At 58.3% G+C, this 48,455-nt stretch carries 36 protein-coding genes, 1 tRNA gene, 1 rRNA gene and 1 pseudogene; 26 read left to right on the forward strand and 13 right to left on the reverse strand.

The features are described 5' to 3' along the window. The 3 genes and pseudogenes from QZ511_RS04800 to QZ511_RS04810 form a co-directional block, all read left to right on the forward strand. Positions 1-226: pseudogene (locus QZ511_RS04800) on the forward strand (3-oxoacyl-ACP reductase); the annotation flags it as partial. 22 nt (positions 227-248) lie between these two features. After that, complete coding sequence (locus QZ511_RS04805) at positions 249-1,430, forward strand: acetyl-CoA C-acyltransferase (RefSeq protein WP_295799759.1); 1,182 nt, start codon at positions 249-251, stop codon at positions 1,428-1,430. A 23-nt stretch (positions 1,431-1,453) separates the two neighbouring features. After that, positions 1,454-2,437: an NADPH:quinone oxidoreductase family protein gene (locus QZ511_RS04810; protein ID WP_295799761.1), complete on the forward strand. Its 984-nt coding sequence runs from the start codon at positions 1,454-1,456 to the stop codon at positions 2,435-2,437. Positions 2,438-2,508: 71 nt separating this feature from the next. Here QZ511_RS04810 and QZ511_RS04815 read toward each other — a convergent pair whose 3' ends face one another. From QZ511_RS04815 to dinB, 4 genes are all read right to left on the reverse strand, one after another. Further along, the gene (locus tag QZ511_RS04815; RefSeq protein ID WP_295799764.1) at positions 2,509-2,973 is read right to left on the reverse strand and encodes a hypothetical protein; all 465 of its coding nucleotides are present in this window, start codon (positions 2,971-2,973) and stop codon (positions 2,509-2,511) included. Next, a complete protein-coding gene (locus QZ511_RS04820; RefSeq protein WP_295799766.1) occupies positions 2,970-3,683 on the reverse strand; it encodes a sigma-70 family RNA polymerase sigma factor in 714 nt (237 codons plus the stop codon). The genes QZ511_RS04815 and QZ511_RS04820 overlap by 4 nt, the downstream gene beginning before the upstream one ends. A gap of 180 nt (positions 3,684-3,863) precedes the next feature. Continuing rightward, complete coding sequence (locus QZ511_RS04825; protein ID WP_295799771.1) at positions 3,864-4,199, reverse strand: DUF6116 family protein; 336 nt, start codon at positions 4,197-4,199, stop codon at positions 3,864-3,866. Positions 4,200-4,377: 178 nt separating this feature from the next. Then, positions 4,378-5,460: a DNA polymerase IV gene (gene dinB / locus QZ511_RS04830; protein WP_295799773.1), complete on the reverse strand. Its 1,083-nt coding sequence runs from the start codon at positions 5,458-5,460 to the stop codon at positions 4,378-4,380. A gap of 104 nt (positions 5,461-5,564) precedes the next feature. Between dinB and QZ511_RS04835 the strand changes: the two genes are divergently transcribed. Further along, on the forward strand, positions 5,565-6,080 hold the full coding sequence (locus QZ511_RS04835; protein ID WP_295799777.1) for a carboxymuconolactone decarboxylase family protein: 516 nt from the start codon (positions 5,565-5,567) through the stop codon (positions 6,078-6,080). A gap of 255 nt (positions 6,081-6,335) precedes the next feature. On the opposite strand, the gene QZ511_RS04840 is transcribed toward QZ511_RS04835, so the two are convergent. The 4 genes from QZ511_RS04840 to ppnN all read right to left on the reverse strand — a co-directional run bounded on the left by QZ511_RS04840 (position 6,336) and on the right by ppnN (position 14,112). After that, positions 6,336-8,984, reverse strand: a complete 2,649-nt coding sequence (locus QZ511_RS04840) for a TonB-dependent receptor (protein WP_295799779.1) — start codon at positions 8,982-8,984, stop codon at positions 6,336-6,338. A gap of 390 nt (positions 8,985-9,374) precedes the next feature. Further along, complete coding sequence (gene fdxA, locus QZ511_RS04845) at positions 9,375-9,698, reverse strand: ferredoxin FdxA (RefSeq protein WP_295799782.1); 324 nt, start codon at positions 9,696-9,698, stop codon at positions 9,375-9,377. 146 nt (positions 9,699-9,844) lie between these two features. After that, a complete protein-coding gene (gene mutS / locus QZ511_RS04850; RefSeq protein ID WP_295799785.1) occupies positions 9,845-12,514 on the reverse strand; it encodes a DNA mismatch repair protein MutS in 2,670 nt (889 codons plus the stop codon). Positions 12,515-12,738: 224 nt separating this feature from the next. After that, the gene (gene ppnN, locus QZ511_RS04855) at positions 12,739-14,112 is read right to left on the reverse strand and encodes a nucleotide 5'-monophosphate nucleosidase PpnN (protein ID WP_295799788.1); all 1,374 of its coding nucleotides are present in this window, start codon (positions 14,110-14,112) and stop codon (positions 12,739-12,741) included. A 269-nt stretch (positions 14,113-14,381) separates the two neighbouring features. Here ppnN and QZ511_RS04860 point away from each other — a divergent pair, with 269 nt between their 5' ends. After that, the gene (locus QZ511_RS04860; RefSeq protein ID WP_295799790.1) at positions 14,382-16,334 is read left to right on the forward strand and encodes a glycoside hydrolase family 3 protein; all 1,953 of its coding nucleotides are present in this window, start codon (positions 14,382-14,384) and stop codon (positions 16,332-16,334) included. A 74-nt stretch (positions 16,335-16,408) separates the two neighbouring features. On the opposite strand, the gene QZ511_RS04865 is transcribed toward QZ511_RS04860, so the two are convergent. Further along, positions 16,409-17,371: an N-acetylmuramoyl-L-alanine amidase gene (locus QZ511_RS04865; protein ID WP_295799793.1), complete on the reverse strand. Its 963-nt coding sequence runs from the start codon at positions 17,369-17,371 to the stop codon at positions 16,409-16,411. Between the two features lie 669 nt (positions 17,372-18,040). Between QZ511_RS04865 and QZ511_RS04870 the strand changes: the two genes are divergently transcribed. The 4 genes from QZ511_RS04870 (at position 18,041) to QZ511_RS04885 (ending at position 24,543) form a co-directional block, all read left to right on the forward strand. Continuing rightward, the gene (locus QZ511_RS04870; RefSeq protein ID WP_295799798.1) at positions 18,041-20,938 is read left to right on the forward strand and encodes a carboxypeptidase regulatory-like domain-containing protein; all 2,898 of its coding nucleotides are present in this window, start codon (positions 18,041-18,043) and stop codon (positions 20,936-20,938) included. Positions 20,939-21,380: 442 nt separating this feature from the next. Beyond that, positions 21,381-22,619 carry an SH3 domain-containing protein gene (locus QZ511_RS04875; protein ID WP_295799801.1) on the forward strand — a complete coding sequence of 413 codons (1,239 nt, stop codon included), beginning with the start codon at positions 21,381-21,383 and terminating at the stop codon, positions 22,617-22,619. Between the two features lie 11 nt (positions 22,620-22,630). Beyond that, a complete protein-coding gene (locus QZ511_RS04880; RefSeq protein WP_295799805.1) occupies positions 22,631-23,725 on the forward strand; it encodes a dipeptide epimerase in 1,095 nt (364 codons plus the stop codon). Positions 23,726-23,757: 32 nt separating this feature from the next. Further along, positions 23,758-24,543 (forward strand): MurR/RpiR family transcriptional regulator, encoded by a 786-nt coding sequence (locus QZ511_RS04885; protein WP_295799808.1) that lies wholly within the window; start codon positions 23,758-23,760, stop codon positions 24,541-24,543. Between the two features lies 1 nt (position 24,544). On the opposite strand, the gene QZ511_RS04890 is transcribed toward QZ511_RS04885, so the two are convergent. Next, positions 24,545-26,035 carry a transglutaminase-like domain-containing protein gene (locus tag QZ511_RS04890; RefSeq protein WP_295799812.1) on the reverse strand — a complete coding sequence of 497 codons (1,491 nt, stop codon included), beginning with the start codon at positions 26,033-26,035 and terminating at the stop codon, positions 24,545-24,547. Between the two features lie 162 nt (positions 26,036-26,197). Between QZ511_RS04890 and QZ511_RS04895 the strand changes: the two genes are divergently transcribed. The 5 genes from QZ511_RS04895 (at position 26,198) to QZ511_RS04915 (ending at position 32,924) form a co-directional block, all read left to right on the forward strand. Beyond that, positions 26,198-27,817 (forward strand): serine hydrolase, encoded by a 1,620-nt coding sequence (locus tag QZ511_RS04895; RefSeq protein WP_295799814.1) that lies wholly within the window; start codon positions 26,198-26,200, stop codon positions 27,815-27,817. Positions 27,818-27,834: 17 nt separating this feature from the next. After that, positions 27,835-28,914, forward strand: a complete 1,080-nt coding sequence (locus QZ511_RS04900; RefSeq protein ID WP_295799816.1) for an LD-carboxypeptidase — start codon at positions 27,835-27,837, stop codon at positions 28,912-28,914. A gap of 165 nt (positions 28,915-29,079) precedes the next feature. After that, positions 29,080-30,474, forward strand: coding sequence for a Na+/H+ antiporter NhaC family protein (locus QZ511_RS04905; protein WP_295799818.1), 1,395 nt, complete (start codon positions 29,080-29,082; stop codon positions 30,472-30,474). Between the two features lie 14 nt (positions 30,475-30,488). After that, positions 30,489-31,730 (forward strand): DUF1343 domain-containing protein, encoded by a 1,242-nt coding sequence (locus tag QZ511_RS04910; protein ID WP_295799821.1) that lies wholly within the window; start codon positions 30,489-30,491, stop codon positions 31,728-31,730. A 3-nt stretch (positions 31,731-31,733) separates the two neighbouring features. Then, positions 31,734-32,924 (forward strand): heparan-alpha-glucosaminide N-acetyltransferase domain-containing protein, encoded by a 1,191-nt coding sequence (locus QZ511_RS04915; protein ID WP_295799825.1) that lies wholly within the window; start codon positions 31,734-31,736, stop codon positions 32,922-32,924. 78 nt (positions 32,925-33,002) lie between these two features. Here the strand turns inward: QZ511_RS04915 and murQ are convergent, their stop codons facing one another. The 3 genes from murQ to QZ511_RS04930 are packed head-to-tail and all read right to left on the reverse strand — an operon-like array spanning position 33,003 to position 36,481. Beyond that, on the reverse strand, positions 33,003-33,986 hold the full coding sequence (gene murQ, locus QZ511_RS04920; protein WP_295799829.1) for an N-acetylmuramic acid 6-phosphate etherase: 984 nt from the start codon (positions 33,984-33,986) through the stop codon (positions 33,003-33,005). A gap of 33 nt (positions 33,987-34,019) precedes the next feature. Then, positions 34,020-34,910, reverse strand: a complete 891-nt coding sequence (locus tag QZ511_RS04925; RefSeq protein ID WP_295799832.1) for a BadF/BadG/BcrA/BcrD ATPase family protein — start codon at positions 34,908-34,910, stop codon at positions 34,020-34,022. Next, complete coding sequence (locus tag QZ511_RS04930; RefSeq protein WP_295799835.1) at positions 34,907-36,481, reverse strand: sodium:solute symporter; 1,575 nt, start codon at positions 36,479-36,481, stop codon at positions 34,907-34,909. The genes QZ511_RS04925 and QZ511_RS04930 overlap by 4 nt, the downstream gene beginning before the upstream one ends. A gap of 181 nt (positions 36,482-36,662) precedes the next feature. On the opposite strand from QZ511_RS04930, the gene QZ511_RS04935 reads away from it, so the two are divergent. The 12 genes from QZ511_RS04935 to QZ511_RS04990 all read left to right on the forward strand — a co-directional run. Next, complete coding sequence (locus QZ511_RS04935) at positions 36,663-37,514, forward strand: SIS domain-containing protein (protein ID WP_295799838.1); 852 nt, start codon at positions 36,663-36,665, stop codon at positions 37,512-37,514. Between the two features lie 404 nt (positions 37,515-37,918). Next, complete coding sequence (locus tag QZ511_RS04940; RefSeq protein ID WP_295799840.1) at positions 37,919-38,431, forward strand: CinA family protein; 513 nt, start codon at positions 37,919-37,921, stop codon at positions 38,429-38,431. A gap of 138 nt (positions 38,432-38,569) precedes the next feature. Next, entirely contained in the window at positions 38,570-39,601 is a 1,032-nt protein-coding gene (gene recA / locus QZ511_RS04945; protein ID WP_295799842.1) for a recombinase RecA, read from the forward strand. A 2-nt stretch (positions 39,602-39,603) separates the two neighbouring features. After that, complete coding sequence (locus tag QZ511_RS04950) at positions 39,604-40,161, forward strand: regulatory protein RecX (protein WP_295799844.1); 558 nt, start codon at positions 39,604-39,606, stop codon at positions 40,159-40,161. Between the two features lie 243 nt (positions 40,162-40,404). Next, positions 40,405-41,883, forward strand: coding sequence for a glycerol kinase GlpK (glpK, locus tag QZ511_RS04955; RefSeq protein ID WP_295799848.1), 1,479 nt, complete (start codon positions 40,405-40,407; stop codon positions 41,881-41,883). Positions 41,884-42,038: 155 nt separating this feature from the next. Further along, positions 42,039-42,224 (forward strand): Trm112 family protein, encoded by a 186-nt coding sequence (locus QZ511_RS04960; protein WP_295799851.1) that lies wholly within the window; start codon positions 42,039-42,041, stop codon positions 42,222-42,224. 53 nt (positions 42,225-42,277) lie between these two features. Beyond that, positions 42,278-42,640 carry a histidine triad nucleotide-binding protein gene (locus QZ511_RS04965; protein ID WP_295799854.1) on the forward strand — a complete coding sequence of 121 codons (363 nt, stop codon included), beginning with the start codon at positions 42,278-42,280 and terminating at the stop codon, positions 42,638-42,640. 64 nt (positions 42,641-42,704) lie between these two features. Next, positions 42,705-45,317 (forward strand): alanine--tRNA ligase, encoded by a 2,613-nt coding sequence (alaS, locus tag QZ511_RS04970; protein WP_295799856.1) that lies wholly within the window; start codon positions 42,705-42,707, stop codon positions 45,315-45,317. Between the two features lie 149 nt (positions 45,318-45,466). Further along, positions 45,467-46,705, forward strand: coding sequence for an aspartate kinase (locus QZ511_RS04975; RefSeq protein ID WP_295799859.1), 1,239 nt, complete (start codon positions 45,467-45,469; stop codon positions 46,703-46,705). Positions 46,706-46,920: 215 nt separating this feature from the next. Then, positions 46,921-47,115: a carbon storage regulator CsrA gene (gene csrA, locus QZ511_RS04980; RefSeq protein ID WP_295799861.1), complete on the forward strand. Its 195-nt coding sequence runs from the start codon at positions 46,921-46,923 to the stop codon at positions 47,113-47,115. A 236-nt stretch (positions 47,116-47,351) separates the two neighbouring features. Next, positions 47,352-47,441 (forward strand) — tRNA-Ser (locus QZ511_RS04985). Between the two features lie 659 nt (positions 47,442-48,100). Further along, positions 48,101-48,455: ribosomal RNA gene (locus QZ511_RS04990) — 16S ribosomal RNA — on the forward strand; the annotation flags it as partial.

Raw genomic sequence — 48,455 nt, forward strand, 5'->3', positions numbered from 1 at the left:
CAACCGCTTCATTCTGTGCGCCGGTGCCGGCGCCTATACAAAGGCAAGAATTGTCGAGACCGAAGGTATTTATCTGACCCCGGAACAGCAGACTGCGGAAAATGTGCTGGCAAACCTGGATGCGATCAGCGATGAGCGGGGCCAGCAGGAACTTGTGGGTGGCTTGAATCAGACCCTCAAGTTTGTACAGAAAGCAGCGGCGTCCATGGGCGTGAAACTCGGCTAACAGGTATAAGGAGGAATTGGACATGAAGGAAGCCGTCATTGTATCTACCGCGCGCACCCCGATCGGCAAAGCCTACCGCGGTGCCTTCAATAATATCGAAGCCCCCAGCCTGGCAGCGCATGCAGTGCGCGCGGCGGTGTCCCGTGCGGGTATCGACGGAGGGGAGGTGGACGACTGTATTTTCGGTGTTGCCATGCAGCAGGGGACTACAGCTACCAATGTCGCGCGACAGATTGCCCTGCGCTCGGGCCTGTCCACATCGGTGGCGGGTATGACAATCGATCGCCAGTGTTCTTCCGGCCTGATGGCTGTCGCAACCGCGGCCAAGCAGATTGTGCACGACGGGGTTCCGGTGGCTGTGGCCGGCGGTATGGAATCCATTTCGCTGGTACAGAACCAGCACATGAACAGCTTTCGCGTGGCCGATCCCGCGCTGCTGGAAATGCATTCGGCTATTTATATGCCGATGATTGATACCGCGGAAATTGTAGCCAAACGATACGGTATCGGTCGCGACCGGCAGGATGAGTATGCGTTGCAGTCCCAGGCGCGCACCGCTGCCGCCCAGGAGGCGGGCCTGTTTGCCGATGAAATTGTACCGGTCACCTGCAACAAGGTTGTGGTGGACAGGGAAACCGGCGTGCAGTCTGAACAGGAAGTGACACTGTCGCAGGATGAGGGCAATCGTCCGGGCACCACTATTGAGGGATTGCAGGGACTTGGACCCGTGCGGGAAAACGGGGTTATTACCGCCGGTAATGCTTCGCAGCTTTCCGACGGCGCTGCGGCGATGGTGCTGATGGACTCCCGGCTCGCGGAACAGCGTAATCTGGAACCCCTGGGTGTATATCGCGGTATGGCAGTGGCCGGCTGCGAACCGGACGAAATGGGTATCGGCCCCATCTACGCCGTTCCAAAACTGTTACAGAGGAACGGGCTCAAGGTGGACGACATCGGTTTGTGGGAACTGAACGAGGCCTTTGCGGTTCAGGTACTGTATTGCCGCGACAGACTGGGCATCGATAACGAGCGCCTGAATGTCAATGGTGGGGCTATTTCCATCGGCCACCCCTACGGAATGAGTGGTGCGCGGATGGTCGGGCACGCATTGCTGGAAGGCAAACGCCGCGGTGTGAAGTATGTGGTAGTGACCATGTGCGTTGGCGGTGGCATGGGTGCTGCCGGTTTGTTTGAAGTGCTGTGAGCGAAAAATATCGAGGAGGCTATATGCGCGCACTGGTTTGTGAATCGTTCGGCCCGGTCGAGAACCTGAAAGTCATTGAGCAGTCTCTGCCGGCACTGAAACCCAATGAGGTCCGGTTGCAGGTACATGCCGCGGGGGTGAATTTTCCCGATGCACTGATGGTGCAGGGCAAGTATCAGGTACGGCCCGAACTGCCTTTTATTCCCGGCGGCGAGTGTGCCGGGGTCATTGCGGAAGTGGGCGAAGAAGTTAAGGGCTTTAAGGCCGGGGACAAAGTGATCGCGATGCCCGGCCTGTCCGCCTTTGCCGAGCAGGTAAACGTCGATCACAAGCTGCTGATGCCCATGCCGGAAGGTGTGAGCTTTGCAGAGGCTGCGGGCTTTTGCATTACCTATGCCACTTCCTATTACGCCTTCAAGCAGCGGGCGAAGTTGCAGGAAGGGGAAACCCTGGTGGTACTGGGTGCTGCCGGGGGCGTGGGCGTCACCGCTATCCAGCTGGGCAAACTGATGGGGGCGCGGGTTATTGCCTGTGCGTCCAGTGCCGAGAAGCTGGAGTTTTGCCGGGAAGTAGGTGCTGACGAGGTGATCAACTATACCGAGGAGGATCTCAAGGAGCGTATCCGTGAACTGACCGATGGTCGGGGCGCGGATGTGATTTACGATCCGGTAGGAGGTGATTTTACCGAGCAGGCGTATCGCGCCATTGCCTGGGGAGGACGGTACCTGGTGATTGGTTTCGCCGCCGGGGATATTCCCAGGCTGCCGTTAAACCTGCCCCTGCTCAAAGCCGGGGATATCCTCGGGATATACTGGGGCGGTTGGGCCGCACGGGATCCCAAAGGAAATATGCAGAATTTTTCCGAGCTGCTGAATTTTGTTACCAAAGGCAGGCTCAAACCAATGACGACGGAAGTATTTTCGCTGGCGGAATTTCAATCTGCATTTGCGGCAATTCGCGAGCGGCGGGCGCTTGGAAAAGTGATTCTTTCCCTCGAAGAGAGCTAGGCCAGAAGATGGCTTTGTCGCCACATTGGTCGCGGACCAATGCGGCTTTTTTACGACTTTTTTTGCGGGCTTTATCGTGGAGTAGGCAAGATTCTGCAGTGCTCGCGCGCCTGGGTCTCCAGGTCCGAGGGTAGTGCATCACTGACGGAAGTGCGCTGCTGCTGTCGCCACTGGTTGCACAGTGCGATGTAACTGCCGGCATTCACCTCACTGCGCAGATTGAACCACTGGTCCATCTGCGCCTGGCTGGCTACCGACTCCGGGTGGAATTTCAATGCCGGGTCTTCCGCATTCTGATTATTCCCCGAGTTATTCAGGGTCAGTGCGCCCAGGTACTGGGCCGGGTGCAGCAGAATCACTGCGATGGCAATGGCGCTGAATCCAGATGCGGCCCGGGAAAGTGCCCTGTTTTCCGTTTTGATGGGGGCGTAGCTGCGCGCTTGCGTCAACACTTTCTGGTTCAGTGCCTCCGGAGCCACAATATTGCCGGCGGCGGCTGCGTACTCTTTTTCCCACTCGATTCGTGTACCGTTCATACCGCTGCTACCTCTATCCCGCTCACAGCCTCACTGATTTTGCATGTTCTTCCAGTAACAGCGGGCCTGGTTGCTGCCGGTCTTTTGTCGGGCCGGGACGGTGACTCCTGTGCCTGGGCCATGGCCGCTCGGGACTTGCGAGTTACCCAGGCGCGCTGGGAGGGACCATTGACGTATAGCTCGAGGTTGCTCCTGGATTGGTGGTAAATGGACGCGCACTGCTTGAGCGTCAGTTGCTCGATATCGGCGACGCCGGCGAGAGATACGCCGCACTCGACGTACAGTAAAAAGACATTGCGTTCCTGGCGTGACAATTGTTGCACCGCCTGCATGAGTTTTCCCTGTGGGGAAGCGGGGTCGCAGTGAAACAGGGTTTCGATCTCCGGGACCTCTGGATCCGGGCTGTCCGGGCCACTCCCTGCACCGTTGTGCGAGGAGTTGAAGTCGCCTCGCTGCATCATCCGGTTTACCCGAATGAACAGCCAATTGCGCAGCTGGCGCCCATTCAACTGGGGTGGCTGTTCGAGCAGGCTCTCCCACAGGCTCTCCAGGATTCCGCTGTAATGGCGGCGGCTCATCTGCGCGCAGTACCGGAACAGTCTGTCCTTGTGGCGCAGGTATATCAGCCTGAAAGCCTTGAATTCTCGTGTGCGGTAATAGTGGGTGAGCAGGGCTTCGTCACTGAGTTTGTACAGCTTGTCCGCAAACATGGGATATGCCTCCTTGGCCTGGAATTCCCATTGTCCTGTTACTCGAATGCGCACTCACCGGCCGAAATTGCGAGATTTCGGTGGTGGGTAATTCAGCCTGGATACCTCGGGGCTTTGAGCATTTCGTTCGTTTTACATTATTTCGCTTCTTGTCCTGCCGAGCGAAAACCACTCTCTGGCTCAGTGTTTGCCGTGTCCGTCCTGGGAGCTTGTGTTATGCGTTTTTTGTTGTCGGCTTTCGGTCCTGTCAACTGTCTCCGCGCGGGCGTCGATCGTCTCTCCTTTAACGGTCTTTTCCTGCGGCGTCTGTTGACTCGTGTCACGGTCTTTTTTGCGCGATGCCAGGAACATGGTAGCGAGACCGAGCAAAATCTCGTCAACAAATGGCACCAGATCGGGAATCAGCAGGTCGATCAGAAACAGTGCACTGATCCATTTGAACAGCTGTGGGTGCTTCAGGTTGCCGGCGTATTTGAGAAACCACCCGACAAAGGCACTGGGGAGTACGCGTTTCATTGAGCCGATCGTATGCTCTTCCGGGACCGTGTTGGGAGTATAGTCGGCGGCGCGTTTCGGGGTGGGGCCGGGAAGGTGGTCGGGTGAGAATTTGCGCTTGCGGTGGCACCTGTTTCAATTTGTGGGCTTTATGAAATGATGAAAAAAACGCAGTACACTCCCCTGAACCGGCATACCTTCAGGGTGTTAGCGATTTGCGGTCGCGAAAGGGCAGTGGCAGCTGTTCCGGTCCCAATTCGGCGCGTAAATCCCTGAGTTTGACCCCAACCCCCAGCAAGCGGACCGGCTCGCCGCGCTTATCCCAACATTGCTGTAACAGTTGCTTGAACTCGCTGATACGCGCTGCACGGCTGCTGCGCTCCTGGGTGGTCTGGGTAAAGTCGGCATATTTGACTTTCACTATGGCACCGCTGATTTCATATCGGTCGCCGAGTTTCTCCATACGTTCCCACAGGCGGCCGTACAGGGTGGTCATTTCTTCCTGCCACTCGGCAAAACTGCACAGGTCTGCACTGAAGGTATGCTCGACGCTGACGCTCTTGCGCGCGCCATCACCATTGACTGGCCGTTCGTCAAGGCCGCGACACAGCTGGTACAGGCGATTGCCAAATTTGCCATACATCTGCGCCAGCTCGACCAGGGAAAAGCGCCTCAGGTCGCTGCAGGTGCGGATTCCCTGACGCTGCATCTTTTCCGCGGTGACCCGACCGACGCCGTGGATCTTGTTGACCGGCAGGCGCAGCACGAACTCCTCGACCGCCGCCGGGGTGATGACCGTCAGGCCATCCGGCTTCTGCCAGTCACTGGCTATCTTGGCAAGAAACTTGTTTGGCGCAACACCGGCGGAAATGGTGATACCCAGGGTTTCATTGACCCTGCGGCGTATTTCCGCGGCGATCAGGGTCGCGCTGCCATTGCAGTGGTTGCTGTCGGTGACGTCGAGATAGGCTTCGTCCAGGGATAGTGGCTCTATGAAGTCCGTGTATTCTAGGAATATATTCCTAATCTGCGCGCTGACTTCCCGATATTTTTTCATGTTACCGGGTACTACAATCAAGTCAGGGCAGAGCTTTTTTGCCTGGGAGGTAGGCATTGCCGAGCGGACGCCAAAACTGCGGGCTTCGTAGTTACAGGTGGAAATCACCCCGCGGCGGTCACTGGCACCACCCACGGCAATGGGCTTGCCCCGCAGGTTGGGGTCATCGCGCATCTCTACCGAAGCGTAGAAGCAGTCACAGTCGCAATGAATGATCTTTCGCATGCTGTGATTATATCCAGTGTTTTCCGCTGGCGGAAAGTATTCTGCCGATTGGATGACTCCAGATAGATTGAGGTCACAGTGCAAGGTGACAGGGCAGGTATCACATGAGCCGGATTTCGATGGTCGTACAGCCCGCTGATGAGCGGGTCCATGCAATATTTGAAGACATCCGTACCCAGTTGGGAGAGATTCCGGATATCTTCCGGGTGTACGCCAATGATCCGCCATTGCTGGAACTGATGTGGCAGCAGTACAGCAACTTGATGCTGCTGGGCAATCTGTCGCCCCATTTGAAAGAGGGCATCGCGCTGATGGTGTCGGCGGACAATCACTGTGATTCGGGCATTGCGCTACACAGCTCCCACCTGACCCGGTTGGGTGTAGACCCGAAAGAAGTACTGCGGATTCGTACCGACCCGGATCATGCGCATTTCGAACCCAAGGACCACGCCCTGCTGGAGGTGGCCCGCCACACCATCATTTCACCCCATGACCACGGCGAAAAACAGATCAAGCTCGCGCGTGTGGACGGTGCCAATGATGCGGAAATTCTCGAGGCGATGGCGGTAGCGGGGCTGATTACGGGGCTCAACAAGGTGGCAGATATGCTGGGCATGTGAAGTTCAATATATTGGAGCCGCGTTGTTTACTTGGCGAACAGCCAGCCCAGGAAACGGCCCGTCACTGTGGCGGGACCTGTTTACCTCCTTGCATATATCCAACCTTTAACGTATCTGATCTTGGGGATTCCTCTCAACCACCAGCGTTTTGTTGGCAAAAAAAAGCCGGCACCAAGGTGCCGGCAAGGAGAAGATTGAGAGGACGGCCAACGGACTGAACCGGAACTCAGTCCGCGGCCTCGATGGGGGAGATCATCAGAACTTGTAGTTGGCGCCGAGGAAGAAGCGGCGACCATTTTCCCATTCGCTACCCTGCAACGTGGGACCGCCATCCAGCTCGAAGATATCGTTCACGGTCTCGTTGGTCAGGTTAAGTGCCTCTGCGCGCAGGCTCAGCCTTTCGTTAACGTAGTAGCTGAACTGGGCATCCAGTGAGGTCTGCTCGTCGCGATACAGGCTGCCGACGGCCGTCTTTGCACGGAAAAATTCGGAGCGGTAGTTGTAGGCGAGACGTGCACTGAACAGTTCGTTTTCATAGTAACCACTGATGTTGAACATGTTCTCGCTGTTGCCCGGAAGTGTAACCGGGCCGCTCTGGGTTTCCGCGTCGCTGACATCGGTAAAGGTATAGTTGCCCACCACACCAAAGCCGTTGTCGAAGCTGTATTGCAGCTGGGCTTCCAGGCCACTCAAGTCGACACTGGGGCCGTTTTGCGGCCGGCGCATGGAGTCGATCTGCACTACTCCGTCGGGGCTGATTACCTGCTCTGAGCGGATTTCATCGAAGATATAGTCGTCAATCTGCTTGGTAAACAGCGTTGCCGCAGCCATGGCGCCCTCGGCAAAATACCACTCAGCCCCGAAATCGAACTGGGTCGCGCGGTAGGGCTCCAGTTCAGGGTTACCGCCTGAGCCAGCACTGGTTTCCGGTGTCAGCGATACAGAGGATGTCAGCTGGCTTGGGCTCGGGCGGGCGATTACCTTGGCCGCGGCGAAACGCAATACCACGTCCTCGCTCGCATCCCACGCCAGGTTCAGGCTGGGTAGTACATCGGAGTATTTCGCCTTCACCTCGTCGTACGCATAGTTGCCCTGCTCTGTAGAGAAGCTCCAGGCGCCGGAAGTAGTATCCGTGGTCACGTAGCGCACACCAATATTACCGCGCAGACCGGTGGAATCATCGGCAAAGTCCGCCTTAACATAGAGCGCATCCACTTTTTCATTGATGTCGAAAATGGACGGGTACCAGGTGGTATTGCGATTTGAACAGATTTCCGTGGTGCCGGCGGCACAATCGGGCAGCGCATCGAAATACGCATTCAATTTGCTGCGATCCGGATCGAAATAAGCGGCCGGGCCAAAGCCGGTTTCACCGTGCAATCCGCTTACCAGGGCGCCGCTCCAGAAATCTGCCGCAGTACCGAAATAGGCATCATTACCTTCTGCGCCCAAATTGGAAGCGTAGGTGCGGACCCGGTCCTGCCCGGTGTCGCGGTCGCGGGTCTTGTAACCCACCTTGACCAGGTTGAATGGCCCCACCTCCACATCGAATTCCGCATCGATCTGCGCATAGGCCTCTTCGTCGGTCATGGTGATCTGCGATTCGAAGTAGCCGTTCAACACCAGCTCATCGGCAGGGTTGGTAATCCAGGCGCTGTCATCGAAGCTGGCGCTGGGGCGGCCGTTGTTGGTATAGGTCCAGTTGACCCGGTCATCGTTGGCCTGGTTGAACCACTCGTAGAACCAGTCGTTGGCATTGCCCTCGGAGGTGGTGCGGCCTATCTGCCCGTGCAGGCGAGCGAAGCCGAGGTCGTAATTGGTTTCCAGGTCCAGTACGTCCGTATCCATGCTGGAGCCGTCGCGATAAATCACATCGTAGGCGACGTGACCACCCGCAAGTGCACCATCGATATCGGAAGAGGTCACCACACTGCCGTCAGCCTGGGTATTGGTACCGCCGTCGCGCACCGCATTGCGGGACAGGGGCAGGAAGTTCTGGTTCACGTTGGAAGCGCCCAGCTCGGAGGCCAGGTAGTGCAGCGTCATGTCGAACTGCTCGTTGGGTGCATATTGCAGATTCAGATCGACACCGCGGCGCTCGCGCTGCTGCTGGAAGAGCGCGGACCCGAGTCCCCAGGGAACGTAAACCTCTGCACCGGTATCCTGGGCATTCGTGGGAACATAATTGCCCAAGACTTCAGCCCCGTGACGCTCCACGGAGCGATCCTGAAATACCACCGCACCCAGTACCCCGAAGGTTCCAGCCTCATTTTTCCAAGAGGCGAATGCGGAACCCGAGGGGTCCCAGACATCCGGCAACTCACTGTACTGGCTTTCCAGGTTCATCGATGCGGTGCCGGAATCCAGATCCAGTGGTTTGCGGGTGCGCAGAATAACCGTGCCGCCTACTGAGCCTTCGTCAATATCCGCCTGTGGTGTCTTGTATACCTCGGCACTGGCGATCAGGTCGGAGGGCAGCATGGCGTAGTTGAAACCGCGCGACAGTGCGCTCAATACCTTCCACTGTGATGTGGCAACGGTCTGGCCATTCAGCAGGGTCATGTTGAGTGAAGAGTCGGTACCGCGGATGGAGACGTTCTCGCCTTCACCGAAATCGCGATCAATGGAGACCCCGGGTACACGCTGCAGCGCTTCGGCCACGTTTTTATCCGGGAACTTGCCGATATCCTCGGCAGTAATCGCATCCACCACGGAATCGGCGTTGCGTTTCATGTCGATATTCTGTTCCAGGCTGGCACGAATCCCGGTAACAACGACTTCTTCCAGGTTTTCGTTACTGCCCTGTGCCAGTGCTCCGCTGGAGACAATGGCCAGGGCGCTCAATGAGCCCAGGCGAACAAGAGAATGGTTGGCCGATTGAATGGCTTGACGAAGCTTGAGCATCCTTATCCCTCACGCATATGTTTTGTTTTAGAGTTATTACGATAGAAAGACAGCGCTATCATAAGGAATAAAATATTTTTAAATGGACGTTCGGTCAAGAATTATTTATGTGTATGTAGGGGGGTGAATACTATTTCCCGGTTTTGGCGCGAAAATCGTCACAGTCCGCTACAGGTGGTGGGTTGGCGGTACAGGGCTGGTGATGGCAGGCTGGGAGAAGAGTAGGGCAGGAGATAGGCAGGGCAGGAGATAGGCAGGGCAGGAGATAGATAGTCACCCGGCCGGAATTTGTACGAGACCACTTGTCGGGAGGCCAGTGTGATGCACAAAAAAACCGCCCTGAGCAGGCGGTTTTTGATATTGCTCTTTTGTCAGACTGACGGGCGTGTTTCAGCGCTCCAGATACTGCAGCTTGCCTTTTACTCCGTCCCACTCCTCGGCATCCGGCAGTGAGTCTTTTTTCTCGGTGATATTGGGCCACACCTCGGCCAGTTCCGCGTTCAGCTCGATATATTCCTGCTGATCGTCCGGCACCTCGTCTTCGGAGAAAATGGCGTTGGCCGGGCACTCCGGTTCACACAGGGCGCAGTCAATACATTCGTCCGGGTGGATGACGAGGAAGTTGGGGCCTTCGTAGAAGCAGTCTACCGGGCAGACCTCCACGCAGTCCGTGTATTTGCACTTGATGCAGTTTTCCCCAATTACGAATGTCATGCTTGTCCCTCTATCGTACAGCGGCTTACCTGGTCGGCCCGTTAACCCGGCAGTGGCTGCATAGGCCCCCTGCGGGTAGAAAGCAGCGGATTTTAGCAATTACTGGCGCGAATTGTAGTGGCTTTTGAGTCAAATTGGTTGGGTACTTATAACAAATTGCGCAGGGCATAGAGCTGCTCCAGCGCCTGGCGCGGTGTCATGTCGTCCGGATCCAGGGCCTCGAGGGCCTCTACCGCCGGGTGCGGTGCGCTGCCGAACAGGTCTACCTGGGCCGGGGCTGGGGCTGGGGTTTTTGCGATGGGTGCCGGGGGCGCTGCTGGCACCGGCTCCGGTTCTGCTGCGGGTTCCGGTTTTGGGGGGGACGGCTGCAGGCCGGGACCGGAATCGCGCGTGGTGTGGCCCGCTTCCAGGGCGGCCAGTCGCGCCTTGGCTTCTTCCAGAACTTCCTGCGGGATACCCGCCAGCTTGGCCACCTGCAGCCCGTAACTCTTGGAGGCGGGGCCCTCCTGGATACGGTGCAGGAACACGATGGAATCCCCGTGTTCGGTGGCATTCAGGTGGATGTTCGCCGCCTCCGGGCACTGTTGCGGCAGCTCGGTGAGTTCGAAATAGTGGGTGGCGAACAGGGTAAAGGCGCGCACCCGCTCGGCCAGGAAATGGGCGCAGGCCCAGGCCAGCGAGAGGCCGTCGTAGGTGCTGGTGCCGCGGCCGATCTCGTCCATCAGGATCAGGCTGTGCTCGCTGGCGTTGCGCAGGATATTGGCGGTCTCGGTCATTTCCACCATAAAGGTGGAGCGGCCACCGGCCAGGTCGTCGGCGCTGCCGATGCGGGTAAAGATGCGGTCCAGCAGGCCGATGCGCGCACTGTCCGCGGGCACGAAGCTGCCGCAGTGGGCGAGCAGGGCGATCAGTGCGGTCTGGCGCATATAGGTAGACTTACCGCCCATGTTCGGGCCGGTAATCACCAGCATGCGGCGGGACTCGTGCAGGTCGATGTCGTTGGCCACAAACGGGTCGTCCAGCACCTGCTCTACCACCGGGTGGCGGCCGCCTTCCACGTGAATACCGGGCTGTTCGGACAGTTCCGGCTGCGCCAGGCGCAGCTGGTCTGCGCGCTCGGCCATATTGGCCAGTACGTCCAGTTGCGATACCGCGGCGGCGGCGGTCTGCAGTTCCGCCAGGTGTTCATTGAGGGTGGTGATCAGCTCCTCGTACAGGAACTTCTCCCGGGCCAGCGCGCGGCTCTTGGCCGACAGCGCCTTGTCCTCGAACTCTTTCAGTTCCGGGGTGATAAAGCGCTCGGCATTTTTCAGGGTCTGGCGGCGGATATAGTCCGCGGGGGCCTTGTCGCTCTGGCCGCGGCTGATTTCGATAAAGTAGCCGTGCACCCGGTTGTACCCGACCTTGAGGGTAGGGATGCCGGTGCGCTCTTTTTCCCGGGTTTCCAGTTGCACCAAATAGTCGCCGGCGTTTTCACTGATGCCGCGCAGCTCGTCCAGCTCGTCGTCGAAGCCCTCCGCAATCACCCCGCCATCGCGGATTACCACCGGTGGGTTTTCCACGATGGCGCGCTGCAGCAGTTCCACGGTTTGTGGCCACTCACCCATTTCTGTTCCCAGCTGTGCCAGCAGTGCCGCATCCGCCTCACTCAGCTGGCGCTGCAACTCCGGGAACTGGGACAGCGACATACCGAGGCGGGACAGGTCCCGCGGGCGCGCGGAGCGCAGGGCCAGGCGGCCGAGGATACGTTCCATATCGCCGATGGGCTTCAGTGCCTCCCGCAGGGGTTCGAAACGGTAGTCACTGATCAGGGCGGAGATGGCCTGTTGGCGGCCCTGCAGGGTGTGCAGGTTACGCAGCGGGTTGTTCAGCCAGCGGCGCAGCAAACGGCTGCCCATGGCGGTTTTACAGGCATCAAAAACCGAGAGCAGGGTATTGTCGTCGCCGCCGTTGAGGTTGGTGTCGATCTCCAGGTTGCGGCGGCTGGCCGGGTCCAGGGCCACGGTGTCTTCGCTGCGCTCGGTGCGCAGGGTGCGAATATGGGGCAGCTCGGTACGCTGGGTGTCGCGGGCGTACTGCAGCAGGCAACCGGCGGCACACAGGGCCGCGTGCATATGGCTGCAGCCGAAGGCCTCAAGATCCATGGTGCCGAACTGGCGGTTCAGCAGCCGCAGCGCACTCTCCAGATCGAACTCCCAGGGGGCGCGGCGGCGCATGCCCGGGCGGCGCTCGATTTCCGCGGGCAGGGTCAGGTCTTCGGATACCAGCAGTTCGGTCGGGCTGTAGCGCTGTACCTGTTCCGCCAGGGCTTCCAGTGTTTCCACTTCCTGCACCGCGAAATGGCCGGTACCCACGTCCAGCAGGGCCAGGCCGAACTTGTCGCCCACCAGTACCGTCGCCGCCAGCAGATTGTCCCGGCGCTCGTTCAGCAGCGCCTCGTCGGTGACCGTGCCCGGGGTGACGATGCGCACCACCTTGCGTTCCACCGGTCCCTTGCTGGTGGCCGGATCGCCGATCTGTTCGGCAATCGCAACGGATACCCCGGCCTTGATCAGCCGCGCCAGATAGCCCTCCGCCGCGTGATAGGGGATACCGGCCATGGGAATCGGCTGTCCGCCGGACTTGCCGCGGGCGGTGAGGGTCACGTCCAGCAGTTCGGAGGCGCGCTTGGCGTCGTCGTAGAACAGCTCGTAGAAGTCCCCCATGCGGTAGAACACCAGCTCCTGGGGGTGCTCGGCCTTGATGCGCAGGTACTGCTGCATCATCGGGGTGTGTTCGACTTTATTGTTCTGGGACGGCGAGGCGGTTGCGGACATGTAGGGAAAAATCTTTTTAAAACAATAGGTTAGTTTTTCTGGGGCGCCGCCGGTTGCGGCTGTGGGCCACCTGTTGCGGGAGGCCCAGATAGGCGAGAGAGGATACCAAAGGCGCGGGGGAAGAACTATCGAACTGGTTGGTCGAATGGTCTGCCCCCGCGCCCGGCTGCTGAATCGCCGGGCGCCGGGGGCAGGCACACAGTGGGGCACGAGGCCCCGAGGGGTCAGTCCCTGCAGATCTGATAGCAGGGCTTGTATTCCGTGCCTGGCAGTTTCATCCGCTGCTGTTTGACAAAAGAGTCCAGCAGGGTGTCCATGCTGTGCATGAGCGCGGGATCGCCGCACAGCTCATAGGGTCCATTTTTCTCCACGTTGCGAATACCCTCGTCCTTCACATTGCCGGAAACGATGCCGGAAAACGCCCGCCGCAGGTTGGCGGCGAGCAGGTAGGGCGCCTGGTTTTTGTGCAGTGCGAGATCGCGCATGTTTTTGTGGGTGGGTGCAAACGGCCGCTGGAACTCGGTGGAGACTTTCAGTTGCCAGTTGAAATAATAGGCATCGCCGGTTTCCTTGCGGTGCTCGCGCACTTTCTGGATACCCGCAGCCATCTGCCGTGCGACTTCCTTTGGGTCGTCGATAATGATCTGGTAGCGGGACCTGGCGGTCTCGCCGAGTGTACTGGCGATAAACTGATCGATGCGGATAAAGTATTCCGCCGCGCTGGCGGGGCCGGTAAAGATCAGCGGGAACGGCTGCTGCCTGTTGTCTTCGTGCAGCAGAATGCCCAGCAGGTACAGTATTTCTTCCGCAGTACCGGCGCCGCCGGGAAATACGATGATGCCGTGGCCGGTGCGCACAAATGCCTCCAGGCGCTTCTCGATGTCGGGCATGATCACCAGCTGGTTGACGATGGGGTTGGGCGCTTCTGCCGCAATGATGCCCGGTTCGGAAATGCCGAGATACTGGCCGTGCCGGTCGCGCTGCTTGGCGTGGCCAATGGTTGCGCCTTTCATCGGCCCTTTCATGGCCCCCGGGCCACAGCCGGTGCAGATATCCAGGTGTCGCAGGGCCAGTTCGTAGCCCACCTGCTTGGTGTAATCGTATTCCTCGCGGGAGATGGAGTGCCCGCCCCAGCACACCACCAGTCTCGGTGTGCGATCCCGGTCAAAAGTGCCCGCATTGCGGAGGATATGGAACACCGCATCGGTAACACCCTGCGCGGATACCAGGTCGTAGCGCGGGTCGCCGGTGATTTCGCTGTTCACATAGATGATGTCCCTAAGCACCGCGAACAGGTGTTCGGCGATACCGCGGATCATCTTGCCGTCGACAAACGCCGTTTCGGGCGCGTTCGACACCTTGAGTTTGACGCTGCGTTCTGTTGGCATCACGGAGATATCAAAATCCGCATACCGCTCCAGTAGCTCCTTGCCGTCGTCCATATAGTTTCCGCAGTTGAGCACCGCCAGGGCGCAGTTGCGGAAAACCTGGTAGAGGGGACCGCGGCTTTCGTCGGTGAGTTTGTGGATCTCGTACTTGGTCAGGATATCGAACTGTCCGGTTGGCGATACCTGTGCATCGACGACTTCATTGGACATGTAAACCCCCGTAACGCTAAATGCGTATTTAGTAATAGACGTGCCATGCTTGGGACACGGGCCGAGACAAGCTGGGCTGAGACAAGTATTGCATACCGGAGCCGGAAGCCTGGCCTGCCTTGCCAATGCAAAAGGCCGTGGTTGCGGACTAGGCTGATTGCAGAACTGACCGGGGTGAATCGTCACCGCGTATAGCCGGAGCTTGCCTGTCCGGACTGGAATAAATTATTCTGGCCTGAAGAATAATGGTTAATGGAATATCGACCTGTATGAAGATCCTGCTGCGCCCGGTGCTGGTTACTTTTTCTGCACTTGCCCTTACTTTGTCCACCGCCTGCTCCGATAATTCCCGTGAAACTCGCGAGGAGAGCGATACTGTTGCAAGCGGAACCCCGTTGAGCCTGCGGGAAAAAATTGCCCAGAAAATCATGCTGGATATCCGCTTCTATTGCGCCGACGGGGCACAATCAGCGGAGGGAACCCCGCACTCGCCACACTGCGACCAGCCCGTGACCAGCCTGCTCCCGGCACTGGGGGAAATGATCCGGCGAACCGGTGTGGGCGGCATCATCCTGTTCGCGGACAATCTGCAAGACAGCGCCCAGATAGTGGGGCTGAACCGGTCCCTGCAGGAGGCGGCCGCCAAATCCGCATCACGCACACCGTTGCTGATCGGTATCGACCAGGAGGGCGGTCGTGTCAACCGCCTGCCGCGAGCGGAGGCAGCAGCCTTTGCTGGCAATATGGCGATTGGTGCCACCTATCCTCATCACGGTGAGCACTTTGCTGCGGCCACCGCCGAGGTGATGGCGGACCAGCTGCGGGTGCTCGGCTTCAACGTCAATTTTGCGCCGACTCTCGACGTGAACAGCAACCCGGAAAACCCCGTAATCAACGTGCGCTCCTACGCCGAAACCCCCGAGATTGTGGCGGACCTTGGTGCTGCCAGCGTGGCCGCGTTCCAGCGCCAGGGTATCGCTGCCACGGTAAAACATTTCCCGGGGCACGGAGATACCAGCGTGGACAGCCATACCGGCTTGCCGCGGGTAGAACGCACCCTGGACAAGGCTAATGCGATAGATTTGCTGCCTTTCGCCCGGGTCATCGAGCAGTCGCAGCCGGCACTGACCATGACCGCCCATATCCAGTATCCCGCCCTCGACAACACCACTCTGCGCTCCCGCTCGGGTGAGCAGGTACTGGTGCCCGCGACCCTGTCCCACAAGATATTGACCGAGCTGCTGCGGGAACAGATGGGATATCAGGGCGTGATCGTAACGGATGCGATGGATATGGCAGGTATCAGCGATTATTTTTCCGCGGCCGATGCGGTGGTGAAAACCTTTGCCGCCGGTGCGGATATCGCGCTGATGCCGGTAAAAATTCGCTACCCGGAAGATTTATACCGCGTGGACGAGATTATCGACCGGGTTGAGAACGCCGTGGCCAGCGGCGAACTGTCTTCCGAATTGCTGGATGCCTCGGTACGGCGAGTATTGAAGCTCAAGCAGGAATTCGTCGACCCGGCATGGGTGCAGCAGGACCAGGAATCTGCAGTCGCCAGTGCGCAAAGCCTGCTGGCAACACCGGCCCATAGAACCCTCGCCCGCGAACTTGCCACCGCCGCCCTTACCGCGGTGTCCCGTCCCGATACGGCGAAATTGCCAGTGATCGATGTCGGTACCAAACATGTGCAGGTGTTGGCGCCCAATCTCGCGGTGGGGGAGGCGTTCAAGGTGGCCTTGTCGGCCGTGACCGCTGCTGAAATTGAAGTGCTGGATCCGGCGACTGCCAGTGAAACCGTCGCGCGACGACCTGCGGAGGCACTGGTAGTGGCGAGTATTGTGCCGGCGGAGAGCGCGGTGGAACTTGGAGGTGCGGAAGATCTTGAGCGGCCGCGTAAACCATTGCGCAGCCTGTCAGTAGCGGAACTCTACGACGTCTACCGGGACAGTATGCTGACAGTTCGTCAGCGCGGAGGAAAAACTGTATTCGTCAGTATGCGTTCCCCCTATGAAGCGGCGCGCTTTACAGAGTTCGCGGACATGCGGCTGGCCAGTTACGATTACAAGGCATTTATCGATGCCGATAACCAGATGCACGGCCCCGTGTATCGGGCGCTCGCGGAAGCTCTAGTCAGTCGGGAGTTACCGCAGGGGCAACTCCCGGTCACGGTTGCGCCCGTGGGCGCAACTGGTGCAACGATTGCTGGAAGCAAGTGACCAGGCACTACTTGGCCGGATAGCTTGTAGTTAACTGTTTTTTTACCGCTGTGTGTTGATTGTCGGGTGCGATATCAATCGCGCCCGACCACGTCCTGCTGTTGAATGCTGGGGTAGCGGCTCAGCTTTTGCGGAAAATATTTTTCCAGCAGCGCGAGTAAAATCGCTCGCGTCTGATTGTCCACCTCACCATCTGCTTTCCACGGCCGGAAATGGAATTGAAAGGCCCGGGTATAGAGGCTGATTTCTTCCTCGCTGGCGGTTTCGGGGTCTATGCCGTAACCGTAATCTGCAAGCCACTGGGCGAAACGCCTGCGCACACTGTCCGCATCGCTGGTGGTATTGCCATCCAGGTATTCCAGGTGGCGCTCGACGGTGGCGTCATCGTACCAGGCGCCGATGCCTGCTTCCGCCAGCTTTTGCCAGGGGAATTTGGGGCCGGGATCGATTTTATAGTGCGGGATAATATCGCCGTGGCCGATAACCCGGGTGGGGGTGATATCCGGATAGCGCGCGAGAATATCTCTGGACAGCGCAATGACCAGGTCAATCTGTTCGGGATCAAACTCCGGGAAAAAACACACGGCCTCCGGTTCCGCACCGGGGGAGGACTCGGGGGGCGGCTCACAGTGGGCTGTATTGACGATTTCGATTCCGATGGAGTGGTCATTCAGCTGGCTGCGATCTTCCCAGGCGCTCCTGCCCGCGTGCCAGGCACGGCGATATTCATCCACCAGCTGGTACACCCGCAGGTCATCGTGGGGATAGCTGGGATCATTATTCTCCGGTACCAGGTAATGGGAGCTCACCGGTGACGAGCTGGGCTGGGTCAAAACCCTCAGGGATGTCCCAAAATCGATGGCGGTAAAGTGCAACACCAGAAAGCGCACGCGCTCGCTGGCATTTTTGGATGGCACTACTTCGATGTCATAAGCATCACTCTGGTGATTCATGCCGCTGCTGGCGCAGCCGGATAGGCCCAGTGCGGCCAGGAATAGTATCGGGGAGACACTGGTGAGGAGTTTGGGGGGAATCATAGGCATCCTTCCGCCGAGTCAGGTGTTCGGCCTTTGCCGCGCCTTGGCCGTTGTTGAGTTCCGCTGCCTTTTTTATTTCTGCAATACAGCAGCAGCTTCTGTCCGATGTCCGATCAGAGGACACTTTCCCTTGAGATTGTACAAATAAATTATTCTTGATTTCCAGGCGTTTGGGAATTTTTTAGGCGGGGTGGGGGATGGCAGGCGCAGGGAAGCTTTTTGTGCCAGCGGGTCTGATGCCCCATTATTCCAGCTATTCGTCCGTCACTCATCGCGCTGTTTAATTTTTGACCTGCAAGGATGAGTCTGGCGTCATCGGTGTGACATTTGTGACAATTTGCCCATTGTGGGAATTATTTCTTGAATTTTTTATGATTTTCTTCTCGCACTTCAGGAATTTTTTCAGCAGAATGAACTCAGGAATATCTTATTCCATGCGGCTGATATAGATGCGTATATTTTATCAGTCGGGTCGTTTACTAGATCGACTGAAGAACAAAAATAACCATTGTATTAGGCGCTGATGGGAATTTTGGTGACGAGTCCAAATTTCCCCTTAGGGGATAAACACAATAAAAGCCTGGGAGGCCATCCATGTTCCAGAAGACGAAGTTGAGCTCTTTGTTCCAGAGTACGACCTCAACAACACTTTCACGCTCGGCTGCGGCAGTGGCTGGTGTACTGTTCTCAGTTTCCGTTGCAGCCCAGCAGTCGGGAAGCATCGAGGGTACTGTCTACCTCGACGAGCAGGTTGAAGCGGCCGGTGTGACCATTACCGCCTCGAGCCCGGTAATGCCGAAAAGCCGTACGGTGGAAACCGATGCGGACGGCGAATTCAAATTGCCGGCGCTGATTCCCGGTACATATACACTGACCCTGACTACCGAAGACGGTCTTACCCGCACGGTCACCACCAAGGTACTGCTGGATCAGCGTTCCAGCGTTTCGGTGATGATGGCTCCGGAAGTTGCCGAAGGAGTTGAGGAGGTGGTTGTCACCGGTCAGGTTGTCACCGCGGGGGGCAACGCGTCCCTGTCCAACGCCATTGGCGGAGATGTGATCGAGTCGCTGCCGATCGGCCAGGACCTGCGTGACCTGATGAAGCTCGCACCCGGCGTCCAGTACACGCAAAACTCGGTTCGTGGTCCCAGTGCCGGTGGTAGCGGTCAGGACAACGTATACATGTTTGACGGTGTGAACGTCACTCTGCCGATGTTCGGTACGCTCTCCGCCGAGCCTTCCAGCCAGGACGTGGAGCAGTTCTCTGTCGAGCGCGGTGGCGCGCGGGCGATCGGCTTTAACCGCTCCGGTGGTATCAAGGTCAACACCAAGACCAAGTCCGGTACCAATGAATACAAGGGCAGTGTGGAATACAAGTTCCAGACTGCTGATATGCGGGAAAGAACCAAAGCGGGCACCAAGGCTGAAACCGATTACAGCTGGATGACCGCCAATATGGGTGGTCCGATTATTGAGGACCAGCTGTTTTTCTATGGTTCGTATTACGGACCGCGTTCGAGTCGGGACAATAAGGAAACCGCCTACGGCCCAACCAAGGATTATTCCAGCGAGCGCGACGAGTACTACGGCAAGCTGACCTGGGCTCCGATCGAAAGCGTGCTCGTGAATGCTGCTTATCGCACCTCTGATCGTGTCAATGAGGGCGCGTCAATCAGTTTTGACGAGGCAGACTCCGTCTCCGTGGGTGAAGAGGCCGGTATGGACATCCTGACTCTGGATGGCTCCTGGCTGATCAACGACGACACCACAGTGACCTTCCAGTACAGTGATTATGCTAACGAGACTGCCGGTGTCCCCGACAGCATGCTGGGTGTGCAGCCGGCTGTCGGTCAGGCGTTGGATCTCGCCAATCTGGATCAGATGGGCTACTTCAATGTGCCGGACTTGAGTACTGACGACCCCGCTTGGAATACCATCGTCCAGCCTTACGTCAACCTGTACGGGTACGACGAGAACGGAACATTGACTGGCGGTGGTGGTGTTGGTGGCTATTACCAGTCCAACATCCAGAATTTCTACCGCAAAAGTTTCGATCTGGCTCTGGACCACACTCTGGAAATCGGCTCAACCTCCCACGAGATTCACGTGGGTTACCAGTGGTCTGAAGGCCACGAAGAGCTGGCTCGCACCTCGAATGGTTGGGGCTCCATCAGTGTGATCGATGGCGTTGCGGATGCCGACGCGCCGGAGAATGCACGATTCCGTGCCTATACCGAACAGATGAGCCTTGTCAGCGCAGATGGCACAAGGGTTCCGCCGATCAACTCCTACACCGAATCACAGAACTTCGAGATCAACGATTCCATCGCCTGGGGTGACTTCATCTTTGATGTGGGTTTCCTGATCAGCCAGGACACCCTGTATGGCCAGGGCCTGCGCGAAGCCGACACGCTGTCCGGTTATGAAGGGGATCCGGGCAACAAGTACGAAATGTACAAGGTTGACTGGAAAGACATGATCCAGCCGCGCCTGGGTGTAACCTGGTCCTACAACGAGAGCGGCACTGTGTTCGCCAGCTTCGCCCAGTACAACCCGGCTGCTTCCTCGCTGGCTCGAGCGGCCTCCTGGGATCGCAATAGCCAGGCCACGCTGGAAGTCTATTGGGATGAAGATGGTAACTTCATCAGTTCCGCGCCTCGTGAAGGTTCTTCCGGCAAATTGTTTGCCGACGACCTGGATCCCCGTCGCGTTGACGAGCTGACCGTGGGTACCACCAAGGAATTCGACAACGGTATCAGCCTGCGCTCCCATGTTCGCTACCGTGAAGGCTCTCACTTCTGGGAAGACACCTGGAACGGTTCGCGGGCTTACGGGTGCTACGGTGAAAATGACCAGTTCTGTGTCCCGGATGAAATTGCAGCGAAAGGCGACTACATCCCGGATCTTGATGAGAAGCTCGACCAGATCGGCAGTGGTTCAACTTATGTAATCGCCGAACTGGACGATGCTTACACAAAGTATCTGGAATTCAGCCTGGAAGCTTCCTGGGTGGGTGAGCGCACTTACCTGAATGCGTCCTACACTCGCAGCCGTTACCGGGGTAACTTTGACCAGGACAACACCACCTGGACAAATGATGCCAATACATTCATTGGTTCATCCTATCTCGCAGATGGCAAGGGTCGTCAGGTTTGGGATTACAAGGACGGCACGCTTCGCGGTGACAAGCCGAACCTGTTTAAATTCTTCGGCCAGTACACTCTGGACTGGAAGGCCAACGTTGGTGCGTATTTCGTGTACCAGTCCGGTGAGCCCTGGGAGGCGTGGGATGGCAGCATCTACGGCTACTCCAGCTCCACCAACCGCTACGCTGAGCCGGCAGGTAGCCGTCGCACCGATAGCCACTGGCAGATGGACCTGAACTACACGCAGAACTTCAATGTGTACGCCGATTACACTCTGAAATTCCGCGCGGACCTGTTCAACGTGTTTGATCGCCAGACCGGCTACAACATCGATCCGGAAGTGGGCTACTACGCCTTCGGTGAGCCGCGTAGTCACTACGACCCCCGTCGCCTGCAGTTGTCCGTAGGTATGGACTTCTGATTCGCGAGGAGTTTCTTGTAGAACTCTTTTGTTGAGCTTGCAAATTGCCCCGGCTTTGCCGGGGCTTTTTTGTAAAGAGAACATGGGAAAGTGCATTGAACGCATTGATGAATAATTATTTTTTTTAAAATTTTTTGTGAATAATTTATTCCTGGATGTAACAGGTTGCGTTACAATCTGTGATTGAACGGAATTTTTTATCTGGGCAGCGTTAATTAGGTCGACCGTTATGCGTGTTAAAAAACTGGTCATCGCTTATGCAGCTTCTTTCGCTGCAATACTGTCTCTTGTTGCCTGCGATGCAACAGAGAGGCAGGCGGAGAAGGGTACGTCCGCTTCACCTGCGGGCGCATTTGAATACGTCAGCGATGTTCCCGGAATCACGGAAGCGATGTTGCAGCCTGGATTTTGGCAGCAACGCTTGCGCGACGACAGTGAGCGGATGTCCGCTCAACAAATCCGCGACTTTAATTCTGCCAGTCTCGCGGATGATCCCAACCTTTATCGAATCGATGATTTTCCGCAGGAGATGTCGGGAGATCAGGTTGTTGCGCTGATAGACAAGGTAAGCAGGCCGGCTTCCAGCCCCCGTTTTTTTGCTGATGGAAATGACGTCGTCGCCTCCGATTATGCGGAATTTGATGAGGCGGTTCAGCGTGATCGGGTACCGGAGCTGGTCCCGGTTCGCTGGGGCGTTGTTGTTGCGCGCGCAAGCATGCGCAGTTACCCAACCCATGCCCGAGTGCTGAAGAGTGTCGAAGACCGGGACCTGGACCGATTCCAGGAAACCGGCGTATTTCCCGGTCAGCGCTTGGCAATTCTGCACGAGAGCGCCGACGGTCAGTGGTGGTTCGCGGTGAACTATCACTACGCGGCCTGGCTGCCGAAGAGCGCGGTTGCCATCGGCGAGCGTGAACAAATCAATCAGTGGTTCAACCGGTCGCCCCGCCTGACCGTCACCGGTGCCCAGGTGCGCACGAATTTCAATCCCGAGGAAGCCCGCACTTCACAGGTACTGCTGGATATGGGTGTTTCTCTGCCGCTGCTGAGTGCAGCGGAGGTGGGGCACAATGTTCACGGCCAGAACCCCCACGCCAGTTATATTGTCTCGTTGCCGGTACGCAGCGACAGCGGTGCACTGGAGTTTGAGCCGACGCTGGTGGGGCGCGGACAGGATGTTACCGTTGGCCATCTGAGCTATCGCCCTTCGCTCGTGCTGCAGCAGGCATTCAAATTTCTCGGCGAGCGTTACGGCTGGGGGCACGATTACAACGGTCGCGACTGCACCGGCTTTGTGGGCGAGGTGTACAAATCCTTCGGCCTGCTGATGCCGCGCAATTCCGGCCAGCAGGGCAAGGGCGAATATGCTCCCACCAAACGCTTTGCCGAGGGTGACCAGACGGCTCGCGAAGCGGCGCTGGCGGAACTATCGGTAGGTGACCTTATCTACATCCCCGGCCATGTGATGATGTACCTGGGAGAGGTCGACGGTGAGCCTTTCGTTATCCACGACGTGACCGGATTGAGCTATTACACCGAAAACGCCGGAGCCGCCGGCGACGAATCACATTTTTATCGGGGCACCTTATCCGGTGTTTCGGTCACGCCATTGACGCCGCTGCATCTCTCCCGGGAGAAGAGCTTCGTCGAGGCGATTTACGCAATAAAAACCATTATCTGACCGGTACTGCAATGAAAATAGTCGACGTAAAACTGGGCATGTTGCGAGTCCCCCTGGTGACTCCCTTCAAAACCGCGCTGCGCACGGTGGACGCCGTGGAAGATGTGGTTGTCATGCTGGAAACGGACACCGGGCATATCGGATATGGCAATGCGCCGGCCACGGCGGTGATTACCGGGGATACCCACGGCTCGGTAATCGAGGCGGTGCGCACGGTATTCACGCCGCTGCTGCTCGGCCAGAGTGTGGCGGACCTCAACCGTCTCACCAGGCAGATCCAGGGGGCGATGATCAACAACACCAGCGCCAAGGCGGCGGTGGAGATTGCGCTCTACGACCTGTTTGCGCAGAGCTACAAAACCCCCCTGTACCGTATTCTGGGCGGCGGTGAGAGCAGCCTGACCACCGATATCACCATCAGCGTGGACTATATCGACAAGATGGTGGCGGATGCGGAAAGTGCGGTGGAGCGCGGGTTTGAAATCCTGAAGCTGAAAGTGGGCAAGGACATCGGCCTGGATATCGAGCGTATCAAGGCGGTCTACGCCGCGGTGAAAGGCCGCGCCCTGCTGCGTCTCGACGCCAATCAGGGCTGGAGCCCGAAGCAGGCGGTACTGGCTATCCGTGGCCTGGAAGACGCGGGGGTGTTGCTGGAGCTGGTAGAGCAACCGGTCAAGGCTAACAACCTGGAGGGCATGCACTACATCTCCGAGCGGGTAAAAACCCCGATCATGGCCGATGAAAGTATTTTCGGGCCCCATGAGGTGATGGATATCATCCAGCGCCGCGCGGCAGACATCATCAATATCAAGTTGATGAAGACCGGTGGTATTTCCAACGCGCTGAAAATCGCCGACCTGGCCGGCCTTTACGATGTGGAGTGTATGGTGGGCTGTATGCTGGAAACCAGTATCGGGGTTTCCGCCGCGGCACACATGGCCGCGGCCAAGGCGCCGGTGGTGTCCAAACTCGACCTGGATGTTCCGTCCCTGTGCAATTTTGACCCTGTGGTCGGTGGCGCGACCTATAAGGATGCGGATATCATTCTGAATGAAACGCCCGGCCTGGGCATCGAGCATATAGAGGGCCTGCAATTACTGGCATAACTGCCGGTAACTGCAGTGCGAAACGGCACCCCATGACCTGTCTTTTAAAAATGCGCGCGATGCGCGACCAGATGTCGGTGAACGAACGCAAGCTTGCGGACTTCATTCTCGACAATACCCAGCTGCTGCGGGACTACTCATCTTCGCAGCTGGCGGATGCGGTGGGCGTGAGTCAATCCAGTGTGGTGAAGTTCTCCCAGAAACTTGGATACCGGGGCTACCCCAGTCTCAAGCTGGCCGTATATGAATCCTATGCCGGTGCTGGCCTGTCCAAAGATGAGGAGCAGGCCAGGCATTTCGCCCAGTCCGACAGTCCGCTCAGTGCCCTGGGCCAGAAAAAACTGGAGGTGTTGGAAAACACCGTCAATATCAATGAGTCTGAGCAGTTCAGTGCCGCGGTTGAAGCGATTCGCTCCGCGCGCTGTATCCAGATTTCCGCCTGCCCGGGTTCCGTATCCGTAGCGCGCTACCTGACCCATCAGCTGCTGGAGCTGGGCTGTTGGGCGGTATTCGATGAAGGTGGGCAGTTACAGCGCCGCATCTCCGAGTCCCTGCGGGATGAGGACCTGCTGTGCATCCTGTGTGATTTCGGTGGTGAAGAGGCGCTAGTGGATGTCGCCAACCGCGCCCGTGAGCACGGGGTCAGGGTGCTGAGTCTTACCCGCTACAACTACAACGCAGCCAGTATCCACTCTGATATCCGGCTTTACGTGGTGCCCTCGGAGGACGACGAGGCCCTGCAGCGCCTGCTGTTCCGCTCTGCCCAGTTGCACGTGATCGAGGGCCTGATCAGCGGCTTGCTGGAGAGCAACGGCTGATTCACTGTTTGGCCGGCGCGGGGTCCAGCAGCTGCCAGTTCATGCTGTAGTCCCACTGATCGAAGTACAGGTTGCCGCCGCGCCATTCCACTTCCCCCCGCTGAGAGTCTACGGTTTCCGAGCGGAAATGGTGCTTGGCGGGGCTGAACTCCCTGCTGTAGTCGCTGTTGAAAATCAGCCGGTAACTGTCGATGCCGCCGAGGTAGAACCAGCGCTCCTGCGCGTTTTCGCTATTTAACAGACCGTGGGTCACATCCATCGGCATCCAGCCGTAGGGTGCCAGATAAAACTCTCCCCAGTCGTGCATGGTGTCGAAGCCCTCGGGCGAGAACTCCCAGCCCGATTGCCAGCGGGCAGGGATGCCATTCATCCGCATCAGGGTAATCAATAGCAGTGTCTGCTGGCCACAATCCGCGTGTCCGGCTTCGGCGGCATAGCGGCTGATATTGCGGATGGTGGAGTATTCCCGCGCGCCGGCCCAGGGGATTTCATCCACATGGGCAAACAGCTTTTGCGCGATACGGTAAGGATTTTTTTCGTCGCCCACTATGCGCGCGGACAGTGAGCGCATTTGCGGGGAAAACTCGATGTGCGGCAGGCGCTCTGCCAGATAGGGTTCCAGTGCGCGGGAGTCCAGCGGTTCAATGGCCTCGGCGTCAATGCGGGTATAGCTGCTGAGGCTGTCGAAGCGGTAGCTGACCCTGAATTCCGTGGGCACCCCTTTTTTTGCGGTTTTTTCAAGGTAGATGGTGCGCTGCGGGTGCTCTGCCGCGGCCAGTTGGTGGGACTGGGGCTCGCTGCTGATCAGCTGGATGTTCTCCTGGCGTGCGGGCACCTCCTTTGGGAAGGGCAGCCAGGCGCGCACCGTTTCCCCCTCGGGTACCGCGTCGGCATCCACCGTGAGTGCGTATTCAATCTGGATACCCTGTTTCACCGGGGTGTCCCCGTTGATCACGGCACTGTGGTGCGGATGGCGCTGGTACAGCGGCGCCTTGTCGGTAAACCGGCGGTAGTCTGCGGTACGGGCCGCGGCTTCTTCGGAAATATGCACCAGGTTGTAGGCGGTCTTGCGAAAGTAACGGCGCTCGCCATTGATAGTTTTATATTCCAGCAGGCCTTCCCTGTCCCAGCGCGCGATATCTGTATCGGTGGCGTCCGGGATGTAGCGCTGGATGGATGGCAGCAGCTCTTCCGGTTTCAGGTTGAATTCCATTTCGATCCGACGCATGCGCTCGGCTTCAAATGCGAGCGCATCCCGGTGGCTGGTGACTGCGGCGTTATCTTGCATGTTTGCGTGCTCTGAGCCCGATGTTGGCTTGTGTGTACCGCTTTCTCTCACCGGTTGTCCTATCTGGGCTTTGGCGACCTGGTACTGCCCCTTGTCTATCAGTGTGCGAATTTCATCCAGCTCCGCGGCGAATGCGGGGGAGGCCAGTACGGTGGCCATGGCGAGTGCGTTAAACAGGGGGTGGCGAAGTGCTGCGCAGCGCATGGGAGACTCCATTCTGAATCGAATTCGCAGAGAATCGATGGGAATATTTTATTATTTACTTAAAAATCCATGCTTGATAAATTATTCTGATGCGCACATCGCGTCAACCCCGCAATTGTCCGGGGAAACTCCTTTAACCAATAAAAAAGCGGGATTGCCAATATGCGTCAGTTAGTCACCGCTCTGTGTTCAGCCGCCGCGCTGTGTCTGGTGGGTTGCCAACAGCCGCCTCTGGATACAGATAGTGCGGAGTCCTATGTAGAGCGGGTGTTGCTCGAGGAACAGGTACCCGGCGCTGCGGTAGGTATCTGGTATCGTGGGGAGCCGCTGCTGGTGCGGGGCTTCGGGGTAACGAATGTAGAGCGCCCCCAGCCGGTGAACGAAGAGACGCTGTTCAAGTTGGCGTCTACCACCAAAGCATTTACCACCGCTGCGCTCGGCCTGCTGGTGGAAGAGGGCAAGCTCGAGTGGGACGGCCGGGTGGTGGACTATCTGCCGCAATTCCGCCTCGGGGATCAGTGGATCACCCGGGAATTTCGCGTGGTGGATCTGTTGACCCACCGCTCCGGTCTCGGCCCCGGTGCCGGTGACCTGATGCTCTGGCCGCAGCCCAACCAGTACAACCGCGACGATGTACTGGCGGGGCTGGCCTACCTTCCCGTTACCGGTAGCTTTCGTGCGGATTACGCCTACGACAACCTTCTTTATATTGTCGCCGGTGAGCTGATCGCCGCGGTTTCCGGCCAAAGCTACGAAGAATTTGTACAGCAGCGGCTACTGGCGAAGGCGGGGCTGGAAAACTGCTATGCAGGGCCGGTGCCGGAAACCGCACGGAATAACCTTGCCGACCCGCACCGCCTCGAGAGCGAAGGGCTGGTAGTGGATACCCCCAACTTGGCGGGGCACGAGCCCATTGTACTGGCGGCTGCGGGCGGTATGCACTGCAGCGCCGGAGATATGCTGACTTGGTTGCGCACACTGATGGCGGGAGGGGAAACACCGAACGGTGTACAGCTGTTGAGCGAAACCACCCGCGACCGCCTGTGGACGCCGGAAACGCTGATGCCGTTTTCAGCCCAGCGCGCAGAGCGGGATGGCGGCCACTTTTACGCCTATGCCCTTGGCTGGCGGGTACAGGATATGCATGGCAAGCGGGTAATACACCACACCGGCTCGCTTTCGGGAATGTATGCCTGGGCCGCAGTGGTTCCGGAAGAGGAGCTGGCGCTGGTGGTACTGATGAATCGCAGTGCCGGTGCCGCACGGCAGGCACTGATTTACGGCCTGCTCAAACCCTTCCTGGGGGCACCGGAGCGCGACTGGCTGGCGTATTTCCAGGACCTTTACGGAGCGCCCGCAGAAGCTGTAGAGCCGGAACAGCTGGAGCCGCCGGTGGGGCTTGCAGCCGTTGGCGACTCGGAGCTGGAGGGGGGCTATCGCGACCCCTGGTTTGGGGATATCCGCATTCAACGCACTGAACAGGGCCTGCGCTGGCGCGCGCTTAAATCGCCGCGATTGCGCGGCGAACTGATCAAGGCGAGCGAGGGTGTGTGGGCGCTGCACTGGGATGATCGCAGCCTGAATGCGGATGCCTGGATGGTGGCCGATCGCGGCGAGGCGGGAGAAATTCTGCTGACCCTGCAACCCAAATCCCGCGGTACCGATTTCAGTTACGATTTTCAGGACCTGCGCTTTATCAAGCTCGCGGAACACACTGAAACGGCGGGTGGTGACGGTGCCACTAGCCCTCAGGAAAAAATGCCTGCGATCGCCATCCAATAGAATTCAAGGAGTCATCCATGCACCGGCGCAATCTGATCAAGTCCATGCTTGCGGCCCCGCTTCTGGGGGCGTTGGGCGCCTCTGCCAAGGCTGCTACCGCATCCGATTCACGCAAATATGCGGATTTCAGCACCGCCGGTAGCGGTGAGCTGTTGCGGCCCAAGCGCCTCGAAAAAGGCATGACCGTGGGACTGGTGACCCCTGCGAGCAATGTCTGGGAAGACGAAGACATTCACTTCGCCAAAGATGTAGTGAAATCCCTCGGGTTCCGGGTGAAGGAAGGGCAGAACCTGTATCAGCGCACCCAGTACCTGGCGGGACCGGATGCTGCGCGGGCGCAGGATTTCAATGCCATGTTTGCGGATCCCGAAGTAGATGCGGTGTTCTGTCTGCGCGGTGGTTACGGCACTCCGCGTATCCTGCCGCTGCTGGATTACGACAATATCCGCCGCAACCCGAAGGTACTTCTGGGCTACAGCGATATCACCGCACTGCTCAACGCCATTTACTGCCGCAGCGGGGTGATGACCTTCCACGGACCCATAGCAGCGCAGAACTTTACCGACTACACCTACGCGGAATACTCCAAGGTGCTGGTGCACGGAGAACGCCCGGTGCCACTGGGCACGCCGCCGCCCTTTGAAGGCGCGCCCGGGCGGGTTGAGAGGGAAAACCGGATCACCCGCTTTACCGGCGGCCGCGCGCGCGGGCGCCTGATCGGCGGTAACCTCACCCTGATGGCCAACCTGATCGGTACCCCTTATGAGCCGGATTATCGGGACAAGATCCTGTTTCTGGAGGACGTGGGGGAGGCGCCCTACCGGGTGGACCGGATGCTGACGCAGATGTGGCTTGCCGGCCACCTGCAGAAGGTGGCCGGCATCGCATTCGGGAAATTTACCGAGGCGAGCGTTGACGGGAATACCTTCAGTATTGAGCATGTATTGCGCGAGCGCTGTGCCGGGCTGGGTGTGCCGGTAGTGCGGGGGCTGATGTTCGGTCATATCGAAGATCAGACTGTGGTGCCGGTAGGGGCCATGGCGGAACTGGACGGTGATGCCGGCACACTGGTATTGCGGGACCGGGTTGTAGCCTGACGGCGGACGCATGTATTGCCACAAGCGGCGGCGGTTGCCGAGAGCATTAACCGCTGCCGTTTTTTATGTCGTCAATCCTGTTAGCATCTGTCGCAGACATCGCGTCGGCCAAGGCACAGGCTGGTCGACAATCCAACAAGAATAAATTCGAAGAAGTATCGTCGTATGACTGAACTTTCCTGGCTTACCCTTTTGCCCCCATTCCTGGCCATCGGGCTCGCATTGCTTACGCGTCAGGTGTACCTGGCCCTGTTCGCCGGTATCTGGCTGGGGTTTTACCTGCTGAACCAGAGCGGTGTGGTCGCTTCGCTGGCTGAAGCCCTGGACGGGGTGCTGGCGGTGCTTGCCAGTCCCGGTGATGCCCGGGTAGTGATGTTTACGCTGGTGATCGGCGCTTTCATCGTGACCCTAGAGCGCTCCGGGGCAGTCAGCGGTTTTGTACGCTTTCTCGAGCGCAGCCGCTGGGTCACCAACGGCAAGCGCGCGCAGTGGATGGCGTGGCTCATCGGTATCGTGATCTTTATCGAATCCAATATCACCGTGCTGGTGGCTGGCACCGTCTCCCGCCCGCTGTTTGACCGTTTTCGTATCGCCCGCGAAAAGCTCGCCTACATCATCGACTCGACGTCGGCGCCGATATGTATGCTGATTCCGCTGAACGCCTGGGGCGCCTTCAATCTCGGGCTGCTCGACGGCCTGGGGGTGGAAGAGCCGCTGACCGTTTTGCTGGCCACTATTCCGCTCAACCTCTATGCCATCAGTGCGGTGGCGCTCACCGCCTACACCATTGCGCGGAATTACAACCCGGGCCCCATGGCGCGCGTGCAGGCGCGCGCCGCTGGCGACAGTGTGCACGACATTGAACTTGCCGCCAGCATGGGCGAGAAGAGTCATATCAAGCCCCGCGCACTGAATATGTTTTTGCCGGTGGCGGTGTTGATCCTGGCGATGCCTGCCGGTCTCTGGATTACCGGCAATGGCGAGATCTTCCAGGGCTCCGGCTCCACGTCTGTCCTGTGGGCCTCGCTGGCTGCCCTGACTGTGATCTCCGTGCTGGTGTTGCTGCAACGCAGTATGACCCTGGACGAACTCAGCCACACCTGGATGGAAGGCGCGGGGCGCATGCTGCCACTGGCGATTATCCTGGTGCTGGCCCTGGCATTGGGTACCGTGTCCAAGACACTGGGTACCGGACAATATGTCGCCAGCCTGGTGGGGGACTCCATTCCGCTGGCGCTGTTGCCGGCAGTGATCTTCCTGGTGTCTGGGGTGATTGCATTTTCCGTGGGGTCCAGCTGGGGGACCTTTTCGATCATGCTGCCCATTGCCATCCCGGTGGCAACAGCGATGGGCGCCGAGCCCACCCTGCTTGTCGCGGCGGTACTGTCCGGCGGCATATTTGGTGATCATGCGTCGCCGATTTCCGACACCACCATCGTCTCTTCGCTGGCATCGGGAACCGAGCATATCGAGCATGTGCGCACCCAGTTACCCTACGCGTTGCGCGCGGGTGCCGTGAGCATTATCGGCTTTGTGGTGCTCGGATACGTCATGTTGTGAAAGGGGGCTGCGCCATGAGTTATACAAAATTTTGTGCCGGGCTATCTGTGCTGGCGACGAGTTTTACCGCCCGCATATTGCTGGTGATTTCTCTGGCTTCTGCCGCCTCGGCAGGGGAGGCCGGCAGCTTGCGCACTGGCGCTGAGCAGCCGGAGGTATATCTACCATTGCTGGAAGGGCAGCAGATTGGCCTGGTGGTCAACCAGACTTCCCGCGCAGGGGATCAGCACCTGATCGATTTCCTGCGCACTCGCGACGTTGCGGTGGCAAAAATTTTCGCACTGGAACACGGCGTGCGCGGTAATGTGGAGAACGGCGGCAAGGTCGACGATGGTATTGATGGCCCCTCCGGGCTGCCGATCGTTTCCCTGTACGGCGGCCAGTATGCCCCCCGCGAAGAGAGTCTGCAGGACATCGACTGGCTGGTGTTTGATATCCAGGATGTGGGAGTGCGTTTTTATACCTACATCAGTTCTCTGCATTATCTGATGCAGGCCTGTGCCGATTTCGATGTCCCCCTGCTGGTGCTGGACCGACCCAACCCGAATGGTGACTACGTGGATGGTCCGGTGCTCGAGCCGGCTTTCCGGAGTTTTGTTGGCATGCACCCGATTCCCCTGGTGCACGGGATGACCGTTGGTGAGCTGGCGCAGATGATCAACGGCGAGGGCTGGCTGAAAAGCGGCGCGCGCTGTGATCTCACGGTGATCCCGGTTTCCGGCTACCACCATCAACAGATGTATTCGCTGCCGGTGCGCCCATCCCCCAACCTGCCCAATGATATTTCGATTCGCCGGTATCCGACGCTCGGGCTGTTCGAGGGGACCACGGTCAGTATCGGCCGCGGTACGGATTTTCCATTTCAGGCCGTGGGACACCCGGCAGATTCCCGGGGCAAGTTCACCTTCACCCCACACCCGGTGCCGGGAGCCAGCGAGAACCCGAAGCACAACGGCACCCGCTTAACGGGAGACGACCTGCGCAGTGCCGGGAAAGGCGGAATGGCCGGCATTCGCTTCAGCCTTGCGCCACTGCTTGATTGGTATGGACGCAGTGGAGAAAGCGGTGAGGACTTCTTCGTGCGCGCCGGCTTTTTCGACAAGCTGGCCGGCACTGACCGGCTGCGTCGCGCGATACTGGCGGGAGAAAGTGCCGAACAGATCCGTGCCAGCTGGCAGCCGGATCTGGAGGCCTTCCGCGAACGGCGTAAACCCTACCTGTTGTACCCGGACATTCCTGTTCGCCCCGGGGAGTAATGCATGGGCCCATCGCACGTGCAGCGTATTCTCGCCCAGCTGCCACCGGGCCGTTTGATGTCTGTCGACCTGTTGCGGGGGCTGGCCATTGCCGCGATGGTGCTGGTGAACAACCCCGGCAGCTGGTCCTATGTGTATGCGCCACTGGCGCACGCGCAATGGCACGGGTGGACGCCCACCGATGTAATTTTCCCTCTGTTTCTGTTTGTGGTCGGGCTGTCGATTGTTCTTGCGAGAGGCAAGAATGGAGCCTTCCCCTCCGTAGGCTGGGTGCAGTGGTCGCGCGCGCTAAAGCTGTATGGCCTGGGTCTGTTTCTGGCGGTATTTTTCTACAATTTTCGCGACACCTCTTACAGCTGGTTTAGTGACCGCATAGAGGGGGTTCGCTGGATGGGCGTGTTGCAGCGGATCGCACTGGTTTATATCGCGGTGTGCTATCTGGTGCGATGGTTGCCCTTGCGGGGACTTGTAGTAACCTCGTTGTTCTGCAGCCTGGTGCCCTGGCTACTGATGCTGTGGGTGCCGTATCAGGCAGAGAGCGGGGAGGTATTTTTGGGGCAGCTCGAGTTCGGCAATCATTTCTCGGCCTGGCTGGATCAGACCCTGCTTGGCAGTGCACACCTTTATTATGGCGACGCACGCCCATTCGCCTTTGATCCCGAGGGAATTCTGACCACTTTTCCCGCAATATCTACCTGTCTACTCGGGGTGCTGGCGGGGGCGATGTGGCAAAACAGCGCCAGCGATTTGCCGGCTCGGGAAAAGCTCGCACTGCGCTGGCTGCGGGCTGGCGGTAGCATGTTGCTGATAGGGCAATTGATGCACCCTCTGGTTCCGATCAATAAGGCATTGTGGTCACCGAGTTTTGTACTGGTGACTGCCGGTGTGTCATTGATGTTGCTGGCAGGTCTCTATTACCTGGTCGATATACGCGAGCGCCGCCGGGCAGTTGCGCCGCTGTTGGTGTTTGGGGTAAATGCCATCGCGCTGTTTATGCTGGCCGGTGTGGTCGGGCGGTTATTGATAATGGTGCCGGTCGCAGACACTACCTTGAAAGGCTGGCTCTTCGGCAGGATTTTCCAGCCTTTGTTTGGCGATTACGCAGGTTCTCTCGCCTTTGCGATTTGTTGTCTGGGGCTGTTCTATTGGGTCATGTGGCAGCTGTACCGCCGCAGGATTTTCTGGAAAGTTTGAAAATCGGACAATCATAGTGACTGTCGGGCACAGCTGCCGGGCGTACTCCTCAATCGTCGCACTCCGCTGTTTCCCTTTTTACGCCGGCTCTTCGCAGCCCTCTATTTGAGCCTTGCGGGCGGGCTGGCTTTTGTGGCGTGCCTGATCATTGAGCTCCTGTAGTGCACGCCGCAGGAAGCCATTGGCCTTTTGCAGCGCAGTCTCGGCGTTTTCCCGCTCCAGTCCACTCAATATCATCATGATCGCCAGCTTTGCATTGTGTTCGCACTGGCTGAGTACGCGGTCGGCCTCTGTCAGGTCTACACCGGTCGCTTCCATAACGATACGGCGGGTCCGGCTGACCAGTTTCTCATTGGTGGCTTTGACGTCTACCATGAGATTGTAAAAGCTCTTGCCGAGGCGGATCATGCTGGCGGTCGTCAGCATATTGAGAACCAGTTTCTGCGCGGTGCCGGCTTTCATGCGGGTGGAACCGGTGAGGATCTCGGGCCCAGCCTCCGGGAGAATGGCGATATCGGCTTCGCTGGCGATCGCGGCGGCGCGATTGCACGACAGGGCCACGGTGGTGCAACCGAGGGCCCGCGCGTAGCGCAGACCGCCGATAACGTAGGGCGTGCGTCCGCTGGCTGCGATCCCCACCACGACGTCTTTGTGCGTCAGGTGGATTTTTTTCAGGTCCTCGCCACCCAACTCGAAGCTGTCCTCTGCGCCTTCCTGCGCCCGATAGACTGCGTCCGGGCCACCGGCAATCAGGGCAACCACCATATCCTCACTCACACCGTAAGTGGGCGGGCATTCCACGGCATCGAGAATACCCAGGCGGCCACTGGTACCAGCGCCCATATATATCAGCCGCGCACCGGACTTGAAGGCTTCGACAATGGCATCGACCGCAAGGGTGATTTGCGGTATCTCTTTATATATTGCAGGGGGGACCTCGCGGTCCGCACTGTTGATCTTTTTCAGGATCTCCGCGGTTGGCAGCAGGTCAATATTCTGGGTGTCGGGGTTGCGGGCCTCGCTGGTAAGCTGCGCCAGCTGCTGAATCAATTCCTGGTTCATAAGGGGCTGAACTCTCTGAATAGGATGGATGTATTACGCCGGTTGCGCCGGTGCTTTTTCCAGTCTTGCGTCCTTGCGCGCTAGCATGCAGGCCCCATCGAGGGCGGTGCCAAACGGCGCGATCAGCTTTTGCTGGTGTGCTTCGGAAAGAAAGGGACTCAATTTATCGGCAAGACCGCCGAGCAGGGCAAGGGGAAGATCTTCTTCTTCATTGGCCGCAGCAATCAGGCGGTCGATCTCGCCGGCAGTCTTGGTGATGATATCTTTTGCTTGCTGGCAATTCGGCAGGTGCTCGAAAACCGTCGGGGCCAGCGCAGCGTACTCCCTGGGACCGGCTTCACGTAGCCAACCCAGGATGGTGGGGCGCTGCATGCCCACCTCTGCCATAACATGCTGGCACAATTCACTGACCGCACGGCCGTGGATATCAAGCTCCCACAGCAGGGTGCGCACGGCACTCTTTCCAATTGCAGCGCCGCTGCCTTCGTCACCGATAGCCAGGCCCCAACCGCCAAATTGGCGAACATTGCCGCTTCTCGACAGGCGCATGGCCACCGAACCGGTGCCAACTGCAACGACCACGATCGGCAGACCTGCACCGGCACCAAGCAGCGATGTTTGTGCATCTGACGTTACCACAACATCCGAGAAACCGACTTCCTTCAAGCGCGTTGTCAGCTGGTTTGCAGCGACAGTATTGCCCGCGCCGGCAAGCCCACAGGCGACAGAGACCTGTTGTGGTTTTATCCGTTGCCTGGCCAGCAGTTGGCGACAGAGCCCTATCACTGTACTGCCTGCTTCATCAGGATTTTGTGTGAGTGAACTGCCCTCTGCGCGCAACTCCAGCAGCGTCTCTCGGCCGCGCCCGATTCTCGCCAGGGTTTTGGTTCCGCCCCCGTCAATACCGACAAAGTATTCGCTCATGTATTCAGCCCTTTGAGCTCCGTCTCAAGGTGGGACTGGGCAGGTTTGCCCAGATTACACACTGCAAAAGAGATCAGCGTGCCGGTACATAGCTGCCAGGGAAAGGCAATGGCGATCGGGTTTTCGTTGCCGGTGATCATGCTGATCATCCACGGCTGCTGCAGGAGGGTGACAAGAAAACCGGTGAACAGTGCCAGCAGTACCGTGGTGCCGTTACCGCGATTGGTGAACAACACGGTAAAGAAGACACCCAGCAAGCCGGAATAGGCGAATACCATGACGGACAGTGCGAAAGTAATCAGTGGCAAGTCACTGATCTGCTGCCAGTAGAAACACAGGATCGCCATTGCACTCAGGCACAGGGCTATCACCACCATTCCCCAGCGACCGGCGCGCACAAAGTGTGCGGACGGCTTACTAATGCGGCGGCGTTTCAGCCAGTTGCGGTACAGGTCTTCGGTCAGCACGCTGGCCATGGAATTGAGACTGGAGTTCAAGGTGGAAAGTGCGGCCGCAATGACACCGATGGTGACCAGTCCGCGTAATCCCGCGGGCATTTCGTGCAGTACGTAATGCATAAACACGGTAACGTCGCCGCCGCTGGGTTCTGAAACGGCCAGTCCGCCCATCAGTCCGGGAGTCTGGTAAAAAATGTACAGCAACAGGCCTATACCCATGAATACGGCCATTACCGGGATCACCAGTACCACGGAAAACAGTACCGCTCGCGCACCGTCCCTTGGCGTTTTACAGGTGAGCAATCGCTGGGTAACGTCCTGGTCCAGGCCAAACGCGGCAATATTCAGCAGTACGAAGCCGGTCAAAGTTGCCCAGATATTGAAAGGGTCGGAGATATCCCAGCCGGCATCGACAAGGGTCAGCTTTGAATCCTGTCCGTTGCCCGGGCTGGAGAGCGCGGCAAGTATTTCACCCATGTCAGCGGGAATTTGCCACAACAATACAGACAGTACCGCGATGGCGGCAGTAACATAGATCCCGCACTGGAGGACATCGCTCTGGATCACCGAGCGCACGCCGCCGACCAGGGTCTGCATCAGCCCTACGGTGGTGAGTAACAGTGTGGCTGCAATCACGTGATCTGCCGCTATGTCATTGAACAGGATCATGGAAACGGCGATTGCCGCCATATACAGGCGCGCACCACTGGCAAATACTCTACCCAGCAGATAGATAGAACCGGCTGCGTGCTTGGACGAGGCACCAAAGCGGGTTTGCAGCAGTTCGTATACGGTGGTTACACGGCTGGCGTAAAAGCGCGGGATGAGTTCCCGGGCAACGATAATTGCCGCGATGATGGCACCGAGGTTGGTGAACAGGTAGGTGAGGTCTCCGCGATAGCCGAGATCGGGGCCGCCGAGAAAAGTGGCTGCGGACTGGACTGTGGCCAGTGTTGATATAGCCACCATCCACATGGGCATGGAATTTTTTGCCAGAAAGTAATCCCGGCTGTCGTCGGCCCGGGCCCGGCTGAAGTAGTAGCCGGAGCCCGCAAGGATTGCGGCGTAAATTGCAAAAATTACCCAGTCCAGTTCGGTAAACTGCAGTTCCATCTCGGATGCTCTTTTTATTTGTCAGGCGGCGCGGAAAAGACAATAACTAAATTATTCCTGATTTTCGATGTTATTGGTATCATTTATTCTTTGGCTGCGCAAAGTATTTCTAAGGGGAGAGCCATTCGGCATTGATTGATTGTCTTCACGGTGCCAGGCAGGTTCAGCAAGGGAGAGAAAAATGGGTTCTTTGAGCAAAATTCGTGCAATGCGAGCAGGTATGTCAAATCATGAACAGCGGATTGCTGATTATTTGCTCGACAACGTTGATGCAGTCAGGAGCCACTCTTCCAAATGCCTGGCAGATCGAATCGGCGTGTCGCAGTCGAGTGTGGTGAAGTTCAGTCAGAAGCTGGGGTACCGGGGGTATTCCGATTTCAAACTGTCGCTGACAGAGTCAGTGGCGCGCACGGCGATGCTGCCGAAAGCCATTCACGGGGATATCTCCAGTGATGACGATGTCACCACGGTGGCGCAAAAGCTGATCGCGCGAAAGAACCTGACCCTTAACGAGACCCTGCTGATCAACCCGGAAGAGGTATTGCTGGAAGCTGTTGAAAAAATAAGCAGTGCCGGGCGGATTGTACTGGCGGGCGTGGGGGCCTCCTCTCTGGTGGCGAAGGATTTTGCCTTCAAGCTGATGAAGCTGGGGAAATCGGTGATTGCCGAGAGCGATACCCACGTCCAGGTTGCCAACGCCGCGACACTGGGGGAGGGAGACCTGGTGCTGGCCATTTCCGAGTCCGGCTTGACCCAGGACGTCATCCGGGTGGCCGAGGCGGCCTCGGCACAGGGGGCCGAAGTCATTTCCCTTACCCGCTATACCCACAATCCTCTGACGGCCGTGGCCACAGTCAAGCTCTATTGCGTTGCCAATGAGTCGGAAGTTCGCAGTTCATCCATTCTCGCCCGTACCGCGCAATTCATGGTGACCGACCTGCTGTTTATTCTGGTTTCGCAGCGGGACCAGCAGGCAAAAGAGATGTTTGATCGCAGTCGCCGCGCGGTAAACATCTTCCGCCGAAAGGAATAATCGCGCCAAAAGTTCACAGCTTGTGTTATTCCGGTTGATCTGAGCGGCAAGGAATAATATATTCCTTGGGTCTGCATTTTTTGCGATAACTTGTTACTTCGAGAGGGCGAGTTTGATGCAATGTGGAGGCGGACGGTTCGTGAGTACTCGACAACTGTTGCGGGGGCTGGCGTAGCGTCAATTCACCTTGTTATTCCAATTCTGAAGTTCCTATTGTGTGGGATTGGCTTGTGGGGGCCTCATGGCCCCCGTCTTTTCGGGCTGAAGCCGCTGTCTCGCTTTTTTACCTATCTGACTCCTTCCTTTATCGTTTCTATTGTGGCTTCTGTGGCCCCGACCTTTTGCCTGTGGCGTGCGGCGGGCGCTATTCTTGGCGGGTGTCATTGCGAATATAAGGAAGTGATGTGTCGCTGGACGAAGAAATTTTGGAACTCGCCACTCGCCTGGGTGAAAAGCTACAGGCGATTGGCTGGAAAATAACCGCGGCGGAATCCTGTACCGGAGGCGCCATTGCCGCTGCGATCACATCGGTTTCCGGTGCCTCCGGCTGGTTCGAGGGTTCTGTGGTGAGCTACGCGAATCGGGTCAAGCGGGATTTGCTTGGAGTTGATGCGGAAGACCTGGAAAAGTTTGGTGCGGTGAGTGAACCGGTAGCCCGGCAGATGGCGGTGGGGGTCCTGAACCGACTCGATGCGAACCTGGCTGTGGCCGTGACCGGCATCGCCGGCCCCGATGGGGGGAGTGAGGACAAGCCGGTGGGGACTGTGTGGTTGGCCTGGGCACACGGCGAGGGTCAGGAGCCGTTGGACGTGGTGGCCCACTGCAGGCACTTTTCTGGCACCCGGGCAGAGATCCAGGCACAAACGGTACTGGAGGCCCTGCGCGGCTTGCTGCAGATTGTCGAATCCCACGAGTAGTCGCAATCGGCCAGCTTTAAGCTACTTTGCACGGTCGTACCGTGCGTGGCCCTATGTTCAGGATTACTGGTTGCTTATACAGTAATTTTTCTCTAAGCTTCCTTCCCATAACCAATCTTCAAGTACACGGGAAGGGTCATGGATTCCAACAAAGACAAGGCTTTACAGGCGGCGCTGTCTCAGATCGAGCGCCAGTTCGGCAAGGGCACCGTCATGCGCATGGGGGATAAAGAGCGCGAGCGCATCCCCGCCATTTCCACCGGTTCCCTGGGCCTGGACGTTGCCCTGGGTATCGGCGGTCTGCCCCGCGGCCGTATTGTAGAAATCTACGGTCCTGAATCTTCCGGTAAAACTACCCTGACCCTGCAGGTGATCGCCGAAGCCCAGCGCAAGGGCGGCACCTGTGCCTTCGTGGATGCCGAGCACGCCCTCGATCCGATCTACGCCGAGAAGCTCGGTGTCAATGTGGACGAGCTGATCGTTTCCCAGCCGGACACCGGTGAGCAGGCCCTGGAAGTGGCCGACATGCTGGTGCGCTCCGGTGCGGTAGATGTACTGGTTGTGGACTCTGTCGCGGCCCTGACTCCGCGCGCCGAGATTGAAGGCGAGATGGGAGACTCCCACGTGGGCCTGCAGGCACGCCTGATGTCCCAGGCGCTGCGTAAGCTGACCGGTAACATCAAAAACACCAACACCCTGTGTGTGTTCATCAACCAGATCCGCATGAAGATCGGTGTGATGTTCGGCTCCCCGGAAACCACCACCGGTGGTAACGCGCTCAAGTTCTACTCTTCCGTGCGCCTGGATATCCGCCGCATCGGCTCTGTGAAAGAGGGTGACGAAGTGGTGGGCAACGAGACCCGGGTGAAGGTGGTCAAGAACAAGGTGGCGCCGCCGTTCAAGCAGACCGAATTCCAGATCATGTACGGTCAGGGCATCAACCTGCTGGGCGAGATCATCGACTACGGTGTCAAGCTGGGCCTGGTCGACAAGGCCGGTGCCTGGTACAGCTACAAGGGCGACAAGATCGGCCAGGGCAAGGCCAATGCGGTCAAGTTCCTCAAGGAAAATGAGGATATCCGCAACGAGATCGAAGGCCAGCTGCGCGCCCAGTTACTGGGTGACCTGGTGCCGGCTCAGCCGGAAGCGGCGGAAGAACTGGAAGGCTGATTTTGTCTTCGTTTTCCGACTCCCCGGAGGGGCTGCAAGTGGCCTCTCCGGGAGATTCCCTCTCTCACTCCTCCACATCAGATCGGGCGTCCGAACAGTCCAAGACCCTGTTCAGTGTCGCGGTCGACCTCCTTTCCCGGCGGGAACACTCCTGTCACGAGCTGCGACAAAAGCTCGCCGCGAAATTTTCCGAGACAGACGGCGCGGACATCGAGGCAACCCTGTTGTATCTGCAGGAGTTGAATTACCTGTCTGACCGGCGCTTTGCCGAAGTGTTTGCCCGCTCGCGGCTACAGCGCGGGCAGGGGCCCTTGCGTATTCGCCGCGAGTTGCTGCAGCGCGGTGTAGGCAACGACCTGGTTGCCGGCGCACTCGAGCAACTGGATGCCGACTGGTTTGCACTGGCCGCCGAACTTTTGCAGCGCAAATTTCGCGAGCCGATCGCGCCCGCCCTATCACGGGAACAGCAATTCAAGGAGCGCGCCAGGCGTCAGCGCTACCTCGCCTACCGCGGTTTTCCTGCGGATGCCATCAGCTGGGCCCTGGAAACCGATTACTGATTCCCGATCGCGTTTCTTTCCTGATGATTGGTTATAAGTGCATTACTGGCGGGGAGGGGGTCGATACCATCGCGGGAACCGCACATCAGGAGGGCTATACTCAGGGCTCGATTTCAGCCGTGGCCACCACCGACTGTGGCGGGGCGCGACCAATTCGCTATTCAGGGGCAGCCCTCATCAACGGGCTGCTGTCGACAGCCACGCCCTGAAGCGACCAATAAAAATAGACCGCAAGGACTGCCCATGATCCTCTCCATTGACCAGGGCACTACCGGAACCACTGCCTTTGTCTTCGATACCAGCGGCAGGCTGATCGGCCGCAGCTATTCGGAGTTCCCCCAGTATTACCCCCGCCCGGGCTGGGTGGAGCACGACGCCGAAGAGATCTGGCAGGTGACCCTCCGGGTCTGTGCCGCGGCCCTGCAGCGTGCCGCGGTTTCCCCGGCAGATATCAGCGCCATAGGTATTACCAATCAGCGTGAAACCGCGGTCCTGTGGGACCGGGAGACCGGCGAGCCTGTTTATCGCGCGATTGTCTGGCAATGCCGCCGTTCCGCGGCAATCTGCGACCAGTTGCGGGCGGCGGGCAAGGCGGATTGGATTCGGCGGAAAACCGGTCTGGTGCTGGATGCCTACTTTTCCGCCAGTAAACTGCAGTGGCTGTTTCGCGAAGACCCGAACCTGCAGCGGCGCGCGCAAGCGGGTGAACTCTGTTTCGGCACCATCGACAGCTGGTTGATCTGGAAAATGAGTGGCGGGCGCGCGCACCTCACCGACCACTCCAATGCCTGTCGCACCCTGCTGTACGACATTGATAATCACACCTGGGATCCCGAGTTACTGGCTCTGTTTGATTGCCCCGCAGCAATGCTTCCCGAAATCCAGAATTCCGCCGGGCATTTTGCACTGACCGATCCCGCAGTGTTTCTCGGCGCAGCGGTGCCGATTGCGGGGGTTGCCGGCGACCAGCAGGCGGCCCTGTTCGGGCAGGGCTGTGTGCATCCGGGGACGGTCAAAAATACCTACGGAACCGGCTGTTTCATGTTGGCGCTGGCGGGGGCGGCGCGGCCGGATACACCGGAGGGGTTGCTGACCACCGTGGCCTGTGACCATCGAGGCCAGCCGGCTTATGCCATTGAAGGCTCAGTGTTCAATGGTGGCGCGGCGGTGCAGTGGCTGCGGGACGACCTGGGGTTGATACAGCAGGCGGCGGATTCCGAGCAGATTGCCCACAGCGTCCCGGACACCCGTGGCGTATATATGGTCCCTGCCTTTAGCGGTCTGGGCGCGCCGCACTGGGACGCACAGGCGCGGGGGTCCATTTTCGGCCTGACCCGCGGTGCGGGGCGTGCGGAAATCGTGCGTGCCACGCTGGAGTCTATTGCCTACCAGAGCCACGAGCTGGCGGAGCTGATGGGCGATGCGCTGGGGGTGAGGCTGCCGTGTCTGCGTGTGGACGGCGGCGCCAGCGCGAACAACTTCCTGATGCAGTTCCAGGCGGATATCACTTCCCTGCGGGTGGAAAGACCGCGGCAGATCGAGTCCACCGCAGTAGGCGCCGCCCTGTTGGCGGGGCTGGGCTGTGGAATCTGGCAGCCGGATGCGTTGCCAGAGTCGTTGCGAGAGATCGAGCAGGACTTTCTGCCGCAGATGTCGGCGGACAGGAGGGCGACCCTGCTGAGCGGCTGGAGCCGGGCAGTAGCGGCCTGCCGCTCTTTCTAGCGGCTGGTCGCTGCAATCCGGGGCTCTCTCTTCCTATCTATTGCCACAATTGATTCTGTCACCGTGAAAACACCGGGAAAGCGTTGTACCATACGCGGTCATTTTTGACCTGACAGCCCGGATTCCGAGGGCTGTGGGCTGCTAAAGAGTGAAACATGGACAAAAAGTTACTGAGTCTTTTGGTCTGCCCGGTCAGCAAGGCGCCACTGGAGTACGACGAAGAAAAGCAGGAATTGGTGTGCAAGGCCAGTGGCCTCGCTTATCCGGTGCGGGATGGTATTCCGGTCATGCTGGAGTCCGAGGCGCGGCAGCTGACCACCGACGAAAAACTGGACAAGTAGCCCCCGATTTTGCAGGGCGGGGATGGACAGGGACTGGCAAGACGGATTTTTAAATGACCAAGCCTAGCGTGTTTAGTCAGATAATCGCGGGCGAGGTGCCTGCGAAACGGGTCTACCAAGACGATCAGTGCATTGTCATTGAAGATCGCTCGCCGAAGGCGCCGACCCACCTGTTGATCATTCCCCGCAAGCCGCTGGTGAGCGTGGCGGACGCCGGGCCGGAAGATGCACCGCTGCTGGGGCACCTCCTCTGGGTGGCCTCGGAGCTGGGGCGCAAACTCAAGCTGGACGACGGCTTTCGCCTGATCATCAACAATGGTCGCGGCGCGGGGCAGACGGTATTTCACCTGCATATTCACTTGCTGGCACAGCGCGAATTGCGCGAGGCCGATCTGGCACAGGGGCTGCCGGAGTAAATTTTTCTGGCTGCGGTTTCCGCTGCAGCCGCAAGCTTTAACCGACGATGTGGAATTTGGCTGGATGAAGAGCGCACAGATACGCGAAGCATTTCTCAATTATTTTGCCGAGCAGGGCCATACCAAGGTGCCGTCCAGCTCGCTGGTGCCCGGTAACGACCCGACGTTGATGTTTACCAACGCCGGTATGGTGCAGTTCAAGGATACCTTCCTCGGGCAGGAGTCCCGCCCGTATGTGCGTGCCGCCAGTTCCCAGCGCTGCGTGCGTGCCGGCGGCAAGCACAACGACCTTGAGAATGTCGGCTACACCGCCCGTCATCACACGTTTTTCGAAATGCTGGGCAACTTCAGCTTCGGGGATTATTTCAAACGTGAAGCCATCCAGTTCGCCTGGCAGTTCCTGACCAAAGTGCTCGGCCTGCCGGAAGAGCGCCTCTGGGTCACCGTGCACATCAGTGACGATGAAGCGGCGGATATCTGGCTGAAAGAAGTGGGGGTCAGTGCTGACCGCTTCTCCCGCCTGGATGAAGACAACTTCTGGCAGATGGGGGATACCGGCCCCTGCGGTCCCAGCTCGGAAATTTTCTACGACCACGGTGCAGACGTGCCCGGTGGCCCGCCCGGGTCCGACAACGACGATCTGGATCGCTACATCGAGATCTGGAACCTGGTATTCATGCAGTATGAGCGCACCGCCGACGGCGAGCTGCACCCGCTGCCCAAGCCTTCCGTGGATACCGGTATGGGCCTGGAACGTATCGCTGCGGTGATGCAGGGCGTGCACTCCAACTACGAAATTGACCTGTTCCAGGCACTGTTGAAGGCGGCCGGTGAGGTTGTCGGTTGTGACGACCTGGAAGAAAAATCCCTGCGTGTGATCGCAGACCATATCCGCTCCTGTGCCTTCCTGATTGCCGATGGTGTCATGCCGTCCAATGAGGGCCGCGGATACGTGCTGCGCCGCATCATCCGCCGCGCCGTACGCCACGGCCACAAGCTGGGCCACGAGCAGATCTTCTTCTACAAACTGGTGGCGGCACTGGTCGAACAGATGGGCGAGGCCTACCCGGAGCTGGCCGAAAAGCAGGCGCTGATCGAAAACGCCCTGCGCAAAGAAGAGGAGCAATTTGCCAAGACCCTGGACAAGGGGATGGCACTGTTGGAAGAGGGACTGGCGTCCCTCGAGGGTACTGAGATTCCCGGTGAGCTGGTGTTCACCCTGTATGACACCTACGGCTTCCCGGTAGACCTGACCCAGGATATCGCCCGCGAGCGCGAGCTGACCCTGGATATGGCGGGTTACGAGGAAGCCATGGAAGCGCAGCGCGAGCGCGCGCGCGCCGCGGGTAAATTCAAGATGGACTACACCGGCACTCTGGACCTGGAAGGTGCGACTGAATTCCTGGGTTACCAGTCCACTTCCGGTAGCGGTCGTATTGTCGCCATCGTCAAAGACGGCGAACAGGTGGAAAAACTGGCGGAAGGTGACTCCGGTGCCGTGGTTCTGGACCGCACACCGTTTTATGCCGAGTCCGGTGGCCAGGTGGGCGACAGCGGCTACCTGCAGGCTGGCGAAAGCCGTTTTGAAGTGGCTGACTGTACCAAACTGGGCTCCCACCACCTGCACGAAGGTAAGGTACTCAAGGGGTGTTTGTCCGTGGGGGACAGTGTCGAAGCGGAAGTGGCTGATGATGTCCGCCAGTCTACCGCGCTCAATCACTCGGCAACGCACCTGTTGCACGCGGCGCTGCGCAAGGTACTGGGTGATCACGTCAGCCAGAAGGGCTCGCTGGTGGATTCCGAACGCCTGCGTTTCGACTTCTCCCACCCGGAAGCGGTTACCTACAAACAGTTGCGCGCGATTGAATCCCTGGTCAACAGCCAGATCCGCGCCAACACCCCGGTCAAGACCGAAGTAACCGATATCGAGACTGCCAAAAGCAAGGGCGCCATGGCGCTGTTTGGCGAGAAGTACGGCGATACCGTGCGCGTCCTGACCATGGGCGAGCGCAGCGACAAGGGTGCGTTTTCCGTCGAGCTTTGCGGTGGCACCCATGTCGCGCGCACCGGTGATATTGGCTTGCTGCGCATCGTTGCGGAAAGCGGTATTGCTTCCGGGCAGCGCCGTATCGAGGCAGTTACCGGCGCCCATGCGCTGGCCATGTTTGACGAGGCCCAGCAGCGCCTCGACCACGCTGCCACCTTGCTGAAGGCGCGCCCGGACAACCTGGGCGAGAAAGTGGAGCAGTTGCTGGCAAACAACCGCAAGCTGGAAAAGGAGCTGTCGCAGCTGAAGGCCAAACTGGCCAGCGGTGCCGGCGGCGATCTCACCAGCCAGGCGGTCGAGGTGGCTGGGGTCAAATTGTTGGCGGCGTCACTGGATGGCGCTGACCCCAAATCCCTGCGGGATATCGCCGACCAGATGAAGAACAAGCTTGGCAGCGGGGTCATCCTGCTGGCTGCACCCGGTGACGGCAAGGTGGCGCTGGTCGCTGCCGTGACCAAAGACCTTACCGGCCGCCTGTCTGCGGGCGACCTGATGAAGTTTGCCGCCGGTAAACTGGGCGGAAAGGGCGGCGGTCGCCCGGATATGGCCCAGGGTGGTGGTGTGGATGTGGACGCCCTTCCCGCGCTGCTGAACGAGGTCCCGGCCTGGGTGGAAAGCTCTCTCAATTGACCGTGCGGGATTATCGCGCCGCACCTGGTTAATTTCGGCCAATAGTTTGACTTATCAGTTGATTTGGTCGTGGTTTGGTGATTTAGTGCGCGGCACGCGCAAACCTGTTGATACCGCGCGGCAATGAAGTAGTAAGGAACACTAGATCAATGAGTTTGTTCGTGCAGAAATACGGCGGTACCTCGGTGGGATCCATCGAGCGTATTGAGGCCGTTGCCGATAAGGTCGCTGCATTCAAGGCCCAGGGACACGATATGGTGGTGGTACTTTCCGCGATGAGCGGGGAGACCAACCGACTGATCGAACTGGCGCGCCAGGTGCAGGAGCATCCCGACCCCCGGGAGATGGATGTACTCGTGTCGACGGGCGAGCAGGTGACTATTGCCCTGCTCAGTATGGCGCTGAAGAAGCGTGGCTACGACGCCTGCTCCTATACCGGCGGCCAGGTCAAGATCCTCACCGACAACGCACACACCAAGGCGCGGATCCAGCGCATTGACGTGGAGCGTATGCGCACGGATCTCGATGCTGGACGCGTGGTCGTGGTTGCCGGATTCCAGGGTGTTGATGAGGACGGCAACATCACCACTCTGGGGCGGGGCGGTTCCGATACCACCGGTGTTGCCCTGGCGGCGGCGCTGGATGCCACGGAGTGTCAGATCTATACCGACGTGGATGGGGTATACACAACCGATCCGCGGGTAGTTGACAGCGCGCGCCGGCTGGAGCGCATCACCTTTGAGGAAATGCTGGAGATGGCCAGCCTCGGTTCCAAGGTGCTGCAGATCCGCGCCGTGGAATTTGCTGGCAAGTACAAGGTGCCGCTGCGTGTCCTTTCTACCTTCGAAGAGGGCAATGGCACACTGATCAGTCTGGATGAGGAAAGCAACGAGATGGAACAGCCCGTAGTATCCGGCATTGCGTTCAATCGCGACGAAGCAAAACTGACCATTCGCGGTGTGCCCGACACCCCGGGGGTGGCCTGTCGTATTCTTGCTCCGGTCGGGGCGGAAAACATCGAAGTTGATGTCATCGTGCAGAATATCAGTGCGGTTGACGGCACCACCGACTTTACCTTCACGGTACACCGCAATGACCTGAGTAAGGCTCGCGGGGTGCTGGAGCGTGTTGCTGCGGAGCTCGGTGCTCGCGAGGTGGTTTCTGACGACAAGATCGCCAAGGTCTCAATCGTCGGGGTTGGCATGCGTTCCCACGCGAATGTGGCAAGCCGCATGTTCGAGGCCCTTGGGGAAGACAATATCAATATTCAGATGATCACCACTTCAGAGATCAAGATCTCGGTGATCATAGACGAGCGTTACCTTGAACTGGCCGTTCGCGCCCTGCACAGCGCATTTGAACTGTCTGAACACAAGGTCACGGAATAGCTATAACCAGAGTGATGGTCGTCGCCGATATCCATAGCGATTCGGTTACCTGGCGTTCAGTACAACATGTTGAGATTTTCGGCGTCTGGGCGATACTGAATAAAGTGACGGACAAGATTCTCAATTTACGGCGCCGTCGGGTTATGATGATCTAAGGTACGTACGAGGGATAACTGGTCGTACCAAATCACAGGATGATCAAGGAGAAGTAGGTAATGTTAATTTTAACCCGCCGAATCGGTGAAACACTGATGGTTGGTGACAATGTGACGGTTACCGTATTGGGTGTTAAGGGCAACCAGGTGCGTATCGGGGTGAATGCGCCCAAAGAGGTTGCGGTTCACCGGGAAGAGATCTACCAGCGCATCCAGCGCGAGAAGCAATCTTCCGATGAGGGCAGTGGGGAATAAGATCCCTGCTGCCAGCGTGTGAAAAAGGCCGGAAACTCCGGCCTTTTTTGCGTCTGTACGATTTGTGAACGATCTTTAACTAAGCTCAAAAAGTTATTGATTCCCCATTGATTTTTGCCTCGCCGTTGGTATGATGCCCCCCACTTTCAGCAGCCAAGAGCAAACGCTTCTGGTTGCGAAAACTCCCAACGGCAAGGAGTTGCAGATACCGCGTGCGGGTCTGGCAGAAATTGTCCGGTGAGGTGGCCGAGTGGCTGAAGGCGCGCCCCTGCTAAGGGCGTATGGGTTAACACTCATCGAGGGTTCGAATCCCTCCCTCACCGCCATATTTAAAGGGCTCTGCATTGCAGGGCCCTTTAATTTAGAAAGTATGGGGTGAGAGCCCTGGGGTTCGAGTCGGAGGCGCTATGCGCCGGAGACCAGCGAGCAAAGCGAAGCTAATCCCTCCCTCACCGCCATATATAAAACACTCTCAATTGAGGGTGTTTTTTTATGGTTGAAGCCTTGTATTTTTGAGGTTTTAACCATTGCGAACCAGGAGGTTCGGAGTCGCGAAAAAGTTTGAAAAAACTGCTTGCGGACTCAGAGGAGACTCCGTATAGTTCGCGCCCTCACTGCTTGAGCGGCAACGCAAAAGGCGGCGAGGAGGCAGGATAAGCTGTTGATTTTCAAAGGGTTTTCCCTGGAAAAGAAATTCAAATAAGCGCTTGCCAAGGTGGATCGGATGTGTAGAATACGCATCCCACAGTGAGGGCCTGGCGCCACACTGAGTTGTTTAAAAATTCGATCAAGCAATATGTGTGGGTGCTTGCGGAGTGATGGATCGATACATCCGGTCTCGACCGGACAAAGATTTATCGGAAGCAAGTAACTCATGTCAATGAATTACGTTCAGCTATTTATTTAGTTGAGTCAGCATTCCGAGCAAGACTTAAGTCTGTTGGGGAGCCACATTCCGGTTCCCGTGAGCAACAGGCGACTCTTTAAACTGAAGAGTTTGATCATGGCTCAGATTGAACGCTGGCGGCAGGCCTAACACATGCAAGTCGAGCGCGAACGGTCCTTCGGGACTTATTAGAGCGGCGGACGGGTGAGTAATGCATAGGAATCTGCCCAGTAGTGGGGGATAGCCCGGGGAAACCCGGATTAATACCGCATACGTCCTACGGGAGAAAGCAGGGGATCTTCGGACCTTGCGCTATTGGATGAGCCTATGTCGGATTAGCTTGTTGGTAAGGTAACGGCTTACCAAGGCGACGATCCGTAGCTGGTCTGAGAGGATGATCAGCCACACTGGGACTGAGACACGGCCCAGACTCCTACGGGAGGCAGCAGTGGGG

Source organism: uncultured Microbulbifer sp., assembly GCF_913055755.1.
GTDB lineage: Bacteria > Pseudomonadota > Gammaproteobacteria > Pseudomonadales > Cellvibrionaceae > Microbulbifer.

Bases quoted from the DNA above. Each gene is read 5' to 3' on its own strand.
- QZ511_RS04895 (WP_295799814.1), top strand. From the start codon at position 26,198: ATGCGTCAGTTAGTCACCGCTCTGTGTTCAGCCGCCGCGCTGTGTCTG.
- QZ511_RS04835 (WP_295799777.1), top strand. From the start codon at position 5,565: ATGAGCCGGATTTCGATGGTCGTACAGCCCGCTGATGAGCGGGTCCAT.
- QZ511_RS04875 (WP_295799801.1), top strand. From the start codon at position 21,381: ATGTCCGCTCAACAAATCCGCGACTTTAATTCTGCCAGTCTCGCGGAT.
- QZ511_RS04975 (WP_295799859.1), top strand. From the start codon at position 45,467: ATGAGTTTGTTCGTGCAGAAATACGGCGGTACCTCGGTGGGATCCATC.
- fdxA (WP_295799782.1), bottom strand. From the start codon at position 9,698: ATGACATTCGTAATTGGGGAAAACTGCATCAAGTGCAAATACACGGAC.
- alaS (WP_295799856.1), top strand. From the start codon at position 42,705: ATGAAGAGCGCACAGATACGCGAAGCATTTCTCAATTATTTTGCCGAG.
- QZ511_RS04860 (WP_295799790.1), top strand. From the start codon at position 14,382: ATGAAGATCCTGCTGCGCCCGGTGCTGGTTACTTTTTCTGCACTTGCC.
- QZ511_RS04885 (WP_295799808.1), top strand. From the start codon at position 23,758: ATGACCTGTCTTTTAAAAATGCGCGCGATGCGCGACCAGATGTCGGTG.
- dinB (WP_295799773.1), bottom strand. From the start codon at position 5,460: ATGCGAAAGATCATTCATTGCGACTGTGACTGCTTCTACGCTTCGGTA.
- QZ511_RS04935 (WP_295799838.1), top strand. From the start codon at position 36,663: ATGGGTTCTTTGAGCAAAATTCGTGCAATGCGAGCAGGTATGTCAAAT.
- QZ511_RS04910 (WP_295799821.1), top strand. From the start codon at position 30,489: ATGAGTTATACAAAATTTTGTGCCGGGCTATCTGTGCTGGCGACGAGT.
- QZ511_RS04840 (WP_295799779.1), bottom strand. From the start codon at position 8,984: ATGCTCAAGCTTCGTCAAGCCATTCAATCGGCCAACCATTCTCTTGTT.
- QZ511_RS04880 (WP_295799805.1), top strand. From the start codon at position 22,631: ATGAAAATAGTCGACGTAAAACTGGGCATGTTGCGAGTCCCCCTGGTG.
- QZ511_RS04960 (WP_295799851.1), top strand. From the start codon at position 42,039: ATGGACAAAAAGTTACTGAGTCTTTTGGTCTGCCCGGTCAGCAAGGCG.
- QZ511_RS04805 (WP_295799759.1), top strand. From the start codon at position 249: ATGAAGGAAGCCGTCATTGTATCTACCGCGCGCACCCCGATCGGCAAA.
- recA (WP_295799842.1), top strand. From the start codon at position 38,570: ATGGATTCCAACAAAGACAAGGCTTTACAGGCGGCGCTGTCTCAGATC.
- glpK (WP_295799848.1), top strand. From the start codon at position 40,405: ATGATCCTCTCCATTGACCAGGGCACTACCGGAACCACTGCCTTTGTC.
- mutS (WP_295799785.1), bottom strand. From the start codon at position 12,514: ATGTCCGCAACCGCCTCGCCGTCCCAGAACAATAAAGTCGAACACACC.
- QZ511_RS04890 (WP_295799812.1), bottom strand. From the start codon at position 26,035: ATGCGCTGCGCAGCACTTCGCCACCCCCTGTTTAACGCACTCGCCATG.
- QZ511_RS04815 (WP_295799764.1), bottom strand. From the start codon at position 2,973: ATGAACGGTACACGAATCGAGTGGGAAAAAGAGTACGCAGCCGCCGCC.
- QZ511_RS04820 (WP_295799766.1), bottom strand. From the start codon at position 3,683: ATGTTTGCGGACAAGCTGTACAAACTCAGTGACGAAGCCCTGCTCACC.
- QZ511_RS04915 (WP_295799825.1), top strand. From the start codon at position 31,734: ATGGGCCCATCGCACGTGCAGCGTATTCTCGCCCAGCTGCCACCGGGC.
- QZ511_RS04965 (WP_295799854.1), top strand. From the start codon at position 42,278: ATGACCAAGCCTAGCGTGTTTAGTCAGATAATCGCGGGCGAGGTGCCT.
- QZ511_RS04900 (WP_295799816.1), top strand. From the start codon at position 27,835: ATGCACCGGCGCAATCTGATCAAGTCCATGCTTGCGGCCCCGCTTCTG.
- QZ511_RS04810 (WP_295799761.1), top strand. From the start codon at position 1,454: ATGCGCGCACTGGTTTGTGAATCGTTCGGCCCGGTCGAGAACCTGAAA.
- QZ511_RS04865 (WP_295799793.1), bottom strand. From the start codon at position 17,371: ATGATTCCCCCCAAACTCCTCACCAGTGTCTCCCCGATACTATTCCTG.
- QZ511_RS04925 (WP_295799832.1), bottom strand. From the start codon at position 34,910: ATGAGCGAATACTTTGTCGGTATTGACGGGGGCGGAACCAAAACCCTG.
- QZ511_RS04930 (WP_295799835.1), bottom strand. From the start codon at position 36,481: ATGGAACTGCAGTTTACCGAACTGGACTGGGTAATTTTTGCAATTTAC.
- murQ (WP_295799829.1), bottom strand. From the start codon at position 33,986: ATGAACCAGGAATTGATTCAGCAGCTGGCGCAGCTTACCAGCGAGGCC.
- QZ511_RS04825 (WP_295799771.1), bottom strand. From the start codon at position 4,199: ATGAAACGCGTACTCCCCAGTGCCTTTGTCGGGTGGTTTCTCAAATAC.
- csrA (WP_295799861.1), top strand. From the start codon at position 46,921: ATGTTAATTTTAACCCGCCGAATCGGTGAAACACTGATGGTTGGTGAC.
- ppnN (WP_295799788.1), bottom strand. From the start codon at position 14,112: ATGTCCAATGAAGTCGTCGATGCACAGGTATCGCCAACCGGACAGTTC.
- QZ511_RS04905 (WP_295799818.1), top strand. From the start codon at position 29,080: ATGACTGAACTTTCCTGGCTTACCCTTTTGCCCCCATTCCTGGCCATC.